The organism is Stenotrophomonas sp. PFBMAA-4 (assembly GCF_030053215.1).
Taxonomy (GTDB): domain Bacteria; phylum Pseudomonadota; class Gammaproteobacteria; order Xanthomonadales; family Xanthomonadaceae; genus Stenotrophomonas.
The window spans coordinates 1-47,997 of sequence record NZ_JASGBW010000037.1 but is presented as its reverse complement, the minus strand read 5'-3'; the positions used below and the strand labels follow the sequence as shown (position 1 = coordinate 47,997).

Annotated in this window: 49 protein-coding genes, 1 tRNA gene and 1 pseudogene; 26 read left to right on the top strand and 25 right to left on the bottom strand. The window is 67.7% G+C overall.

Going from position 1 to position 47,997, the window contains the following annotated elements; genetic code table 11:
• Together QMZ26_RS18785 and QMZ26_RS18780 are read left to right on the top strand one after the other, a co-directional pair.
• A pseudogene (locus tag QMZ26_RS18785) lies at positions 1-400 on the top strand (SPOR domain-containing protein); the annotation flags it as partial.
• A gap of 40 nt (positions 401-440) precedes the next feature.
• Positions 441-516: transfer RNA gene (locus QMZ26_RS18780), tRNA-Thr, on the top strand.
• Between the two features lie 69 nt (positions 517-585).
• Here QMZ26_RS18780 and QMZ26_RS18775 read toward each other — a convergent pair.
• Positions 586-1,287 carry an NYN domain-containing protein gene (locus tag QMZ26_RS18775; RefSeq protein WP_108758381.1) on the bottom strand — a complete coding sequence of 234 codons (702 nt, stop codon included), beginning with the start codon at positions 1,285-1,287 and terminating at the stop codon, positions 586-588.
• Between the two features lie 227 nt (positions 1,288-1,514).
• On the opposite strand from QMZ26_RS18775, the gene QMZ26_RS18770 reads away from it, so the two are divergent.
• Together QMZ26_RS18770 and QMZ26_RS18765 are read left to right on the top strand one after the other, a co-directional pair.
• Entirely contained in the window at positions 1,515-2,774 is a 1,260-nt protein-coding gene (locus QMZ26_RS18770) for a PAAR domain-containing protein (RefSeq protein ID WP_283222330.1), read from the top strand.
• A complete protein-coding gene (locus QMZ26_RS18765) occupies positions 2,771-3,259 on the top strand; it encodes a hypothetical protein (RefSeq protein WP_283222329.1) in 489 nt (162 codons plus the stop codon). The genes QMZ26_RS18770 and QMZ26_RS18765 overlap by 4 nt, the downstream gene beginning before the upstream one ends.
• Here QMZ26_RS18765 and QMZ26_RS18760 read toward each other — a convergent pair.
• Complete coding sequence (locus tag QMZ26_RS18760) at positions 3,245-3,649, bottom strand: hypothetical protein (RefSeq protein ID WP_283222328.1); 405 nt, start codon at positions 3,647-3,649, stop codon at positions 3,245-3,247. The genes QMZ26_RS18765 and QMZ26_RS18760 overlap by 15 nt on opposite strands.
• A gap of 502 nt (positions 3,650-4,151) precedes the next feature.
• Positions 4,152-5,087, bottom strand: a complete 936-nt coding sequence (locus QMZ26_RS18755) for a hypothetical protein (protein ID WP_283222327.1) — start codon at positions 5,085-5,087, stop codon at positions 4,152-4,154.
• A 165-nt stretch (positions 5,088-5,252) separates the two neighbouring features.
• Here QMZ26_RS18755 and QMZ26_RS18750 point away from each other — a divergent pair, with 165 nt between their 5' ends.
• From QMZ26_RS18750 to QMZ26_RS18735, 4 genes are all read left to right on the top strand, one after another.
• Positions 5,253-6,017 (top strand): DUF3011 domain-containing protein, encoded by a 765-nt coding sequence (locus QMZ26_RS18750; protein ID WP_283222326.1) that lies wholly within the window; start codon positions 5,253-5,255, stop codon positions 6,015-6,017.
• Between the two features lie 85 nt (positions 6,018-6,102).
• Entirely contained in the window at positions 6,103-7,023 is a 921-nt protein-coding gene (gene rocF, locus QMZ26_RS18745) for an arginase (RefSeq protein ID WP_079224915.1), read from the top strand.
• Positions 7,024-7,174: 151 nt separating this feature from the next.
• Positions 7,175-7,312, top strand: a complete 138-nt coding sequence (locus tag QMZ26_RS18740; RefSeq protein ID WP_079224917.1) for an entericidin A/B family lipoprotein — start codon at positions 7,175-7,177, stop codon at positions 7,310-7,312.
• A gap of 194 nt (positions 7,313-7,506) precedes the next feature.
• Positions 7,507-7,728 carry a CsbD family protein gene (locus QMZ26_RS18735; RefSeq protein WP_079224919.1) on the top strand — a complete coding sequence of 74 codons (222 nt, stop codon included), beginning with the start codon at positions 7,507-7,509 and terminating at the stop codon, positions 7,726-7,728.
• A gap of 81 nt (positions 7,729-7,809) precedes the next feature.
• Here QMZ26_RS18735 and QMZ26_RS18730 read toward each other — a convergent pair whose 3' ends face one another.
• Entirely contained in the window at positions 7,810-8,619 is an 810-nt protein-coding gene (locus QMZ26_RS18730; protein ID WP_283222325.1) for a hypothetical protein, read from the bottom strand.
• A gap of 109 nt (positions 8,620-8,728) precedes the next feature.
• On the opposite strand from QMZ26_RS18730, the gene QMZ26_RS18725 reads away from it, so the two are divergent.
• From QMZ26_RS18725 to QMZ26_RS18710, 4 genes are all read left to right on the top strand, one after another.
• Complete coding sequence (locus QMZ26_RS18725; protein ID WP_283222324.1) at positions 8,729-10,021, top strand: tryptophan--tRNA ligase; 1,293 nt, start codon at positions 8,729-8,731, stop codon at positions 10,019-10,021.
• 124 nt (positions 10,022-10,145) lie between these two features.
• Positions 10,146-10,442 carry a hypothetical protein gene (locus tag QMZ26_RS18720; RefSeq protein WP_200751719.1) on the top strand — a complete coding sequence of 99 codons (297 nt, stop codon included), beginning with the start codon at positions 10,146-10,148 and terminating at the stop codon, positions 10,440-10,442.
• 205 nt (positions 10,443-10,647) lie between these two features.
• Positions 10,648-11,580, top strand: a complete 933-nt coding sequence (locus tag QMZ26_RS18715; RefSeq protein ID WP_200733080.1) for an MBL fold metallo-hydrolase — start codon at positions 10,648-10,650, stop codon at positions 11,578-11,580.
• 81 nt (positions 11,581-11,661) lie between these two features.
• Positions 11,662-13,314 carry a M28 family metallopeptidase gene (locus tag QMZ26_RS18710; protein ID WP_283222332.1) on the top strand — a complete coding sequence of 551 codons (1,653 nt, stop codon included), beginning with the start codon at positions 11,662-11,664 and terminating at the stop codon, positions 13,312-13,314.
• Between the two features lie 168 nt (positions 13,315-13,482).
• On the opposite strand, the gene QMZ26_RS18705 is transcribed toward QMZ26_RS18710, so the two are convergent.
• Positions 13,483-13,818: a hypothetical protein gene (locus QMZ26_RS18705; RefSeq protein ID WP_283222331.1), complete on the bottom strand. Its 336-nt coding sequence runs from the start codon at positions 13,816-13,818 to the stop codon at positions 13,483-13,485.
• A 31-nt stretch (positions 13,819-13,849) separates the two neighbouring features.
• Complete coding sequence (locus QMZ26_RS18700) at positions 13,850-15,184, bottom strand: MFS transporter (RefSeq protein ID WP_200733079.1); 1,335 nt, start codon at positions 15,182-15,184, stop codon at positions 13,850-13,852.
• A 312-nt stretch (positions 15,185-15,496) separates the two neighbouring features.
• Here QMZ26_RS18700 and yedA point away from each other — a divergent pair, with 312 nt between their 5' ends.
• Together yedA and rarD are read left to right on the top strand one after the other, a co-directional pair.
• Entirely contained in the window at positions 15,497-16,402 is a 906-nt protein-coding gene (gene yedA / locus QMZ26_RS18695) for a drug/metabolite exporter YedA (protein WP_200733078.1), read from the top strand.
• Positions 16,399-17,298 carry an EamA family transporter RarD gene (gene rarD, locus QMZ26_RS18690; protein WP_283222323.1) on the top strand — a complete coding sequence of 300 codons (900 nt, stop codon included), beginning with the start codon at positions 16,399-16,401 and terminating at the stop codon, positions 17,296-17,298. The genes yedA and rarD overlap by 4 nt, the downstream gene beginning before the upstream one ends.
• Before the next feature lie 116 nt (positions 17,299-17,414).
• On the opposite strand, the gene QMZ26_RS18685 is transcribed toward rarD, so the two are convergent.
• The 5 genes from QMZ26_RS18685 to QMZ26_RS18665 all read right to left on the bottom strand — a co-directional run bounded on the left by QMZ26_RS18685 (position 17,415) and on the right by QMZ26_RS18665 (position 25,720).
• Positions 17,415-20,240 (bottom strand): TonB-dependent receptor, encoded by a 2,826-nt coding sequence (locus QMZ26_RS18685; RefSeq protein WP_108758399.1) that lies wholly within the window; start codon positions 20,238-20,240, stop codon positions 17,415-17,417.
• Positions 20,241-21,175: 935 nt separating this feature from the next.
• Positions 21,176-22,492 carry an ABC transporter permease gene (locus QMZ26_RS18680; protein WP_283222322.1) on the bottom strand — a complete coding sequence of 439 codons (1,317 nt, stop codon included), beginning with the start codon at positions 22,490-22,492 and terminating at the stop codon, positions 21,176-21,178.
• A gap of 12 nt (positions 22,493-22,504) precedes the next feature.
• On the bottom strand, positions 22,505-23,662 hold the full coding sequence (locus QMZ26_RS18675) for an ABC transporter permease (protein WP_079224932.1): 1,158 nt from the start codon (positions 23,660-23,662) through the stop codon (positions 22,505-22,507).
• 14 nt (positions 23,663-23,676) lie between these two features.
• The gene (locus QMZ26_RS18670; protein ID WP_200732813.1) at positions 23,677-24,366 is read right to left on the bottom strand and encodes an ABC transporter ATP-binding protein; all 690 of its coding nucleotides are present in this window, start codon (positions 24,364-24,366) and stop codon (positions 23,677-23,679) included.
• A 103-nt stretch (positions 24,367-24,469) separates the two neighbouring features.
• The gene (locus QMZ26_RS18665; RefSeq protein WP_283222321.1) at positions 24,470-25,720 is read right to left on the bottom strand and encodes an efflux RND transporter periplasmic adaptor subunit; all 1,251 of its coding nucleotides are present in this window, start codon (positions 25,718-25,720) and stop codon (positions 24,470-24,472) included.
• A gap of 204 nt (positions 25,721-25,924) precedes the next feature.
• Between QMZ26_RS18665 and QMZ26_RS18660 the strand changes: the two genes are divergently transcribed.
• Genes QMZ26_RS18660 through QMZ26_RS18645 form a run of 4 tightly spaced genes read left to right on the top strand, consistent with a single transcriptional unit; the run spans position 25,925 to position 29,426 of the window.
• Positions 25,925-26,833: an ABC transporter ATP-binding protein gene (locus QMZ26_RS18660; RefSeq protein ID WP_283222320.1), complete on the top strand. Its 909-nt coding sequence runs from the start codon at positions 25,925-25,927 to the stop codon at positions 26,831-26,833.
• Positions 26,830-27,606, top strand: a complete 777-nt coding sequence (locus QMZ26_RS18655) for an ABC transporter permease (protein WP_283222319.1) — start codon at positions 26,830-26,832, stop codon at positions 27,604-27,606. The genes QMZ26_RS18660 and QMZ26_RS18655 overlap by 4 nt, the downstream gene beginning before the upstream one ends.
• 6 nt (positions 27,607-27,612) lie before the next feature.
• Positions 27,613-28,827: a sensor histidine kinase gene (locus QMZ26_RS18650; RefSeq protein ID WP_108758404.1), complete on the top strand. Its 1,215-nt coding sequence runs from the start codon at positions 27,613-27,615 to the stop codon at positions 28,825-28,827.
• On the top strand, positions 28,824-29,426 hold the full coding sequence (locus QMZ26_RS18645) for a response regulator transcription factor (RefSeq protein WP_079224937.1): 603 nt from the start codon (positions 28,824-28,826) through the stop codon (positions 29,424-29,426). Before QMZ26_RS18650 ends, QMZ26_RS18645 begins: the two co-directional genes overlap by 4 nt.
• Before the next feature lie 495 nt (positions 29,427-29,921).
• Here the strand turns inward: QMZ26_RS18645 and QMZ26_RS18640 are convergent, their stop codons facing one another.
• The 9 genes from QMZ26_RS18640 to QMZ26_RS18600 all read right to left on the bottom strand — a co-directional run bounded on the left by QMZ26_RS18640 (position 29,922) and on the right by QMZ26_RS18600 (position 37,963).
• Positions 29,922-30,458 carry a cytochrome b gene (locus QMZ26_RS18640; protein ID WP_283222318.1) on the bottom strand — a complete coding sequence of 179 codons (537 nt, stop codon included), beginning with the start codon at positions 30,456-30,458 and terminating at the stop codon, positions 29,922-29,924.
• The gene (locus QMZ26_RS18635) at positions 30,455-31,561 is read right to left on the bottom strand and encodes a catalase family peroxidase (RefSeq protein WP_108758407.1); all 1,107 of its coding nucleotides are present in this window, start codon (positions 31,559-31,561) and stop codon (positions 30,455-30,457) included. The genes QMZ26_RS18640 and QMZ26_RS18635 overlap by 4 nt, the downstream gene beginning before the upstream one ends.
• Before the next feature lie 283 nt (positions 31,562-31,844).
• Positions 31,845-33,212 (bottom strand): M17 family metallopeptidase, encoded by a 1,368-nt coding sequence (locus QMZ26_RS18630; protein ID WP_283222317.1) that lies wholly within the window; start codon positions 33,210-33,212, stop codon positions 31,845-31,847.
• Between the two features lie 3 nt (positions 33,213-33,215).
• Positions 33,216-33,938 (bottom strand): HAD-IA family hydrolase, encoded by a 723-nt coding sequence (locus QMZ26_RS18625; protein WP_283222316.1) that lies wholly within the window; start codon positions 33,936-33,938, stop codon positions 33,216-33,218.
• A gap of 31 nt (positions 33,939-33,969) precedes the next feature.
• Entirely contained in the window at positions 33,970-35,076 is a 1,107-nt protein-coding gene (locus QMZ26_RS18620) for an AI-2E family transporter (RefSeq protein ID WP_283222315.1), read from the bottom strand.
• 67 nt (positions 35,077-35,143) lie between these two features.
• The gene (locus QMZ26_RS18615; protein WP_283222314.1) at positions 35,144-35,590 is read right to left on the bottom strand and encodes a protein sip-5; all 447 of its coding nucleotides are present in this window, start codon (positions 35,588-35,590) and stop codon (positions 35,144-35,146) included.
• Complete coding sequence (locus QMZ26_RS18610; RefSeq protein ID WP_200732804.1) at positions 35,587-36,057, bottom strand: phage holin family protein; 471 nt, start codon at positions 36,055-36,057, stop codon at positions 35,587-35,589. Before QMZ26_RS18610 ends, QMZ26_RS18615 begins: the two co-directional genes overlap by 4 nt.
• An 8-nt stretch (positions 36,058-36,065) precedes the next feature.
• Entirely contained in the window at positions 36,066-36,428 is a 363-nt protein-coding gene (locus QMZ26_RS18605) for a hypothetical protein (protein ID WP_079224951.1), read from the bottom strand.
• Positions 36,429-36,529: 101 nt separating this feature from the next.
• Positions 36,530-37,963 (bottom strand): Do family serine endopeptidase, encoded by a 1,434-nt coding sequence (locus QMZ26_RS18600; RefSeq protein ID WP_200732803.1) that lies wholly within the window; start codon positions 37,961-37,963, stop codon positions 36,530-36,532.
• Positions 37,964-38,410: 447 nt separating this feature from the next.
• Here QMZ26_RS18600 and QMZ26_RS18595 point away from each other — a divergent pair, with 447 nt between their 5' ends.
• Together QMZ26_RS18595 and QMZ26_RS18590 are read left to right on the top strand one after the other, a co-directional pair.
• On the top strand, positions 38,411-39,295 hold the full coding sequence (locus QMZ26_RS18595; RefSeq protein WP_283222313.1) for a histone: 885 nt from the start codon (positions 38,411-38,413) through the stop codon (positions 39,293-39,295).
• A gap of 106 nt (positions 39,296-39,401) precedes the next feature.
• A complete protein-coding gene (locus tag QMZ26_RS18590) occupies positions 39,402-40,085 on the top strand; it encodes a hypothetical protein (protein ID WP_283222312.1) in 684 nt (227 codons plus the stop codon).
• Between the two features lie 24 nt (positions 40,086-40,109).
• Here QMZ26_RS18590 and QMZ26_RS18585 read toward each other — a convergent pair whose 3' ends face one another.
• On the bottom strand, positions 40,110-40,469 hold the full coding sequence (locus QMZ26_RS18585; protein WP_079224958.1) for a DUF1428 domain-containing protein: 360 nt from the start codon (positions 40,467-40,469) through the stop codon (positions 40,110-40,112).
• A 286-nt stretch (positions 40,470-40,755) separates the two neighbouring features.
• On the opposite strand from QMZ26_RS18585, the gene QMZ26_RS18580 reads away from it, so the two are divergent.
• The gene (locus QMZ26_RS18580) at positions 40,756-41,328 is read left to right on the top strand and encodes an Ax21 family protein (RefSeq protein WP_079224960.1); all 573 of its coding nucleotides are present in this window, start codon (positions 40,756-40,758) and stop codon (positions 41,326-41,328) included.
• A 188-nt stretch (positions 41,329-41,516) separates the two neighbouring features.
• Positions 41,517-42,194, top strand: coding sequence for a response regulator transcription factor (locus tag QMZ26_RS18575; RefSeq protein ID WP_283222311.1), 678 nt, complete (start codon positions 41,517-41,519; stop codon positions 42,192-42,194).
• A 9-nt stretch (positions 42,195-42,203) separates the two neighbouring features.
• Here QMZ26_RS18575 and QMZ26_RS18570 read toward each other — a convergent pair whose 3' ends face one another.
• A complete protein-coding gene (locus tag QMZ26_RS18570) occupies positions 42,204-42,593 on the bottom strand; it encodes a DUF6165 family protein (protein WP_079224964.1) in 390 nt (129 codons plus the stop codon).
• A gap of 171 nt (positions 42,594-42,764) precedes the next feature.
• Between QMZ26_RS18570 and QMZ26_RS18565 the strand changes: the two genes are divergently transcribed.
• Positions 42,765-43,463 (top strand): TorF family putative porin, encoded by a 699-nt coding sequence (locus QMZ26_RS18565; protein ID WP_283222310.1) that lies wholly within the window; start codon positions 42,765-42,767, stop codon positions 43,461-43,463.
• Here the strand turns inward: QMZ26_RS18565 and QMZ26_RS18560 are convergent.
• On the bottom strand, positions 43,460-44,608 hold the full coding sequence (locus QMZ26_RS18560) for an MFS transporter (RefSeq protein WP_234458392.1): 1,149 nt from the start codon (positions 44,606-44,608) through the stop codon (positions 43,460-43,462). The genes QMZ26_RS18565 and QMZ26_RS18560 overlap by 4 nt on opposite strands.
• A 158-nt stretch (positions 44,609-44,766) precedes the next feature.
• Between QMZ26_RS18560 and QMZ26_RS18555 the strand changes: the two genes are divergently transcribed.
• On the top strand, positions 44,767-45,654 hold the full coding sequence (locus tag QMZ26_RS18555) for a LysR family transcriptional regulator (RefSeq protein ID WP_283222309.1): 888 nt from the start codon (positions 44,767-44,769) through the stop codon (positions 45,652-45,654).
• On the opposite strand, the gene QMZ26_RS18550 is transcribed toward QMZ26_RS18555, so the two are convergent.
• On the bottom strand, positions 45,623-46,090 hold the full coding sequence (locus tag QMZ26_RS18550) for a DUF1456 family protein (RefSeq protein WP_283222308.1): 468 nt from the start codon (positions 46,088-46,090) through the stop codon (positions 45,623-45,625). The genes QMZ26_RS18555 and QMZ26_RS18550 overlap by 32 nt on opposite strands.
• 84 nt (positions 46,091-46,174) lie before the next feature.
• On the opposite strand from QMZ26_RS18550, the gene QMZ26_RS18545 reads away from it, so the two are divergent.
• Both QMZ26_RS18545 and QMZ26_RS18540 read left to right on the top strand, forming a co-directional pair.
• Positions 46,175-46,663: a hypothetical protein gene (locus QMZ26_RS18545; RefSeq protein WP_283222307.1), complete on the top strand. Its 489-nt coding sequence runs from the start codon at positions 46,175-46,177 to the stop codon at positions 46,661-46,663.
• A 91-nt stretch (positions 46,664-46,754) separates the two neighbouring features.
• Positions 46,755-47,507: an SDR family NAD(P)-dependent oxidoreductase gene (locus tag QMZ26_RS18540; RefSeq protein ID WP_283222306.1), complete on the top strand. Its 753-nt coding sequence runs from the start codon at positions 46,755-46,757 to the stop codon at positions 47,505-47,507.
• 136 nt (positions 47,508-47,643) lie between these two features.
• Here QMZ26_RS18540 and QMZ26_RS18535 read toward each other — a convergent pair.
• Positions 47,644-47,997: SPOR domain-containing protein (locus QMZ26_RS18535; RefSeq protein ID WP_283222305.1), on the bottom strand; the 354-nt coding region annotated here is incomplete at its 5' end.

The following is a 47,997-nucleotide window of genomic DNA, read 5'->3' as shown; positions in this document are numbered from 1 at the left end:
CCGCGCCGGCAGCCTGCTGGCCCCGGCGCGCCTGCGCGAACAGCCCGCCGCCAGCGGCAGCACCCGCTACCGCGTGCTGCTGCCAGCCGCCGCCAGCCGCGAGGAGGCGCAGGCCACGGTCAAGCGCATCGTCGCCGCCGGTCTCAGCGATTACTACATCATCAGCCAGGGCGAAGAGAGCAACGCCATCGCCCTGGGCCAGTACCGCAACCGCGAGGGCGCCGAGCGCCGCATTGCCGCCGTGAAGGCCGCCGGCTTCCAGCCGCGTCTGGTGGCCAGCGGCGACGCCGGCCAGTGGTGGCTGGAAGGGCAGCTGGCCGCCGGCAGCGAACCGGCGCAGGCGCAGCAGCGCAGTGGTGCCGCACAGCAGCGGTCGCTGGAATGCACGCGACTGCGCTAGAATCGCCCCACCGCGGCACTGCCGCCGGTGAAGCACCCATGCCGCTTTAGCTCAGTTGGTAGAGCAACTGTCTTGTAAACAGTAGGTCATCCGTTCGATTCGGATAAGCGGCACCAGATCATGGCCGGCCATGGCGCAGAACGTGGCCCTTGGCCCCTGTGAGCATGCCGTGCGCGCTCGTATGGCTACCAGTGTTCAGGCTTTCGGATGGGCTTCCTTCCCGTTTGTACGCGCAGTGGCAGCAGGGCGCGTTTCAGTTCGTCGTCCAAGAGGTGCGTTCTTGTCCAGTCCGCCCTCCCATCGAGAGACGAACTCACTGACCTCCCTGCGGGGCCACCGCCATCCGGAGGGTGTCTTGGCGTCACTACGCCCAGTCGTATGTGAGGAAAGTCCTCTCGAATCGCCCTGAGCACCGGCTCAACGTCGCTGTCATTTGAACAAATAACCATCTGCGCATATCTCCCGGATGCTGCATCCCGATACATCGCCAAGGCGATGTTCACATCCGTCTGCTTCTCCTCAATTTTCCACACCCGTATGCGTTGCTTGCGGTCATAAGGGCCGTCTGGGTTGAAGACTGGAAGCAGTGTTCCCTTTCTCTCCATGCTGTGCCTGCCCAATGTCTTGAGGAATCGATCAGGGTGGAGATGTTCATGCGCGCGCAGGTAGCACGCTTGTGCCGCAACTGAAGCGCCGCCATGAGTAGCAAAGCGCCCCAATGCCATTGCTGTGAAATAGTGCACGTGCGCTAGTTCATTCGTCGGGTTCTGATCGTGGAGCAGGATCTCGAATAGCCTCACGACATCAATCCATTTGAAGCACGTGTTTCTGATGCGGCCGTAGTAGAGGTTGTAGCCGTCCACGTAGACCGCTGTCGTGATCGCCATATTTGCTTCCTGCAAATGTGAAAAAACCGCCTTTCGGCGGTTTTTTCGTCCTGAGCCGTTGAGTCAACCGAATGACGCGGCAAAGGAGGAGTGGTGCGGCCATTTTATATCGGTGCGCGCGTGCCAGTGCAAGGCAGATGCCGACATTCAAAACCCCGCCCACGGCAGCCCAGCCCCTCGCCGCCCCCAGCCGCCTATTCAGTTGAGGCCGCCAGATTCGTCGCATCATGGGCCACGGTCTGCAACGGATGACGGACATGGCACGAAACTGGATTGTGATGGGGGACGTTACCTCCAGCGGCGGTCGGGTGATCACCGCCTCGGGTGACACCGATGTTGCCGGCAAGGGCGTCGCGCGTATCGGGGACAAGGCAACCTGCCCAAGTCTGCATAAAGGCGTCTTCGCGATTGTCGAAGGCGATGCCACGCTGATGGTCGATGGCCAGCCGGTTGCCTTGCATGGCAGCGCGCTTGCCTGCGGCTGCCGGGTGCTGTCCAGCCAGCAGTCCGTGGTGCATGTCACCGGCGGTGGCGGTGGCGGTGGCGGCGCGGCCGCGGGCGGTGCAGGCGGAAGCTCGGGTGCCGCAGGCAAGGTGGCCGCCATCGTGGGCGCCGTGGCGCCGCTCGCCAGCAAGGTGCTGCCTGCGTACGACCAGGCGGTCCGCTTCGTCGGCTCGCAGGGGACACCGTTGGCGAATGTGCCGTACACGCTGCACCTGGCCGATGGCCAGTCCATCAACGGCACCACCAATGAACAGGGCGAAACGGCACGCGTGTCATCCGGCCAGAGCCAGCCCATCGCGCGTGCCGAGCTGCATCCGCCCGAGCAGCCGACCGGCTGCTGCGCACGTACGTCGCCGGCCAGCGCCGACGCCAAGGAGGTCTTCGAGCTTGATGGGGTGATGACCACCTCCGACGAAATGGGCACCTCGGTTGTGCCGGTGAGTGCGCCGGGCCATGAGCGCAGTCTGACCCCGGGCGAGATCGAGATGGCACGGCTGGTGTTCGGCGATGCAGTCGACTACAGCAGCGTAAAGGTCCACAACCACGGCTATTGGCTGTTTTTCGGCTTCCAGGACAAGAACACCGCTGTCACCCCGAACGGCGAAATGTACTTCCCCAAGGGCATCTACCTCGATGACTTCTCCGCCGACAGCATCGGTAACCAGCAGTTCTTCATCCACGAGATGACGCATGTCTGGCAGTACCAGCTCGGCTACAACGTCAAGCTCGTGCGCGGGCCGAGGCCGGGCATGAGCTATGACTACGTACTGGACGAAACGCGCCTGTTCCACGACTACAACATGGAGGCGCAGGGTGACATGCTGGCCGACTACTTCCTCGTCACCTTCCGTGGCTCACAGTCGCGCATGAACAACACCCGATATCGCGCGGTGGCCGGCATCGGCACACAGCTGGAACACACGCTTTCCCAGTTCCTTGCCGACCGCAGCAGCAAGGACAACCTGCCGAGGACAACCCGATGATGCAACTGCGAGTGCCGGTCGCGCTGCTGGGCCTGCTGCTGCCGATGATGGCCAGCTGTTCGTCGCCCGCCGGGCGCTACCAGCAGGCGACCATCCAGGACCGTGGCGGTGTGCCCTGTTTCGGCGTGCCCGATACCCGCGAAACGCGCGCCAACGCGCCGCTCATCACCGGTGTTTCGGTGATGGAAGTCGGCACGGGCGGCGCGCCGATCTGGGAACGTGACTTCCTGCAGTCTGGGTCTGCCGAACCGCCGCTGCCGCCGGGGCAGTGTCTGCCCTACGGGGAAGGCGGACCGCCCGCGCCCGCGCTGCAGAGCGGCAAGCGCTACCAGGTGGAACTCTGGGGGCGCACACCGGGCACGCCGGGCAACAAGGACGAGGCGGAGTCCCGCTGGTTCAATGGCCGCTTCTGCATGGTGGACGTGGCTGGAAAGGTGGTGACCAGGGCCGGTGAGTCGGAGTGCGCCGCCTCACCCCGGCCGTGACTGCAACGCCACATATTCGGCCAGCCCCCGGCAGGCCAGCATGAGTCCTTCGCGCGCGCCGTCGCCGATATCGTCCTTTTCCTCGCCATCCACGCGCACGCGCTCGTTGGCGTGATACAGCTCCAGCAGCGCGACCAACCCGGCGGCGCTGCGGTCCCGGCGTGCATTGTCGACGGCCTGGCCGGGCGTGCGGGTCGGCAACGGCCAGGGCTGTCCATCCGCGGCATCGCCGGCGGCAATGTTCAGCAGGCAGTTGCGCAGGGTGATGGTGCAGGGCACTTCATTTGCGGCAGCGAAGGCGTCCTCCAGTGGCTGGGCCAGATCGGGCGGCAGCTGCGTGGCGGCGTCGCCCAGGGTGGCGGTCAGGTACGGGTGGCGGGATTTGGACATGCGGGCATCCTCGGCAGTAATGGAGATGCCACCGGCTGAGGGTGGCGGACGATGCGTGGCTTCCAAAACCGGGAATGATGAGCCGGCGGGCACAAGGCCCCCACGCACCGCCCGCCATACAGCCGCAGACGGATTGCCAGCCGACGCCGCCACATACAGGCGACGTCGGCTGACAAGCGCAAACTTGCTTCATCACAACACGGGTTTGGAAGTCCCGGCCACCCGATGCGGGTGGCAATTCATCTTGGGCACGCAAAGTCGTGACGCGCCAATCAATTGTTCGGATGAATCCGCTGTTTCCGAAAGGAAAAATGAATTATCGCGATTGGCCTGTTTTTCCGGATCAAATGGCAAAAGCGACAACGTGCGCGAGCGTGTTCGAGGTGTGCTGACGCAATCAACTACATCGCAACGCTTGAAGCCACGCCCCACGTGCACTGCAAAGCTGGCTTAACAGCAGCACCAGGCCATGCACACCCTCAGTGCTGTGCCAAGCACAGCGCTACCGCTGCCCGGTATCGCCCGGCACCAGATGCGCCCACGGGAACACGTTCTTCTCGAAATGGCTGACGTAGCCGCCCATGCCCGCCTGGATGACCATGAACTGCAACCCCGGCCGCAGGGCCTGAAGCGTCTGCAACTGCGCCACGCTGAGCGCACTGTTGCGCAGGCGGAAGGTATGCACCGCCGCGAACGCGTCACTGGCGAACAGCCGTTCGTAGGCGGCAAACGGTGTCACCGCATTGGCCTGCCGCGCATCGGCCCAGGTGAACTGCAGTTCGGTGGATTCGCTGAAATCCAGCAGGCCCAGTGCCGGCAGGTTGCGCGATGCGGCCAGGTGCTCGATGAAGTGCTGGGTGTCGTAGCCGCCGCCAATCTGCAGCACGTTCAGGTGGCGCAGTGGCACGTCGAAGAAGCGGGCATCCGGCGCGTTGGGCACCACCAGTTCGGTCAGGTGCGGGGCACGGCTGGCGAAGCGGGCGATCTCGCCCGCCTCTTCCATGATCGAGCCTGCGCGCTGGATCAGCGAGGTGTTGTGGTGCTCCGGCGATGTGGGGCTGATGACCAGCGAGCGCAGGCGCGGGAACTGCACGTTGCTGTCCAACAGGGTGGTGAACGCCCATTCGCGGCTGCCGTTGGCACCTTCATCCCCGCCGGTGAAGCGCAGCGACATGACCGCAGCGGCCACGCCTGGATCAGACAGACAGGCCAGCGTCCATTCGAACGGTTCGTCCCACGGGTTGCCGAAAAATTCCACGTGCAGGCCGCCGTACAACGGTGCCACGGTCAGCCGCGTCTGCAGCGCCAGCCACAACGGCCCGGCCGGGTCGTCGATGTCCAGCGCGTACTCGATGGCGGTGTCCAGGCTGAAGGCGTGGATGCGCTGCTGCAGCGCCAGCAGGATCTGCTGGGCGGGGGCGAAGCTGGAGGTGGCCATGCGGGTGGTCCGGTCGTCCTTGGGGTGCCCGGATGATAGCGCCGGCCCGTGACGCACCGGCCCCGCGATGGCCGATCGAGGTCTTGATATTCCTCACGGACCGGCGCGCCCCTCCCGACGCATACTGTCGCCATCCGCCCATCCGGGCCGCCTTGGGAATCCATCATGCGTCGCCACGCTGTTTCCCTTACCGCTGCACTGTTGTGCGCCGCCTTCGCGGCCCCGGCCATGGCCGCCGTGCCGTTCTTCAACGCAAGCTGCCCCGGTGGCCTGGATGTGCACGCCGACGAGGGCGGCCCGGTCTACGTGCAGGGGCGGGAGGCGGCGCTGAAGCGCTTCAACGACCGCTATTTCGAAGCGCGTGATGCGCAGAGCGGCGTGACCCTGTCGATCACCCGCGGTGACGACGGCACGCCGCAGATCAGCTACACCGGCCGTGGCGGCGCCAACGGCATCTGCCAGGTCAGCGGCAGCGGTGCACCGGCCGCGACAGAGCGGCACGACCGCCACCACCACGATGACGATGAGGGTGCGGCGCTGCCGAGTGAGGTCACCTGCGAATCCACTGACCAGCGCCAGGTGTCGTGCGGGATGGACACGCGCGGCAACGTGGAAGTTGCCCGCCAGATCAGCCGCACGCGCTGCGAGCAGGGCCAGAACTGGGGCCTGTCGCGGCACTCGGTGTGGGTGAATGGCGGCTGCCGCGCGGTGTTCCGCAACACCTCGCGCGCCGCGTACAGCGCACCCAGCGGTGGCAACGCGCTGGGGGCCTGCAACACGCGCAAGGGCGCACAGGGCACGCTGGTGACGCAGGTGCCGGTGGGCAGCGATTACCAGGAACTGATCATCGATTACCCCGATGGCCGCTTCCTGTGCATGCTGCGCAACAGCGGCGAGGTGCAGAGCGTGACGCCGGTGCGGCACCGCTGATTGCCGTTGCCCTGCTGCACCGCCGCGAGTGGTGTCACATGCCTCTGGCTAGACTGTGCTTCTTTTTCGCCTGCAGGAGGCACCCATGGCCCATCCCATTTCCGTAACCCTCATCGGCGTGCCCACCGACGTGGGCGCGGGCCATCGCGGTGCACGGCTTGGCCCGGAAGCCCTGCGCGTGGCTGGCCTGCCGGAGGCGCTGGAGGCGCGCGGCGTGGACGTGCGCGACTTGGGCAACCTGGACGGCCCGCGCAACCCGTGGACCACGCCGGTGCAGGGCTACCGCCACCTGGACGAGGTGGTGGCCTGGAACCGCGCGCTGATGGACGCCAGCTACGCTGAACTGCAGGCCGGGCGCATGCCGATCATGCTGGGCGGCGACCATTGCCTGGGCATCGGTTCGATTACTGCCGTGGCCCGCTGGTGCCGCGAACAGGGCAAGACCCTGCGCGTGCTGTGGCTGGATGCACATTCGGATTTCAACACCAGCGATGTCACCCCGTCGGGCAACATCCACGGCATGCCGGTGGCCTGCCTGTGCGGGCTCGGCCCGGACGCGCTGACCCAGCTGGGCGGCAGCAGCCCGGCCATCACCCCGGCGCAGATGCACCAGATCGGCATCCGCTCGGTGGACCCGGACGAGAAGCGCCTGATCAAGACCCACAAGGTCGATGTGTACGACATGCGCTACATCGACGAGAACGGCATGAAGCGCACCGTGGAAGCGGCACTGGCCGGCATCGACGAGAACACCCACCTGCACGTCAGCTTCGATGTGGATTTCCTCGACCCGAGCATTGCCCCGGGCGTGGGCACCACGGTGCCGGGCGGGGTGAACTACCGGGAGGCGCAGCTGGTGATGGAGATGATTGCCGACAGCGGCCGCATGGGTTCGTTGGACATCGTTGAACTGAACCCGCTGCTGGACAAGCAGAACGCGACCGCCGAGCTGGCCGTGGACCTGGTGGAAAGCCTGTTCGGCAAGTCCACGCTGATGCGCGACTGAGCGTCAGCGGCCTGCACCTGAACGGCCTGGAAGCCTGTTCACACTCGCTGCACGCGGCAGACGCCAGATTGCACTTCACGCAAGGCCACTCCACTGCGGGAATGGCCAAGCGCGATGAAAACCATGTAGTGGCGAACCCCAGGAGAAGACCATGAAGCGTGTAGTTGCCCTGATGCTGTTGTCGATGTTCTCGGTGGCCATGCTGGCTGGCTGCAACACCGTTGCCGGCGCCGGCAAGGATGTGCAGAAGGCAGGCCAGTCGGTTGAGGATGCCGCCAAGGGCAACTGAGCCCGGGGTGGTGCCCAATGAAAGAGGCCGGGACATTGTCCCGGCCTTTTTTGTGCGCGCTTTCCAGGGTGCAGGCGGAGTGAACCATTCAAGCAGGTGAGCACGCTTTTCATTGCGGGTTGACCGCTGGCCAACAGCCGATGCGCGAAGCTGGAACCACGGTAAGAACGCCGTTGCAACCAAGGGTTCCAGCAATGAACAAAGACATCATTTCCGGCAAGTGGTCGCAGCTCAAGGGCAAGGCACAGGCCAAGTGGGGCGATCTGACCAACGACGATTTCGATGTGGCCGAAGGCAACGCCGAGTATCTGGCCGGCCGTCTGCAGGAACGCTATGGCTGGGCCAAGGACCGCGCGGAGAAGGAAGTGCACGAGTTCTCCGACAGCGTCCGCAAGGATTATCCGGACTTCAAGTAAAGGTCCGTCGCGCTTCCCCCACAGCGCGCCCCCACAGCCCGGCGCCCGTACCGTGATGGTGCGGGCGTCGTGCTGTCTGCCTCAGCGCGAGGGCGGGTCGGGCACGTAACGGTTGGGGAAGGCCTGCGGCTCGCGCGGCAGGCGCGAGGGCGCATCCAGCACGATGCCGCGTGCGCGCAGGTTGCGTGCGCTGTCGTAGCGCAGTTCGCTCACGTAGGACGGATCGCGGCTGGCGCGGTCGAAGGTGGTGTCGCGCACCTGCGAGGTCTCGCGGTCGCCGTGGCCGGTGCCCAGTGCCGGTGCCTGCGACTTGGCCGCGTAGCCTTCGGCACGGCTGGCACGGGCGCTGCTGTCGGCGGCTGCGGAGGCTTCAGCCATGGGTGCGGGCGACGCCGGCCGGCGCAGGATGGGGCGCGGCTCCGGCCGCCACTGGGTGCGCTCGTTGAACACCGCGATACCGATCACGCCCACGTTGTCCGGCCGCCCGGTGCGGCTGGCATAGCTGTTGCCAGGGCTGCTGAACACGAACTGGGCCACCTCGTCCTGGCTCTTGCGCCAGCCGGTGATGTCCGCGCGCTGGCCGGGGTTGAGCACGTAGCCGGTCTGGGAGGGGTTGGCCTCCTCGCCGGAAATGGCATTGATGCCATCCACCGACAACACCACCAGCACCCGGCGCGGGCTGTCGTTGTACAGGCGCACCGCATAGCGATGGCCACGATCGCCGGCCACCCAGCGCTGGCCGTCGGCCGGATAGCTGCGCAGTTCGGTGCCGCGGTCGCGGTCGACCAGGGTCATGCGGACCGGGCCGTCCTGGGCGACCGGCGGCGGCAGCGGGGCCGGGCGGAAGCCGGCCAGGGGCAGGATCAGCAGCAGGGGCAGCAGGCGTTTCATCGGGCGTCTCCAGCGGGGTTGGGTGAACAAACGCGCCGCAGGCCCTGACGGGGTTGGTCACGGGCGCGGTAAACTGGCCCCGTTCATCGAAGGTTACCCCCACGCAGTCATGACGACCCGAGTCCTTACCGGTATCACCCCCTCCGGCACGCCCCACCTGGGCAACTACGTTGGCGCCATCCGTCCGGCCATTGCCGCCAGCCGCGCCCCGGACATCGAGAGCTTCTTCTTCCTGGCCGACCTGCACAGCCTGATCAAATCGCAGGACCCGCAGCGCACCCAGCGCGCGACCCTGGAGATCGCCGCCAGCTGGCTGGCCTGTGGCCTGGACCCGGAACACGTGTGGTTCTACCGTCAGAGCGACATCCGCGAGACCACCGAGCTGATGTGGTTCCTCACCGCCATCGCCAGCAAGGGCACCCTCAACCGCGCGCATGCCTACAAGGCGGCGGTGGACAAGAACCGCGAAGAGGGCGTGGATGAAGATGCAGGCGTCAGCGCCGGCCTGTTCATGTACCCGGTGCTGATGGCCGCCGACATCCTCATCTTCAAGGCCAACCAGGTGCCGGTGGGCCGCGACCAGATCCAGCACATCGAGATGGCGCGCGATTTCGCCCAGCGCTTCAACCACGTTTACGGCAAGGAATACTTCCCGCTGCCGGACGTAGTGATCGACGAGCAGGTGGCGACGCTGGCCGGCCTGGACGGCCGCAAGATGAGCAAGAGCTACCACAACACCATTCCGCTGTTCGTGCCGCGCGAGGAGCTGAAGAAGCTGGTGTTCTCGATCCTCACCGATTCGCGCGCACCGGGCGAGCCGAAGGACACCGAGGGCTCGGCGCTGTTCCAGATGTACCAGGCCTTCGCCACCCCGGAACAGACCGCTGAATTTGCCAAGGCCTTTGCCGCCGGCATCAGCTGGGGCGATGCCAAGCAGCAGCTGTTCGAGCGCATCGATGGCGAGCTGTCGCCGCTGCGCGAGCGCTACAACGCGCTGATGGCCGAGCCGGAAAAGATCGAAGCGCTGCTCAAGCGCCGTGGCCAGCAGCTGCGCGAGCAGCTGGCGGCACCGCTGCTGGAAGAGCTGCGCCATGCGGTGGGCCTGCGTGACCTGTCCAGCGCCGGCGACATCGCCAGCGAGGACGCCGGCGTGGCCCGCGTGGCCCCGCCGCTGTTCAAGCAGTACCGCGAAAAGGACGGCCGCTTCTACTTCAAGCTGACCGCCGGTGACGGCACGCTGCTGATCCAGAGCGAAGGCTTCGATTCGCCGCGCGATGCCGGCCAACTGATCGCCGTGATCAAGCAGGCCGAGCAGGGCGACCAGCTGCAGAGCGAGCTGTTCAAGCTGGAAGCCGAAGTGGATGCCGTGCTGCACGCGCTGGCAGCGCTGCGCGCCGAATGACGGGTAGTGCCGGCCGCTGGCCGGCAACCGCACGGGACATGCCGGCCAGCGGCCGGCGCTACCACGCCTCACCACCCATGGCATGATGGCCGCGCGCCCCCGGCGCGATGACATGGAGTCTGCGATGGCCTGGTTGTCGCTGCTGCTGTTCCTGCCCTGGTTCCTGCTGCTGGGCAGCCTGTACTGGCTGTTCCCGCGCCAGCCGCGCACCGCGCGGCGGCGCCTGTTCGATACCACCACCCTGGCGCTGGCCTTCGCCCTGAGCATCGGCTCGATGCTGTGGGGCTATCACATCGGCCGCGTGCAGCCCGGTGCCGGACCCATCTGGCCGCAGGTGCTGGCCGTGCTGTATGCCTACGGCGCGTTCCTGGCGGTGCTGGTGCTGGCGTTGCTGCTGCGGCCACGCTGGCTGCAAAGGTAGAGTCGACCGTTGGTCGACTGCTCTCCTGTCGGGCATCGCCAAATTCCGCGCTGCGCGCGAAGTCGACTGACAGTCGACTCTACCCGCCGCCGACCCGTCCACAACCGGCCGGCGGCCGGCACTACCCGACCAAAGCCGCATCGAACCGGGCCCGCGCTGGCGCCTACCATGGGGGTCTGTTCCTGATCCTGCCAGGTGCGTGCCGATGACCGCCGATCCCAGCATCCACACCATCGATACCGGCTTCCAGCGTCCCGATTTCGACGCCGCCTACCTCATTGTCGAAAACGGCCGTGCGGCCTTCGTCGACTGCGGCACCGGCCTGTCCGTGCCGGCCATGCTGCAGGCGCTGGCTGATGCGGGGCTGGGCGTGGAGGCAGTGGACTGGCTGCTGCTGACCCACGTGCATCTGGACCATGCCGGTGGTGCGGGCCTGCTGATGCAGCAGCTGCCCAATGCAAAGGCCGTGCTGCACCCGCGCGGTGCGCCGCACATGATCGACCCGACCCGGCTGATTGCCGGTGCCACCGCCGTCTATGGTGCCGAGGAAATCGCCCGCAGCTACGGCCGCATCGAAGCGATTGCCGAGGCCCGCGTGGTGGTGGCCGAAGATGGCCACCGCATCGACCTGGCGGGCCGCGAGCTGTTGCTGCTGCACACCCCCGGCCACGCGCAGCACCACTACTGCGTGTGGGATGCACGCAGCCGCAGCTGGTTCACCGGCGATACGTTCGGCATTTCCTACCGCGAGCTGGACAGCGCGCAGGGCGCCTTCATCTTCCCCACCTCCTCGCCGGTGCAGTTCGACCCGGAGGCGATGAAGGCCTCGATCCAGCGCATGCTGGGCTACGGCCCGCAGGCGATGTACCTGACCCACTACGGCCGCGTGCAGCAGGTCGAAAAGCTGGCCGGCGACCTGTTCGAGCAGATCGATGCGATGGCGGCGATCGGCCGCCAGTGCGATGGCCGCGCCGACCGCCACCGTTGCCTGCTGGCCGCGCTGCAGGCGCTGTACCTGGAACGCGCGCAGCAGCACGGCTGCGCACTGGACCAGGCGGCGGTGGCCGAGGTGCTGGCGATGGACATCGAGCTCAACGCGCAGGGCCTGGCGTGCTGGCTGGACCGCGCACGCCGCTGACCGGCACGGCTGCGCCGTGGTGTCACGACCACGTTACACTCTGGTGACTCCCCTTCCTGCCGTGGTATTGCCGTGAATCCGATGCGCGTGTTGCTGCTGTCGTCCTGCCTCTTCGTCGGGGGCCTGGCCCATGCGGCCAACGACCTGCCCGGCGGCGGCATCGATCCGCAGGCACTGTCGCGCCACGTGCGGGTGCTGGCCTCGGACGAGTTCGAGGGCCGCGCACCGGCCAGCGCAGGCGAAGAACGCACCGTGCAGTACCTGATCGAGCAGTTCCGCAGCTACGGCCTGCAGCCCGGTGGCACCGATGGCAGCTGGGTGCAGCCGGTGCCGCTGGTGCGTGCGCAGCTGGATGGCCCGGCCAAGGCCAGCCTGCAGCTGAAGAAGGGCAAGCGCACGCTGGCCAACGGCGTGGACGTGACGCTGCAGAGCCTGCAGCCGCGCAAGCGCGTGCAGATCAACAACGCGCCGCTGGTGTTCGTCGGCTACGGCATCGATGCACCCGAGCGCCAGTGGAACGATTACAAGGACGTGGACCTGCACGGCAAGATCGCCGTGGTGCTGATCAACGACGCTGATTTCGAAGCCGATGCACCGGGCGCGTTCGACGGCAAGGCAGTGACCTACTACGGCCGCTGGACCTACAAGTTCGAGGAAGCCGCACGCCGCGGTGCCGAGGGCGTGCTGATCGTGCACGAGACCGCACCGGCCGCCTACGGCTGGGCCACGGTGAAGAGCTCGGGCACCTCGCCGCTGTTCGACATCGAACGCGGCCAGGCCGAAGCGATGGCCCAGCACACGCCGCTGCGTGGCTGGATGCAGCGCGAACTGGCCGAGGCGATCTTCGCCGACGCGGGCCTGGATTTCGACGCCGAGAAGCGCAAGGCCATGCAGGCCGATTTCCGCCCGGTGGTGCTGGACAACGCGAAGCTGAGCGTGGATTTCGCACTGAAGCGCGAGCAGGTGGTGACCCGCAACGTGGTGGCCAAGCTGCCCGGTGGCGAGCATGGCGATGAGGCCGTGATCTTCTCGGCGCACTGGGATGCCTTCGGTATCGGCCAGCCCGATGCCAAGGGTGACCGCATCCGCCACGGTGCCATCGACAACGCCACCGGCGTGGCCACCGTGCTGGAACTGGGCCGTGTGTTCGCGGCCGGCCCGCAGCCGCAGCGCAGCCTGTACTTCGTGGCCCTGACCGCGGAGGAGAAGGGCCTGCTGGGTGCGAGCTACTACGCCGCGCACCCGCTGGCGCCGCTGGAAAAGACCGCCGCCGTGCTCAACATCGAAATGTTCAGCCCGGACGGTGCGACGCGTGACATCGCCTCGTGGGGCAAGGGCCGGGTGTCGCTGGAAGGCGACCTGGAACGCGTGGCCAAGGCCCGTGGCCGCAGCTACAGCCCCGACCCGAACCTGGAAGCGGGCTTCTTCTACCGCGCCGACCACTTCGCCTTCGCCCGCCTGGGCGTGCCGGCCATCACCATCGGCCCGGGCCTGGACAAGCTGGACGGCGGCGTCGAGGCCGGCCGCGCGCTGCGCGAGAAGTACTTCGCCGACTGCTACCACCAGGCCTGCGATGCCTGGACCCCGAGCTGGGACCCGGCCGGCCACGCCGCCGACACCCTGCTGGTCTACGACCTGGGCGTCGAACTGGCCAACAGCCGCCGCTGGCCGCAGTGGGAGAAGGCGTCGGAATTCCACGGTGCCCGTGAGAAGAGCGACGCCGCCCGCCGTTGAGGGTAGTGCCGGCCGCTGGCCGGCAATCCGGTGCGACGACGGAGGTAGAGTCGACCGTTGGTCGACTACGCGCGCAGCGCGGGATTCTTGGCAGCCTGATCGAAGAGCAGTCGACTAACAGTCGACTCTACCGGTCGCCGGTCGCCCGTTGCCGGCCAGCGGCCGGCACTACCGGCGGCGGCGCAGCAGCCTCCACGCGCCCCAGCCGCTGGCAGCAAGCGCGGCCAGATAGCACGCCACCATCGTGCGCATGCCCATCGGGTGCAGTTGCCCGCCGCGCGGGTGGGTACTCATCGCCAGGGAGCTGTGGCCGTTGCCCAGGTCCACCGCCAGCTGCAGCGCCAGTGCGGCACAGAACACCAGCAATGCCACCCCGAAGCCGATACGCGGCCACGCGGCCTGCGCACTGGGGCGGCGCAGCAGCCAGGCCACTGCCGTGGCTGCAGCCAGCACCACCGCCATCCACATCAGCGGCGACGCCGGAGACGCAGCAGCCACCGGCATTGCACCGGTGGCCGCCATCAACACAGCGCCCTTACTTGCGGGTGCCGTCGAGCCAGTTCGGGCCCTTGTTGGTGAGGAAGAAGACATAGACCACCAACGATACCGCGATCGTGGCGGTGACGTAGATGGCGAACCAGTCGACGTGGCCGGTCTTCAGCGCGCCCTGGTACAGCAGCGGCGCGGTACCACCGAACAGCGAGTTGGCCAGCGCATAGCCCAGGCCCACGCCCAGTGCACGGATGTGGGTGGGGAACAGTTCGGCCTTCACCACCGCGTTGATGGAGGTGTAGCCGGTGAGGATGACAAAGCCCAGCGCCAGGGTGAGGAAGGCGAGGGTGGCATCGTGCTGGTGCGGCAGCTGGGTGATCAGGTACCAGCTGTACAGCACGCCGCCCACGCCGAAGAACACCAGCAGGCTCTTGCGGCCGATGATGTCCGACAGCCAGCCACCGACCGGCTGCAGCACCATCAGGAACGTCAGCACGCCCAGGTTGACCAGGGTGGCGGTCATCGGATCATCCGCGGCGAAGGCGCTCTGGATCATCTTCGGGCCGTTCACCGAGTAGGTGTAGAAGGCAATGGTGCCGCCGGCGGTGATCAGGAAGCACAGCAGCAGCGGGCGCCACTGGTGCACGAACAGCTCGTACATCGAGCCGGACTTCTTCGCCTTGCCTTCGCGCGCGGCCTCGATCGACGATTCTTCCATCGTCTCGTCCATGCCACGGCGCAGCCAGAACACCACGACCGCGGCGATGCCGCCGATGCCGAAGGCGATGCGCCAGCCGAACTCGGAGATTTCCGGCTTGCCCCAGAAATTCAGCATCAGGAACAGCGTGAGCTGCGCCAGCACGTGGCCACCGACCAGGGTGACGTAGTGGAACGAGGACAGGAAGCCACGGCGGCCGGGAATGGCAGCCTCGGACATGTAGGTGGCGCTGGCGCCGTACTCGCCGCCGGTGGCGAAGCCCTGCAGCAGGCGCGCGAACAGCAGGATGATCGCCGCCCAGATGCCGATGCTGGCCGCCGTGGGCGTGATGGCGATGAGGAAGGAGCAGACGGCCATCAGGGTGACCGACACGGTGAGCGCCAGGCGACGGCCGTGGCGGTCGGCGAAGCGGCCAAAGAACCAGGCGCCGATCGGGCGCATCAGGAAGGTGGCGGCGAAGATCGCCCACACGTACATCGTGGAGTTCTTGTCTTCGGGCGAGAAGAACTGCGATTCGAAGTACACGGCGAACACCGAGTACACGTAGACGTCATACCACTCCACCAGGTTGCCGGCGGAGCCTTTGAGGGTATTGGAGATCGAGCGGCGCAGCGCGGCGCCGTCGGTGCTGGGGACAGCAGGTTGGGACGTGGTGCTCATCTGGGTGAGGATCCTCGATGCGGTGCTTCCATGCGGGAAAGATCGGTGCCAGGGGCGCGCGTGGGCGCTGCCAGCCAGCCTCCTAGGTACTGCATCCCACGTCAACGCCGGGTGCCGGAGGGGCGGGCAGGGCATGGGGACCGCACAGGGTGACAGCGGCGCGCAGGGGGGACCATAGCTAGATCGTCGTACGCGGTGTCGCATGTTGCGCGTTCAGCCGCGCCGCACAAGGCCCGCGCGCCTGCCGGAAGCAGGGTTATTTCCACCGGCCGAACCTTCTAGAATCCGTTTTCCCCTGCCTGCTGGTGTGTCATGTCGGCTTCCCCTGTTCCTTCTGCGGCTGCCCCCCGGGGTGGCCTTGTCGCGCTGGCGCTGCTGCTGGTCTACGTGGTCTGGGGCTCGACCTACCTGGGCATCGCCAAGGCCCTGCACGGTGGCGCGCTGCCGCTCACGATGGTGTCCGGCAGCCGCTTCATCATTGCCGGCGGCCTGATGTACCTGGCCCTGCGCCTGTTCTGGAAGATGCCGCGGCCGACCCTGCGGCAGTGGCGCAACCTGGTCATCATGGGCGTGACCATGCTGGTGCTGGGCAACGGCATGGTGGTGCTGGCAGAGCGCGAGGTCTCCTCGGGCCTGGCGGCCACGGCGGTGGCCTCGGTACCGCTGTGGATGGCGCTGTTCTCGGCGCTGCGCGGCCAGCACGCCAGCCGTGGTGAATGGCTGGGAATCGCGGTGGGCTTCATCGGCGTGGTCTGGCTCAACGCCGGCAGCAGCCTGACCGCCTCGCCGACCGGGCTGGTGCTGCTGCTGATCGCACCGGTCGGCTGGGCCTTCGGCTCGGTGTGGGCGCGCGGGCTGGACCTGCCCGGCCCGTTCATGACCGCCGCCGGGCAGATGATCTGCGGCGGCGTGCTGCTGGTGCTGATCGGCCTGGCGGTGGGCGAGCGCCCGACCACGCTGCCCGATACCAGCGGCCTGCTGGCGATGGCTTACCTGTGTGTCTTTGGTTCCATCGTGGCCTTCACCGCTTACGTCTGGCTGCTGCACAACGTGCGCCCGGCGCTGGCCGGCAGCTATGCGTACGTGAACCCGGTGATTGCGGTGCTGCTGGGTGCGGCACTGAACGGTGAGCATTTCGGCTGGCGCGACTTCCTGGCCATGGCGGTGATCCTGCTGGGCGTGGTGGTGCTGACCATGGCGCGGACCTGGAAGAAATGAGCATGGACGAACAAGAACAACGCCGCGGGTTGCTGGTTACCGCTTCGACCTTCGTGTTGTGGGGGCTGGTGCCGGTGTACTGGCATCTGCTCAACGAGGTGCCGTCGTTCCAGATCATCGCCCACCGCATCATCTGGTCAACGGTGCTGGTGGTGGCGTGGCTGCTGCTGAGTGCGCGCCTGGGCTGGTGGCGGAAGATCGCCGCGCAGCCACGCGCGCTGCCGATCCTGGCGGTATCCAGCCTGACCATCGCTTTCAACTGGGGCCTGTACATCTGGGCGGTCAACGCCGGGCACGTGATTGAAACCAGCCTGGGCTACTTCATCAATCCGCTGGTGAACGTGCTGCTGGGCGTGCTGGTGCTGAAGGAACGCCTGCGCCGCCTGCAGTGGGTGGCGGTGGCGATGGCCGCCGTGGGCGTGGCCTGGCTGACCATCGATGCCGGCACGCCGCCGTGGATCGCGCTGGGGCTGGCCTGCTCGTTCGGCCTGTACGGCCTGCTGCGCAAGCTGGTGTCGGTGGATCCGGTGGCCGGGCTGGGCGTGGAAAGCCTGTACCTGTTCCTGCCGGCGCTGGCGTTTGCGGTGTGGGCCGAGAACGGCCATGGCGGCGCGTTCTTCCATGGTTGGGGCTGGCGCAACGACCTGCTGCTGGTCTTCGGTGGCGTGGTCACCGCCGTGCCGCTGATCGGCTTCGCCTACGGGGTGAAGCGCATTCCGCTGTCGCTGGTCGGCATCCTGCAGTACATCGCGCCGAGCCTGCAGCTGCTGCTGGGCGTGTTCTTCTTCCACGAGGCATTCGACACCGGCAAGGCGATTGGCTTTGCGGTGATCTGGGCCGGGCTGGTGCTGTTTGTCGGCGAGAACGTGCGCGCGATGCGGGCGGCGAAGCGGTAATCGCGAAGGGATCCAACCCCGGTTCCGGCAAAAAAGAACGGCGCCCCGAGGGGCGCCGTTCTGCTTCCATCTCCGGCCAGGAGAGAGTTGGCCGGAACGGGAACGCGGGTGCAGGCTTAGAAGCGCTGCTGGTACTTCATGTACATGAAACGACCGATGTCGAAGCCGCCGTAGTAGACGAAGCTGCTGTTCGGCTGGCTGTACATGACCGGACCCTGGTGGTCGAACACGTTGTTCAGGCCCAGCGAAACGGTGCCATCCCACGGCAGGCTGTAACGCACCTGCAGGTCGTGGAAGGTGTTCGAGCCCACCTTGTTGGTCGGCGAGGCATCGGTGTAGGCCGAGCTGAAGCCCGGGATGTTGCACTCGTCCATGTAGGAGCACTTCTCCTTCATGCTGGAGTAGTAGCGCGCGGTCCAACCGATGCCCAGGTTGCCGTACTGCCAGTCCAGGTTGAAGGTCGAGCGCACGCGGAAGTTGCCACCCCAGCTGGTCAGCTGCTCCACCGGCGTGGTGGCGGCGTTGTCGTTACGCTGCTCCAGGTAGTCGGTGTAGGTGGTGTTCCAGGTGACGGCGAACTTGCCGAACGCGGTTTCCGGCAGGCGGTAGCGTGCGCTGATGTCATAGCCGGCGGTTTCGCGGTAGCCGGCGTTGACCAGCGAGCGGTCCAGCCCGTTGACCTGGCCGTTGCTGCCGCGGGTGAAGCGGCCGCAGGCGGCATCCGAACCCTGCACGTAGCACTGTTCCAGGATGCTGGTGGCCGACTCGCCGACGATGGCGTTGTCAATGCGGATCTTCCACCAGTCCAGGCTGACGTCCAGGCCCTGCACGAAGTCCGGGCTGTAGACCAGGCCCACGGTCCAGGTCTTGGCGGTTTCCGGCTTCAGGTCCGGGTTGGAACCCGAGCTGAAATCGGTGGTGGCCTGTTGGCCCGGCTTGCTGGCGACGGTGCCGTCGCTGTTGAGCTGGCGGAAGTTGGCCGGCACGTTCAGGGCCTTGCAGCGTGCAGCAACCGCAGCGCTGGTGGCGGCGGTGCCGAACGAGGTGTCGCACGGATCGGTGAACGAGTCACGGCTGCTGACGGTGCCGCCGTACAGATCGTCCACGGTGGGCGCACGGAAGCCGGTGCCGTAGGTGGCGCGCACCAGCAGGCTGTCGATCGGCTTCCACTTCACGCCGAACTTGCTGTTGGTGGTGGAGCCGAAGTTGTTGTAATCCGAGTAGCGACCGGCCACGTCCAGCGACAGCTCACGGGCGAAGGCCATGTCGGCCAGCAGCGGCACCTGCAGTTCCAGGTAGACCTCGTTGAGCGAGTAGTCGCCCTGGGTCGGCTTGCCGCTGGTGCCGGCGATCTGGCCGTTCTGCACCATCAGGTCCGGGGTGTAGCGTGCTTCTTCGGTGCGGTGCTCGAAGCCCATCGCGGTCAGCACGTCGCCAGCCGGCAGGGTGAACAGCGAGCCGGAGATGTTGGCACTGGCCACCTTGGTGGTGGTCTGGCTCTTGTCCACGAAGCGGGCGAACAGGTAGTCCTGCACGTCCTGGTTGCTCAGCGAGCCCGGGCCGGTGTAGCCCATCGGCGCAGCCGGGTTCCACGGCACGCAGCCGGCGATGATCGCATCGGTGGTACCGCAGTAGGCCACGCCATCCTTGATGAAGGACGGGCCGACGGCCTGGTTCACGTTCGGCTGGAACATGCTGCCCGTGCCGATGCGCTCGCCTTCATTGCGGTTGTAGGTGTAGTTGACGTTCCAGTCCCAGTAGCGCGAGCCGGTCTCGAAGCTGCCTTCCAGGCCCAGGCTGCCGCGCTTGGTTTCCAGGTTGTTCTCGGTGCCGCGCAGCAGTTCTTCGGTGCGGTGCGAGAACAGCACGTCCTGGCCCCACAGGTTGAACGCGCTGTCCTTGGACAGGGCGGCACGGGCGCCGCTGCGGGCCTGTGCGGCGGTGACCGAGTACGGGTAGCCGGCCAGGTGCTTGCTCGATTCGCGCTTGCTGTACAGCGCGTCGGCGACGATGCGCAGGTTGTCGTTGACCGAGAAGCCGCCGTTGGCGAACACCGAAGTGCGCTCCAGGCCGGTCAGCAGGCTCATGTTGGTCTTGGTGTTGGCACCATCGGCCGGGTTCAGCGTGTGGAAGTTGGCTGCATCGGTCGGGTCGCCGCCCGGGCCGACCGTCACCGGCTTGCCGCCGACGGTGACGCTGCCCCACGGCGTGGTGCCGTTGAGGCCGTCGTTCGGGTGGCGCGGGCCGTTGACGTAGCGGCTGAACTCGCGCGCGCCGCCCATCACTTCGTCTTCCTTGGTGCGCTCGGCACCGACGCTGAACCAGCCGCGGTCGAAGGTCTTGCCGAAGGTGGCGCTGTAGGAGCGCTTCTGGCCGTCGCCTTCACCGTACTGGCCGACGTAGACGCTGGCTTCGCCACCGTCGAAGTTCTTGCGGGTGATGATGTTGACCACACCGGCGATGGCGTCCGAGCCGTACAGCGCCGAGGCACCGTCGGTCAGCACTTCCACGCGCTCGACGATGGCCGAGGGGATCGAGGCCAGGTCGGAGTAACCGCCGGCGCTGACGCCCATGCGGCGGCCGTCGATCAGCACCAGGCTGCGTTCCGGGCCCAGGTCGCGCAGGCTGACATACATGCCACCAAAGTCGCGCGAGGAGGTCAGCGAGGACGCGCGGCTCATGCTCGGCGAGCCGGCAGCGGTCACGTCCTGCAGGATGTCGGCGACGTTGACGTAGCCCTTCTTCTCGATGTCGGCGCGGTTGAGCGCGACCACCGGCTGGGCGGTCTCGACACTGGCCTGGCGGATGCGCGAGCCGGTGATTTCGATGCGGTCGAGGTTGGTGGTGTTGTCGCCCGCATCCTGTGCGAAGGCGGGGGTGGTGCAGCTGGCAGCCAGCGCGATGACGATCGCGTTGCGCAGCGGGGTGGTCTTCAGGGACATCCGTGAAATCTCGTGTTTCAGAAAAAAACATGCGCCCGTTCTGTGGGCGCGTGGGGTACTGCAAACCAACGTGGGGGGCGGGATTCTAGAGTGTTTTCATTCGTAACTGTTTGTCCCTGCGTGTTTCATCGCGTTGAAGATGAATCGCAACCAACAATCCACAGGACGGCTGTGCGCAGTGTCACGCGCGCGCTGTTTTCGATGCGCAGAGGCACCGATAACGGCCGCAATCGCATGATCTGTAATGCGCGGAGTGTGCGGACGTTCATCCACGCATGGCGTGGATCTACTGGAAGGCGGACACCCGCGCGATCGACAGGCGCGCCGGTAGATCCACGCCATGCGTGGACAAGGCACCAGTAGATCCACGCCATGCGTGGATGAAGCACCAGTAGATCCACGCCATGCGTGGATGAAGCACCGGTAGATCCACGCCATGCGTGGACAAGGCACCAGTAGATCCACGCCATGCGTGGATGAAGCACCGGTAGATCCACGCCATGCGTGGATGAAGCACCGGTAGATCCACGCCATGCGTGGATGAAGCACCGGTAGATCCACGCCATGCGTGGATGAAGCACCGGTAGATCCACGCCATGCGTGGATGAAGCACCGGTAGATCCACGCCATGCGTGGATGACGCACCGGTAGATCCACGCGATGCGTGGACAGGGCACCAGTAGATCCACGCCATGCGTGGATAGGGCACCAGTAGATCCACGCCATGCGTGGACAGGGCACCAGTAGATCCACGCCATGCGTGGACAAGGCACCAGTAGATCCACGCCATGCGTGGACAAGGCACCAGTAGATCCACGCCATGCGTGGATGAAGCACCGGTAGATCCACGCCATGCGTGGATGACGCCCAACAAAAAAGGGCGAAGCCTTCGCTTCGCCCTTCCACATCCATCACCGCACACACGTGTGCGCTGATCAGGTTTCGCGCAACGCCGTGGTGATCGGCAGGCGCGCCGCGCGCAGTGCCGGGAACAGGCCACCGACCAGGCCGATGCCCAGCGCCCACTTCAGCCCATTCCACAGCAGCTCCGGCGACACATGGAACTTGAACACCACCGCGCTGAAATTGCTGCCGATGGTGGACACGCTGTACCCGTTGAACAACAACCAGGCCACGGCGCAGCCGAGCAAGCCACCCAGCAGCGCCAGCAGCATGGTTTCCAGCATCACCGCAGTCACCACCGGCAGGCCGCGGAAGCCGATCGCGCGCATGGTGGCGATCTCGCGTGCACGCGTGGCCACGGCGGCATACATGGTGTTGAGCGCGCCGAATACCGCGCCCACCGCCATGATCGTGCCGATCACCTTGCCGAGGATGTCGATCAGCGTGGTCAGGCCGCCGCCCTGCTTGCTGTAGTAGGCGCGCGTGGTTTCCACGTCCAGCTTCAGGCGCGGGTCGGCAGCTACCGCCGCCTTGAACTGCTCGAAGCCCGCCTTGCCATCCGTGCGCACGCTGATCGACTGCCATGCACTGCGCTGGTAGGTGGTGGCCAGCGTATCGGCGTCGGTCCACAGTTCCGAATCATGCGCATCGCCGGTGGCGAACACACCCACCACGGTCCAGGCCTGGTTGCCCAGGGTCAGCGTCTTGCCCACCTCCAGGTTGCGGAACTGGCCCTGCGCGCCCTGGCCGACCACGATCTCGCGCAGGCCGGTGGCGAACTTGCGGCCCTGCACGATCCTGACCTTGTCATGCACCGCCCACGCCTGTGGGCCGACGCCGCGGAACTGCGCATTGACGTCGGTGCCATCGGCCCGCGACACCAGGTTCACTACCTGCGAGAGTTCCGGCGACAGCAAGGGCCGGCCTTCGCCATCGCGGGTGATGCCGGGCAGGGTGGACAGCGTGGGTACCTGTTCGCGGGTGATGACCGAGTTGGTCTCGGCCTGCGAGCCACCCCGCAGCACGATGGCGGTGGTGTCATCGCCGGTGTTGTTGAGCGTGGCCTGGAAGCCTTCGCCCATCGCCAGCATCGCCACCAGCACGCCGACCACGCCGGCGATGCCGACCACGATCACCGAGGAGGCACCCCAGCGCTGCGGCAGGCTGGCGATGCCGATGCGGGTGGCCGCCAGGGCCAGACGGCCGCTGCGGGTCAGCAGCAGCCACAGCGCCACCAGCACGGCCACGGCCAGCACGCCAAACCATGGCAGGCCGATCCACAGCACCAGGCCCACCGCCAGCAGCAGCACGGTCAGCGCGTTGCCCAGCCACTTCTTGAGCTTGTTCATTGGAAGTCCTCCTCAGCGGCCGGCCAGCGCATCGACGATCTTCAGGCGCTTGGCCCGCAGCGCAGGCAGCAGGCCGACCACGATGCCGATCACCACGATCAGGCCCACGCCCACCAGCCAGGTGGGTGTGGGTACGTGCGGCGGCAGCATGCCCATGCTCTTCGGCGCGATGGCCGGCAGCACCAGCGCGGCCAGGCCCATGCCGATCAGGCCACCGAGGCCGATCAGCAGCACCGACTCGACCATCACCAGCGTCAGCACGGTGCCATCCTTGAAGCCCAGCGTCTTCAGCGTGGCCAGTTCGGGAATGCGCTCGCGCACGGCCTGGGCCATGGTGTTGCCGGTCAACAGCAGCAGGGTGAAGAACACCGCGCCCATGATCGAGGTGACGATCATGCCGATATCCGCGAACTGCTTGACGAAGGCCTGCTGGAACGCCGATTCGGTCTGGGTCTTGGTTTCGTGGTCGGAGTTGGCCGAGATCGCATCGATGGCCTGGGCCACCCGCGAGGCATGGTCGGGGTTGTCCAGGGTGATCGTGTACCAGCTCACCTGGTTCTTGATGTAGTCGTTGGATTCGTCGAAGTACTTCCAGTTCATCATCAACTGGCGTTCTTCGTTGCCCGCCTGCGCGCGGTCCTTGGAACGGAAGATGCCCTTCAGTTCCAGCGGCCAGTCATTGCTGCCGCCGCGCGGGAAAATGGTGGCCTGCAGCGGGATGGTGTCGCCGATCTTCCAGCCGAACTGGTTGGCCAGGCTCTCGCCGACGATGGCACCGGTGCGGGTCTGCTTCCAGTCTTCCAGCTGCGCCGGGTCGATCTGCAGTTCGCGGTAGACATCGAAGTAGTTGGGCGACACCGAGAAGTTCGGGAAGAAGTTCTTCGGGTCCTGGTAGATGCCGCCGAACCACATGCCATAGGCCACGTCGCGCACGCCGTCGACCTGGCGGATCTGCGTTTCCAGGCGGATCGGCAGCGACTGGGTGATCGACAGGCGCGATGCGGTGACCAGGCGGTTGGCACCTTCCACGCTGCCGCCGGAGTTGAATGCCACGCGTACCGAATCGAGCATGCCGAACAGCAGGAACGCGGCGACCACCGAGAGCAGGGTCAGCAGGGTCCGGGTGCGGCTGCGGAACAGCTGCGCCCAGACAAGGGAAAAATATTTCATCGCCGGGGCCTCCGTCAGTGGGCCAGCGGGGCGTCGGCCAGCTCGCCCTTGTCCAGGTGCACCGTGTGGGTGGCGTACTCGGCGGCCTTCGGGTCATGGGTGACCATGATGATGGTCTTGCCGTGTTCGCGGTTGAGCTGCTGCAGCAGGCCCAGGATCTCCTCGGCCGACTGCCGGTCGAGGTCGCCGGTGGGTTCGTCGCAGATCAGGAAGGTCGGGTCGGAGACGATGGCGCGGGCGATCGCCACGCGCTGCTGCTGGCCGCCGGACAGTTCGTTGGGGCGGTGGTTGCGGCGGTCGGCCAGGCCGACCAGGGTCAGCGCGATCTCGGCATTGCGCCTGCGCTGGGCGGCGCTGAGGTGGGTCAGCAGCAGCGGCAGTTCCACGTTCTTCTGCGCGGTCAGCATCGGCATCAGGTTGTAGAACTGGAAGACGAAGCCGACGTGGTGGCTGCGCCAGGTGGACAGCTGGCCGCCGCTCATCTGGTCGATGCGCTCGCCTTCGATGCTGATCTCGCCGCCGCTGGGGTTGTCCAAGCCGCCGATGAGGTTGAGCAGGGTGGTCTTGCCCGACCCGGACGGGCCCATCAGCGCGACGAAGTCGCCGCTGGCGATGTCCAGGTCGATGCCGTGCAGCACCTTCACTTTTTCCGGGCCGCGTTGGTAGGTCTTGGTGATGTTGCGCAGTGAAACCAGGGTCGACATGGGTGGTTCTCCACGGAAGGCGGGAAACGGGGCACTGCGCCTGCGGTAGCCGCAGGCGTGCGTCGAACGGTGCTGCCGGCGGCGCCACGCGGGCGCCTGGCCGTTACTGCGCTTGTTTCTGTTGCACCTTGGCGCCATCGCGCAGGGTCTGCGGTGGGTTGACCACCACCGGTTCACCCGCGCTCACGCCCTTCAGGATCTGGCGGTCCTTGCCCATCGCCTGGCCGGCCTGCACGGCGCGCTGCTGCACGCGGTCGGCATCGCCCAGCACGAAGGCCACGCTGGCACCTTCGCGCTCGACCACCGCCGTGGCCGGCACGCGCACGCCCTGCGGCCTGCTGGCGGCGGCCTGCGGCTGCGCCTGCTCCAGGAAGCTGACCCGCACGCCCATCTCCGGCACGATGCGCGGGTCCTTCACTTTCAGCGCGACGCGCACCTTCACCGTCGCCTTGCCACGGTCGGCGGTGGGAATGATGGCGATCACCTCGCCGGGGATCTTCCATTCCGGGTAGGCATTGAGCGTGGCTTCCACCGGCATCTTCGGCTGCACGCGGCCGATGAAGGCTTCGCCCACTTCCACTTCGATTTCCAGCGAATCCATGTCGACGATGGTGCCGATGCCGGTACGGGTGAAGCCGCCGCCGGCCGACAGCGGCGAGACGATCTCGCCCGGCTGCGCGGCCTTGGCGGTGACCACGCCGGAGAACGGCGCGCGCACGATGTTGTTGTCCACGCCGAGGTCGGCAATGGCGAGCTGGTCGCTGGCCACCTTGACGTTGCGCTGGGCGGTATCCAGCTGTGCACGCACGCTGTCACGCTGGGCCACGGCCTGGTCGTACTGCGAACGCGAGACCAGCTGCTGGCCCACCAGTGCCTGCAGGCGGCTGGCTTCGGCGGCGGCCTGGCGCTGCTGCGCCTGCAGGCCGGCCACCTGCGCACGCGCGGCCTGCACCTGCGACGCGGACAGGCTGCGCTGTGCATCGGCATCGATCGGGTCCAGCGTGGCCATGATCTGGCCGGCCTCCACCCGCATGCCTTCCTCGATCATCACCTCGCGCACCTTGCCGGTGATCTTGGCCGACACCGTGGCCATGCGCCGGGCCACCACGTAGCCACTGGCGTCGAGCACCGAACTGCTGGCACTGCCCTGCTGGATCGCCACCGCCGGTGCGGTCTCGACCTCAGGCGCCGGCTCGCGGCCGAACAGCAGGAAGGCGCCGCCGGCCAGCAGCAGCACGATGACGACCAGGGCGATCCACAGCCAGCGGCGGCCGCCCGGGCCATCCCCGGAGGACGGCGGCGGGTTCTTGCGGTCGATGCGGAGTTCCTTCAACAGCTCGGCAGAAGCGTTCATTGCGTTCCATCACAGGCGATCGGGCGGGTATGGCCGGAAGGGCGACAGCGGCGGTTCCGGTGGGCAAGCGTGCAGCACAGCATGCAGGTGGGACGGGGCGGGATGGCAGTGACAGCTGTCACCCGATGGAGCTGACGGCGGCCACTGCGAAACGTGACCGGCGCGGCACAGGATGGCAACGTCCCCGCTACCGGTACCGCACCGATGGATCCGACCGCAGCTCCCACTACGGCCCAGCTGGCCCGCCTGCACCAGGTGCAGGTGCATTACGCCGGCCATGCCGCACTGCAGGGTATCGACCTGCAGGTGCGTGCCGGCCAGGTCCTGGCCCTGCTGGGCCGCAACGGTGCTGGCAAGAGTACCGCGATCAGCGTGCTGCTGGGCCTGCGCCGCGCCGATGCTGGGCAGGTTGAACTGCTCGGTGGCGATCCGCAGCAGCGCGCCAGCCGCCTGGGGCTGGGCGTGATGCTGCAGAGCACCAGCCTGCCGCCGATGCTGCAGGTGGATGAACTGGTGGCACAGGCCAGCGCCTGCTATGCCGCGCCGATGCCGTTGGCGGAGGTGCTGCAGCGCACCGGACTGCAGGATCTGGCCCGCCGTCGCTATGGGCAGCTGTCCGGTGGCCAGCAGCGCACGGTGCAGTTCGCCATCGCGCTGTGCGGCCGCCCGCGCGTGCTGTTCCTGGATGAGCCCACCACCGGCCTGGACATCCAGGCGCGGCAGGTGATGTGGCAGGCGATCCGGCAGCTGGTGGCCGAAGGCTGCGGCGTGCTGCTGACCACCCATTACCTGGAGGAAGCCGAAGCACTGGCACAGCAGGTGGTGGTGCTGGAACAGGGCCGCGTGCTGGCCGATGCGCCGCTGGCCGAACTGCGCCTGGCCGACCGGCCGCGCCGCATCCGCTGCCGCAGCAGCCTGGCGGTGGAGGACGTGCAGCGCTGGCCGGGCGTGCAGCAGGTGCAGCGCGATGGCGCGCACCTGCACCTGTTGGCCAGCCCGGCCGAACCGGTGGTGGCCCGCCTGCTGGCCGCCGATGCGCAGCTGCAGGAACTGGAAGTACAGGGCGCGGCGCTGGCCGACGCCTTCCTCGACATGACCCGGGAGGCTGCATGAACACCGTGACCCGTTCCCTCGCTGCGCCGCGCCTGTCCGTGCGTGCCGTCCTGCGCCCCTACATCGCCGAGCTGCAGGCCGAACTGCGCCGGGCTTGGCGCACGCCGGCCTTCGCCGTGCCCTCGCTGCTGTTCCCGGTGCTGTTCTACCTGTTGTTCGGCGTGCTGCTGGGGCGTGGCCATGCGCCGCTGTACCTGCTGGCCACCTACTGTGTGTTCGGCGCGATGGCACCGGCCCTGTTCGGCTTCGGCGTGCAGTTGGCGCTGGACCGCGAGGGTGGCCTGCTGACCCTGAAGCGCGCGCTGCCGATGCCGGCCGCAGCGCCCCTGCTGGCGCGGCTGGCGATGGCGGTGCTGTTTGCGCTGCTGGTGGCCGGGCTGCTGGTCACCGTGGCCTGCACCCTGGGCGGCGTGCATCTGCAGGCGCAGCAGATCCTGCAGCTGCTGGCGGTGGCGGCACTGGCAGCGCTGCCGCTGGGCGCCATCGGCCTGCTGATCGGCAGCCATGCCAGTGCCAGCGCGGCACCGGCGATGGTCAACCTGGTGTACCTGCCGCTGGCCCTGCTGTCGGGGCTGTGGCTGCCGCTGTCGGCGCTGCCGAAGCTGTTTTCCACGATGGCACCGCTGTGGCCGACCTGGCACCTGGCCCAGCTGGCACTGCCCGTGGTGGGGCAGCCGGCGGTGGGCAGCATCGCCGGGCATCTGCTGGTGCTGCTGGGCGTGACTGTGGCGGCGCTGCTGCTGGCGCGCCGTCGCCTGCGCCGGGTCGGCTGAACTGGCATGATCGGCAGCGAACGTTCCCGCCTGGATCCGCCCGTGCCATCGAACCGGCTTGCGTCGCTGCTGCGCCCCGCGCCGGATTCGGCCGTGGCCGACCTGCTGCGGCGGGGCAAATCGCCGTGGAGCGGTGCGATCCACCTGCTCTGGTCGGTGTGGATCTTCCTTACCCCCGCGCTGGGCAACGGCTTCACCCTGCGCTGGCTGTTCCTCACCCTGGCCAGCTATCCGCTGTTCCTGCTGCTGTATGCGCGGGTGATGCTGGCGCCGCGCCACCACGGCCCGCGCTATGCGCTGGCGATGGTCGCGCTGTCGCTGGTGCTGCTGCCCTGGTATCCGTCCGGCCTGAGCTACTTCGTGTTCGGCTGCGTGATGATGCGCATGAGCGGGCGCAGTGGCTGGTGGATGTACCTGCTGCAGCTGACCGCACTGAACATCGTGTTCTGTGCCGCCGCGCTGTACTTCGGCTACCCGTGGCAGGCGCTGGTGTGGATGCCGGCGGTGTCCTTCATCGTCGGCCTGGTGGTGAACGTGGAGGCGTTGAGCCAGCAGCGCGACGTGGCCCTGCAGCTGTCGCAGGAGGAAGTGCGGCGGCTGGCGACCACGGCCGAGCGCGAGCGCATCGGCCGCGACCTGCACGATCTGCTGGGCCACACGCTGTCGCTGATCACGTTGAAGCTGGAACTGGCGCGCAAGCTGTACGACCGCGATGACGCGCGTGCGCGGCAGGAGATCGGCGAGGCCGAGGCCATTGCCCGCGAAGCGCTGGCGCAGGTGCGCAGCGCGGTTACCGGCATCCGCGCCAGCGATCTGGCCGGCGAGCTGGCCTCGGCGCGGCTGCTGCTGGAATGCCAGCAGGTGCACCTGCACTACACGGTGCCGCCGCCGATGCCGGTGGAGGTGGAGCGCGGCCTGGCGCTGGTGCTGCGCGAGGCGGCCACCAACATCGTGCGCCATGCGCAGGCGACCCAGGCACGGGTGGAGTTCATGCAGGAAGGACGGCAGCTGGTGATGCAGATACGCGATGACGGACGCGGTGGCCTGCAGGCCGAGGGCAACGGCATGTGCGGCATGCGCGAGCGCGTGGCCGCGCTGGGCGGCCAGTTGCAGGTGCAGTCGGGCAAGGGCGAGGGCACGCTGTTGACCCTGCGCGTGCCGCTGGCGGCGGCCACCACGCCGGTCCCGCCGGCGTCGCTGGCACAGGGCGGTGCGGCATGATCCGCATCCTGCTGGCCGAGGACCAGGCGATGGTGCGCGGCGCGCTGTCGGCGCTGCTGGGCCTGGAACCGGACATCGAGGTGCTCGGCAGCGCTGCCGATGGCGAGGCGGCCTGGCGCATGCTGCAGCAGCTGCAGCCGGACATCCTGGTGACCGACATCGAGATGCCCGGCCTGACCGGCCTGGAGCTGGCCCAGCGCATTGCCCGCCACGAACTGCCGATCAAGGTGGTCATCGTCACCACCTTCGCCCGCGCCGGTTTCCTGCGCCGCGCGCTGGAAGCGGGGGTGCTGGGCTACCTGTTGAAGGACGCCCCGGCGGAGAACCTGGCCGACGCGCTGCGCAAGGTGCAGCAGGGCATCCGTGCGATCGACCCGCAGCTGGCGATGGACGCGTGGTCGCAGGCCGACCCGCTGACCGACCGCGAGCGGCGCGTGCTGCGCCTGGCCGGTGAGGGCCGCACGGCCAGCGAGATCGCCGAGCAGCTGGGGCTGTCGCACGGCACGGTGCGCAATTACCTGTCCGAATGCATCGGCAAGCTGGGCGTGGCCAACCGCATCGAGGCGTACCGGCTGGCCCGGCAGAAGGGCTGGCTGTAGAGCCGAGCCCACGCTCGGCTGCGGTTCGTCGCTGCGCGCCGCCGCCCGAGCAGGGGCTCGGGCGCTACCGGATGCCGGCTTTGCTCAATCCTTTCCACGCGCCATCGCCTGGAACACGCCCAGCACATACGCTTGTAGAGCCGAGCCCACGCTCGGCTGCGGTTCGTCGCTGCGCGCCGCCGCCCGAGCAGGGGCTCGGGCGCTACCGGATGCCGGCTTTGCTCAATCCTTTCCACGCGCCATCGCCTGGAACACGCCCAACACGTACTGTTGTAGAGCCGAGCCCACGCTCGGTTGCTGTTCGTCGCTGCGCGCCGCCGCCCGAGCATGGGCTCGGGCGCTACCGATTCGCGTCGCTCAATCCTTCCCGCGCGCCATCGCCTGGAACACGCCCAACACGTACTGTTGTAGAGCCGAGCCCACGCTCGGCTGCTGTTCGTCGCTGCGCGCCGCCGCCCGAGCATGGGCTCGGGCGCTACCGGATGCCGGCTTTGCTCAATCCTTTCCGCGCGCCATCGCCTGGAACACGCCATCGCGGCGCACCCACAGGTGGAACAGCGCCGCGCCCACGTGCATCAGCACCGTGGCGAACAACACATACGCCAGCAGGCTGTGCGCGTTGCGCAGGGCCGCATACAGCGCCGGGGTGTGCGGCACGATCGGCGGCAGGTGCACGCCGCCCCACAGGGTGATCGGGTAGCCGCCGGCCGACAGCATCGCCCAGCCGATCAGCGGCATCGCCAGCATCAGCCCGTACAGTATCCAGTGCGAAGCCTTGGCCGCCAGCGCTTGCCACACCGGCAGGTCGGCCGGCAGCGGCGGCGGGCGGTGGCGCAGGCGGTTGTACAGGCGCAGCAGCACCAGCACGAGGATGGCGATGCCCAGCGGGCGGTGCAGGTCGATCAGCATCGGCCGCAGGTGCAGCGAGGCGACCATGGTGACGCCGACGAACAGCATGGCCAGGATCATCACCGCCATGGTCCAGTGCAGGATGCGCGCGAGCAGGTTGAAGTGGCCGTTGCCGGTGTTCATCGTGCGGCCTCCTTCTTCGGTTGTTCGACGTTGCCGGCGGCGCGTTCGCGTTCGCGGCGGTTGAAGGACTGCGAGTACACGGCCGAGCGCGCGGCCAGGATCGGGTCGTCACTGCCGCGCACGCCGCTGGGCAGGATCAACGGGTCGAAGTTGATCTGGCCGCAGGCGCCTTCCTCCTGCGATTGCATGCGGTCCAGGCTGAGCACGCCGGCCACCACCTGGTCGCGCGTGTCCGGCCACGGCGTGGACGGATCGTCGATGGCATCGCCGGGCGCGGCGGTGCTGACCACCAGGTTCCACTGCACCGGCCCCTTGGCCAGGCGCTGCTGCAGTTCCTGGCTGAGGAAATCGACGCTGGCCTGCTTGCGCGTGTCCGCATCCATCTCCACCACCGGTGCCAGCGGCTGCCAGCGCCAGCGCACCGCGCGCTTCTGTCCCTGCGCGTTGGTGAACCAGAAACTGTTGACGCTGTTGTAGGTGGTGTCGGCCCAGCTGCTGGTCCACGGCGCAGTCTTCGCCCATTGCTGGAAGGCCTGCGCGCTGGGGTACCTGGCCAGCACGGCCGCCATCTTCTGCGGGTCGGGCTTGCCGGTGGCCGGGTCGGGGATGGAAGCGCGGGTCTGCTCGTAGAACGCCTCGGCGTCGGGCACCGCGAAGAACGGGAAGCTGTTCATCGCCATCCGCCATTCCTGGCCATCGTCGCTGACCATCTGCACGGCCATGCTGCGCACGCGGGCGGTGTTGTCGGCGCCGTACGGGTCGCCGCCACCGATCGACAGGCGGCCCATCACCGGCACGCGGGCCTGCGAGAACACCCGCGCGCTGGACAGGGTGGGTGCCTGCGCGCTGGGTTCGAACCAGCCGCTTACGCAGATGCCCTTGCTGTGCGCGCGGCGGAAGCCCGGGTGGGCCGGGCCGGTGGCTTCGATGGTGTCGGTGAAGCGCTGCGCGGTGAGGCGGTTGCCGATCCAGCCGGCCAGCCAGGCGAAGGCCAGCGCGACGCCGCCCAGGATCAAGGCGATCAGGGCGATCCAGGGCAACGGGGAATGGGCGCGCGGTGCGCCGGGCGTCTGGCCGGCGCGGGTGTAGCGGAAGAGCGACATGGTCGGGTTCCTGCCTTCACGGATCGTGTGGGTGGTCGACCCGCACATCCTCGCAGAACCCGGCCGGGGCCGAAATTCAATTTTTCGTCAGATTTGCCAGCCCCGGCCCCGGCCCCGGCCCCGGCAGCGGTAGAGTCGACCGTTGGTCGACTGCTCTCCGACCGGCCCTGGAAAATCCCGCGCTGCGCGCGATAGTCGACTGACAGTCGACTCTACCGTGGAGCGCGTGCCGCCGCCCCGCCGCCTCACCGGCCAGGCCGGTGGGGCAGGGGAGCGCGCAGGCTCAGGCGTACCGCGCCTTCAGCATCGCCCAGGCCGAACGCAGGGCCAGGGCCTCGCCACCGGCCGGACGGCCCGGGCGTTCGCCGTCGTTCCAGGCGTACACGTCCAGGTGCGCCCAGCGCTGGTCATTCTCCAGGAAGCGTTCCAGGTAAAGCGCGGCGGTCACCGAGCCGGCCATGCGCGAGCCGGCATTGGCCAGGTCGGCCACGCCGCTGCTCAGGTAACGCAGGTACGGGCGCCACAGCGGCATGCGCCACACCGGGTCGCGGGTTTCATCGCCGGCCTGCAGCCACTGCTGGGCCACCGTGTCGTCATTGCTGAACAGCGCCGGCAGGTCCGGGCCCAGGGCAATGCGCGCCGCACCGGTGAGGGTGGCGAAATCCAGCACCAGGTCGGGCTTCTGCTCGCCGGCGAAGGTCAGTGCGTCGCACAGGACCAGGCGGCCTTCGGCGTCGGTGTTGTCGATCTCGATGCTCAGGCCCTTGCGCGTGGCGATGATCTCGCCCGGACGGAAGGCATCGGGGCCGATTGCATTTTCCACCGCCGAAATCAGCAGGGTCAGGCGCACCGGCAGCTTCTGGGCCATCACCAGCCCGGCCAGGGCCAGTGCGTGGGCGGCGCCGCCCATGTCCTTCTTCATGTTGCGCATGCCGTCGGCCGGCTTGATGTCCAGGCCGCCGGTGTCGAAGCAGACGCCCTTGCCGACCAGCGCCAGCGCCGGGTCGCTGTCCTTGCCCCAGCGCAGCACGATCAGGCGCGGCGCACGGTGCGAGGCACGGCCCACCGCATGGATGGCCGGGAAGTTCTGCTTCAGCAGTTCATCGCCGGTGATCGCTTCGACCTGCGCGCCATGGGTGTCGGCCAGCGCACGCGCGGCGTCTTCCAGCTGCTGCGGGCCCATGTCTTCGGTCGGGGTGTTGACCCAGTCGCGCACGCGCAGGCTGGCGGCGATCAGGTCGGCCACTTCCGCGCCGGGGCTGGCCAGCAGCTGCGCCGGCGCACGGTTGCGCTTGCGGTAGCGGTCGAAGCGGTAGCTGCCCAGGCCCCAGCCCAGCTGCAGCAGCGCCTGTTCGGCGGCCGGCAGTTCGGTGGCCAGCTGCCACACGCTGCCTTCGGGCAGGGCGTGCGGGGCATGTGCATAGGCGTAGGCATCGGCGCGGTCGCCCACCCCGATCACCGCACCGGCCAGGCCGTTCTCGCCGGGCAGCAGGGCCACGCTGTGGGCGCCGGCGGTGAAGCCCTGTGCGTCCAGCCATGCCTGCTGGGCGGCCGGCTGGGCGGCCTTCCAGCGGGCGAACTGGTCGCGGTCCAGCACGTGCAGCGGCAGTGCGGCGGTGGCAGTGGCGGTGAAGCCGGTGATCTCGCTCATGCGTCAGTTACTCCGGTGTTCGTCGGCGGCATCAAGGTTGGCGTCCAACCAGTCGGCCAGGCCGGTAAGGGTGTCGAACTGCAGGTCCGGCTGCAGCTGCGGATGGGTCCAGGTGGCGGCGTCGCGGTTGATCCAGCAACCGCGCAGGCCAGCGGCGATCGCCCCGGCCACGTCCATCTCGACATGGTCGCCCACGTGCAGCACCTGCGCCGGGGCCACGCCCAGGCGCTGGCAGGCGGCATGGAAGATGCTGGCCTCCGGCTTGGCCGCGCCGTGTTCGCGCGCGCCCAGCTGGAAGGCGAAAAGATGCGACAGGCCGATCCGCTCCAGGTCGGCGTTGCCGTTGCTCAGTGCTGCCACCGGCACCCGCGCGGCGATGCGCGCCAGCGCCTCCAGCGCGTCGGGGTAGCATTCGACCTGGTTGCGTGCGGCATAGAACACTTCGTAGGCCGGCTCCAGCAGGTCCAGGCTGGCGCCGCTGTTCTGCAGCGCCTCCTGGATCGTCAGCCGGCGCAGTGCGCTCAGGTCGAAGTGCAGGTGCGGGTTGTCGCGGAAGGAGCGCTCGCGCAGTTCGCGCATCGCCGCCACCGGGTACATGGCAGCGGTGGCGGGGCTGTGCTCGCACATCCATTCGTGCAGGACCACGTCGATGCGGGTGCCGATCGGCGCGAACGGCCACAGCGTGTCGTCGAGGTCGAGGGTGATGGCTTGGACTGGAAATTTCACCCGGCCATTCTACGCCTGCCCGCCGGGGCTTTCATTCCAGCAGCCGCGCCCAGCCCTGCATGCCTTCCAGGCGGGCCAGCACCAGCTTGATGCAGACCAGCAGCGGCACCGACAGCAGCAGGCCGACCATGCCCCAGGCCCAGCCGAACACCATCAGGGCCAGGATCAGCACCAGCGGCGAGAGCTTCATCTGCCGGCCCAGCACGATCGGGGTCACCAGCTGCCCTTCCAGCGTATGCAGGCCCAGGTAGGCCGCGGCCGGCAGCAGGGCCTGCAGCGGGTCGCGGAACTCGACGAAGCCCATCAGCAGCATCATCGCCACGCCGATCAGCGGGCCCACGTACGGCGCGAAGTTCAGCAGCGCGGCCACCGTGCCCCACAGCAGCGCCTCCTGCAGGCCGATGCCCAGCAGCATCAGCACGCCGGCAAACACCAGGCCCACCAGCGTGTTGATGACGCTGATGGTGAGCACGTAGCGCGAGACCTCGCGTTCGATCGAGCGCAGGATGTCCGTGGTGAACCGTTGTTGCTGGCGGTTGGGGAACAGTGCGATGGCCGCGCGCTGCAGGCTCTCGCCATAGATCATGAAGAACAGGGTGAGCAGCACCACCGCCAGCACCGATGCGGCGAGCTTGGGCGCCCGGGTCAACATGCGGTAGGGGTCGTCCAGCTGGGTGCGGATGACCTGGATCCTGCGGTTGCTCTCGCCACCGGCCGCGCGCGCGAAGTTCTCCGCCGCCAGGTTGGCCTGCTGCACCGGCTTGGTCAGGTCCTGCACCTGGCGGGCGACCTTGCGCAGCTGCTGCGGTGCTTCCTGCGCCCAGTCCATCGCCGGTCCGATCAGCTGCACGCCCAGCGAGGCGGTCACGCCCAGGCCGGTGCCGAGGATCAGCAGCGCACCGATCGCGCGCGGGATCCACAGCCGGCGCAGGAAACGCAGGATCGGGTTGCCCACCAGCGCAAAGAACATGGCCAGCAGCACCGGCAGGATGATGTCCTGCGCGGCCCACAGGGTGAAGGCCACGGCGAGGGTGGCCAGCACCACCAGCGACATCGGCCCGCGTGGGCGCGACGGCGGCGGCAGGGGCGCCGCGTTGTCCGGTCGGGGTGCCGCAGGGGACAGCAGGGACTCGCTCATCGACGCACCAACCGGGAAGGGAGGCCCATTATCAGCCCGCCGCGATCAACGCGGCGGGTGTGTCGAGTCAACGCTCGGAGACGTCGGTGGCCGCTTCGGCCGGCTGTGGTTCGCGCAGTTCCGCTTCGGGCGTGGCAGCCGCGCGCGGGGCAGGGCGGGCTGCGGCCTGCGGGGCCATCTGCTCGGCCGCCTCATCGGCCTGGTCGGCGGCTTCATCAGCCGTATCGGCCGCGTGTGCGGCCATCGCGGCGGCAAACGCCGCCTGGCCACTGGCAAACAGGTTCGATACCGAGCCGATCATCTGCAGCCAGCGTGCGCCGTTCACCTTGCCCGGTACTTCCAGCTTGCCGGCCAGGAAACCGCCGGCCAGGCCGACGGTGATGATGCGCAGCGGCGACCAGCCCTGCCGCCAGACCTGGCTGAGTACGGTCCAGTTGTCTTCGGTTTCGGCCATGCGCACGGCCATCACCTGTTCGCAGCGCTTCACCCGCCGCTGCAGCGCGCCGAACTTCATGGCTTGCCCTCCGGAATCTGCACCTCGGCATCGGGGTCGTCTTCGCTGGGTTCGTCGAACAGGCCCAGCTTCGACAACTGGCGCCGCGTGGCATGCATGCCGGTGTGGTGGAAGAAGTAGGAAACCCGCCAGATCGCATAGCCGGTCACGGCCAGGCTCAGCAGCGAGGTGATCAGCAGGGCCTGCAGCCAGCTCAAGCCCCAGCTCTGCAGCAGGGCGATGAGGGTGGCGGCCATCAGCAGCCAGGCCGAGGCCCCGAAGACGATGCCCACCCCGGCCCAGGCCAGGGCGCGGCCGAATGCGCTGCGGGCCAGGGCGAAGTCGGCCGAAGCCAACCGCCGCAGCGAGCGCAGCGAATTCCTGGCCGAATCGGCGGCGGCCTTACCTGCCGCGCCGACCTGGCGGATGCTCTCGTCCAGCGGCGGGGTCGCCGCCGGATCGGGTGCTTGCGTGGTCTCTTCGCTCACGCCGCAGCTTACTTGTCGCTGCTGCTGGCCAGCTTGGCGATCAGCCAGCCAGCGGCGAAGGCCACGCCGAACGACGCCAGCGGACGCTCGCGGATCAGCTCGGCGGCGCTGTCGACCAGGTCCTTGCCCTTGTCCATCAGTGCGTCGACCTGTTCCTTGGCAGCGGCACCGCCGAATTCGGCAGCGGCCAGGCCGGACAGCGCGCTGTCGGACAGTTCGGCCTTGACGTTGGCCTTGCCGATGCGCAGTTCGTCACCGGCGGCGCCGGTTGCACCCTTGATCGCACCGCCGGCAGCGGTGGCGGCCTGCTTCAGGTGGGAACCGGCTTCACCCAGGTGTTCCTTCAGGTTCTCGGTATTGGTGGGGCTCATCGAATCACTCCTGTTGCGATGGGGGGACGAACGAAGGGTTCGGCCGATAGGGCGTACAGCAATAGCATCGGCCGGGTATAGGGGGTGTTACGGCGGGGCGATCAGCGCATCACCAGCTGGCCCTGCTGCTGGCCATTGTTGCGCAGGATGCGCAGCACCAGGTTGGCCGGGCGCTGCTGGAAGTTGGCACGCCAGCTGGCCAGGTCGGCGAATTCGCCCACCGTGGCCTCGGCGATGATGTCGCCCTGCTGCAGGCCGTTGCTGGCCGCGCGGCTGCCGCGCTTGACCTCGCTGACCAGCACGCCGCCCACGCCGGACTGGCGCAGCGACTCGGGCAGGTCGGTGAAGGTGGCGCCGGTCAGGCGCGGGTCCAGGCTTTCGCCGGTGACCGATCGTGCCTGTTCCTTCAGCGTGGCCTTGATCTGCACCGCTTTGCCTTCGCGGCGCACGTCCAGCGCCAGCACGCTGCCGACGGCGGCCAGGCCTTCGACGTTGTGCAGCGCTTCGGCGCTGTCCACGCGCTGGCCATTGGCCGACACCACCACGTCGCCCGGCTTCAGCCCGGCTGCAGCGGCAGCCGAACCGGCCAGCACGCGGGTGATCAGCGCGCCACGCGTTTCACCCAGGCCCAGGCCCTGGGCGATCTGCGCGCTCAGGTTCTGTGCTTCCACGCCCAGGGTGCCGCGCACCACCACGCCGTGCTTGACCAGCTGGTCGACCACGCTGCGCGCCAGGTTGGACGGGATGGCCAGGCCCAGGCCGATGTTGCCGGCCATGCTGCCCTGCGGGTTGAAGCTGGCCGTGTTGATGCCGACCAGCTGGCCCTGCAGGTTGACCAGCGCGCCACCGGAATTGCCCGGGTTGATCGACGCATCGGTCTGGATGAAGTTCTGGTAGCCCAGGCCGCGGATGCCGGTGCGGCCCACCGCCGAGACAATGCCCGAGGTCACCGTCTGGCTGAAACCGAACGGGTTGCCGATGGCCACCACGAAGTCGCCCACCCGCAGCTGGTCGCTGTTGCCCAGCTTGATGTCGGTGAGGTTCTGCGCCGGGATGCGGATCAGGGCGATGTCGGTGTCGCGGTCCGAACCGAGGAATTCGGCCTTCACCGTGCGCCCATCGGCCAGGGTCACCTGCACGTCGTCGGCGTTGTCGATGACGTGGTGGTTGGTCAGCACCAGGCCCTCGCTGGCATCGATGATGACGCCCGAACCGAGCGATTCGTTGATGCGTTCCTGCGGCACGTCCGGGAACAGGCGGCGGAAGAACGGGTCGTTGAAGAACGGATTGCGCACCCGCACCACCTGCTTGGTGTTGACGCTGACCACCGCCGGCATGGCCTTTTCCAGCATCGGCGCCAGCGACGGTACCGCCTGCCCGGCAACCGCGGCCGGCAACGCGGCACTGGTCGTCAGCGCGGCGGGAAGCGGCGCGGCATCGGCGCGGTTGTCCAGGTGGGCGTTGATGCCGGTGGCGACGAAGCCGCCGAAGGCAGCCGCGATTGCGAGCGTGAGCAGGGTGGGAAGCGGTCGCATGGGAGTCGGTTCGCTGGCGGTGGAGTGGGGCCGTAGGGCTATACGGTAGAACAAGCTGAATGAGTGTGTCGCGATCCGGATAAATGGCCCATGAAAAAAGCCTGGCTCGCGACGCGCATATCGACCCTGCAGGCGTGCCTCCGCCGCGTGCCGACACGTTCCGATACTTGCGCAGTTCGGCGCATCCTGGCGTTGCCATGGCGCTTGCCGCGCATCTCTTGCACGGGCCATGCAGCGCCATGGGCGGGATGCCCGTGCACACGCGGGCATCATCGCGTAGCACTTAAATAAAGGGGTTTTCTGAATGAAGGTCGGCCTGGCACTGGCTGTCGCTTACACCAGGGCCGTCGCATCCGATGCGATTGGATATGTGCGCCCCGTTCCACGATGGACAATGTCGGTATAGCATCGCCCCGTTTTGACAATCCAGGCCCCCAGGAGGGCAACATGAGCAACGGTAATGGTGTGTCGGTCGTGACCGACGCCGTCGAGAACGTTAAAGAAACCGCCGCCAACGTTGGCGAGACCATCGCCCACGCCGCCGAAGACGCCGTGAAGTCGGTCAAGAAGACCGTCAAGCGCGCCACCAAGGCTGCCGGTACCCGCGTTGCCAAGGCCAAGAAGGCTGTGGCCAAGGTCGAGAAGACCGTTGCCAAGAAGGCTGACAAGGCTGCCAAGTCGGTCGGCAAGACCGTCGCCAAGGCCAAGCAGAAGCTGGAAGCCGCCAAGAAGAACGCCAAGGCCGAAGCCGCTGCCCTGAAGAAGGAAGTGGCCAAGAAGAAGGCTGCTGCCGGCAAGGCCGTGACCAAGAAGGCCGCTGCGGCCAAGAAGACCACCAAGGCCGCCACCAAGGCTGCCGGCAAGAAGGTCGCCACCGTGAAGAAGGCCGCCACCAAGAAGGCTGCCGTCGCCAAGAAGACCGTTGCCAAGAAGACCGCGGCCGCCAAGAAGGTTGTCGGCAAGAAGGTCGCTACCGCCAAGAAGGCTGTGGCCAAGAAGGCTGTGGCCAAGAAGACCGTCGCCGCCAAGAAGGTTGTCGGCAAGAAGACCGCCGTTGCCAAGAAGGTCGCCACCAAGAAGACCGCCGCTGCCAAGAAGGTCGTCGGCAAGAAGGTTGCCGCCACCAGGAAGGTTGCCACCAAGAAGACCGCTGCTGCCAAGAAGGTTGTCGGCAAGAAGGTCGCCGTCGCCAAGAAGGCCGTCGCCAAGAAGGCTGCGCCGCTGAAGAAGGTTGCCGCCAAGAAGGCTCCGGCCAAGAAGGTCGTCGCCAAGAAGGCCGCTGCCAAGAAGGCCCCGGCCAAGGCCGGTCGCAAGGTCGCCAAGCGCAAGTAATCGCGCGGTGACAGAAGGCCCTTCCGCCCCCAGGCGGGAGGGCCTTTCGCATTCCAGGGGCAGGCTTTGCGGCAAGATGCGGGTTCTTCCCGCTGGAGCCCCGGGCATGCGCGGTATCGATTTCAGTTCCTGGCAGGGCGTACTGTCCACCCTGGCCGGCCTGGTCCTCATCACCCTGCTGGGCGTGGGCATCCGCCTGCTGGTGATGCAGACCCTGCAGCAGCGCCGCGAGCGCGAGAACCGGCAGATCAACGAACGCCTGCGCACGCTGATGGCGGCCTACAAGACCCTGGGCGGTTCCTTCACCGGCGAACTGGGCGTGGACCCCACCCATCGCCGTGACCTGCGCCAGCGCGAAGAAGCCGAAGGCATCGCTGAGCCACGCTCGGACCGCGCCCGGCGCATCCGCGATGCGGTCGAAGCCGCCCTGTCCGACATCCTGCTGCTGGGCACCGACGAACAGGTGCGCCTGGCCGCGCGTGCCGCCGAGGAACTGGCACAGGGCCGGCCGGTGCACACCCACGAACTGGTGATATCGCTGCGCGACTTCGTGCGCGAGGCACTCGATCTGGCGCCCATCCCGAGCGATCTGCGCATTCCACCGCAGGGGCCCACCCGGCCCGGTGGCAGTGGCGGTGGCAGCGGCAAGGGGCGCAACGACGGCGATGCCAAGGGCGGCCGCGGCGGTGGTGGTGGCATGGGCGGCGGCATGGGTGGCATGGGCCTGGGTGCCGGCGCCGCGCTGGGCGCCGGCCATGCGGCCGGAACTGATGACACGGACGCGCGCTGAGCACGCGCGCCCGGCCATCGGTGCTCAGGCGGTCAGTTCGTAGATCGGGATGAAGCCACCGTAGATCATCCGCGCACCATCGAAGGGCATCGGGTTCTTCGCCGGATCCAGCCGCGGGTCTTCCATCATCTTCTGCATGCCGGCATCGCGGGTGGCCTTGTCCGGCCACTCGATCCAGGAGAACACCACTGTTTCCTCCGGCGTGGCCTTCACCGCACCGAAGAAATCGGTGGTCTTGCCGTGTGGCACATCATCGCCCCAGCACTCGACCACGCGCAGCGCGCCGTACTCGATGAACACCACGTCGCCGCTGCGCGCGTGGGCGAGGAATTTTTCCTTGTTGGCGGTGGGCACCGCCAGGACGAAACCATCGATGTAACTCATCGCTTGCCTCCGAGGTGGGCCGTGCCACATGCACGGCCTTCAATGACCCGACGAACCAGCGTGGGGGAAATCGACAACGGTGCTGGCAACACGCGGCAATCACGCCAGAGCTGCGTTCGCGACCGCGCGCGTATGCCTGAAAGAGCCTGAATCAAGGCAAAAAATTCAGCAATGCGAAGGTCGCTGTTTTCAGGGAGCGTTGTGGCGAATAACGGAGAATTTACATTCCCGATGCGATGGCGCCCTGGCGCTGCTGCACAACATAAGAAAGTAAAGGTGTACCCCCATGAAGAATTCGCTGATTGCCCTGGCGCTGGCCGCTGCCCTGCCGTTCACTGCCTCGGCCGCCGAGAACCTGTCCTACAACTACGCTGAAGCCGACTACGCCAAGACCGACGTCGACGGCATCAAGGCCGACGGTTGGGGCGTCAAGGGTTCCTATGGCTTCCTGCCGAACTTCCATGCCTTCGGTGAATACAGCCGCCAGGAAATCGACCACACCAACCTGAAGGTTGACCAGTGGAAGATCGGTGCCGGCTACAACGTTGAAATCGCCCCGTCGAGCGACTTCGTTGCCCGCGTTGCCTACCAGAAGTTCGACCCGAAGCACGGCCTGGACTTCAACGGCTACAGCGCTGAAGCCGGTATCCGCACCGCCTTCGGCCCGCACGCCGAAGTCTACGGCCTGGTCGGTTACGAAGATTATTCGAAGAAGCACGGCGTCAATCCGGAAGGCCAGTGGTACGGCCGCCTGGGTGGCCAGGTCAAGCTGAACCAGAATTGGGGCCTGAACGGCGAGCTGAAGATGAACCGCCACGGCGACAAGGAATACACCGTCGGCCCGCGCTTCAGCTGGTAATCGCACCACGGCGCGCCTGCGCGCTGGATGTGCATCGACAGGCCCGGCATTGCCGGGCCTGTTGCGTTCTGGCGAACCGGAATGAAAGGTGACCGTTGAACGGCTTGCCTGTTGCATTGCAATAAATTGGATTCCGCTGCTGGCGGCGCGCACCTACGGTGTGGGTGCTGTGCAACAGGACCGCCGCAATGCTACCTGCGCTACCTCCCTTGCTTTCCGATCAGCCGCGTCGCCTGGCGCTGCTGGACCCGCATCCGGTGCTGCGGCTGGGCGTGGAAGTGTTGTTGAGCCAGCACAGCGGCGTGCTGGTCTGCGCCAGTCATGCCGACCCGGCACGGCTGCTGGCACAGCTGCAGCGAGACCCGCAGTCACTGGACCTGCTGGTGGTGGATGCGTTCGCGCTGGGCGATCGAGGCGATGGCCTGGCCCTGCTGCGCGAGCTGGACCAGTGCTACCCGCACCTGCCCGTGCTGGTGCTGTCGGCCCACTGCAATGCCAGCACGGTGGCCACGGCCATGCAGGCCGGTGCGCGCGGCTTCATCTCCAAGGCTTCCTCGCCGGACGTGCTGCTGCGCGCGTTGGACACGCTCTCGCGGGGCGGCCGCTTCGTGCCGCCGGAGCTGCACAGGCAGCTCAACCGATCGCGCACGCAGCGTGCGGCCGCGCTGGCGCTCACGCCTCTCAGCCCGCGCGAACGCGAAGTGCTGCGGCTGGTACTGCAGGGCTGCAGCACCGGCGAAGTGGCACGGCGCTTCCAGCGTTCGGCCAGCACCATCAGCACGCAGAAGAAGACGGCCTACCAGAAGCTGGGCATCCGCAGCGATGGCGAGCTGTTCCGCATCCGCCACCTGCTGGACGCCAGTTGAAGCGCAGGCTTACTCGCCCTGGTACTGCTTCTCTTCCACCAGCGCCGAGCCGGCGACGCGGTTGATCTCGTTCTTCACCACGATGCGTTCGCCATTGGTGCCGTAGACGCCGCGGGCCAGCTGGATGAACGCATCATCGAACACCTGCGCTGCTTCCTTGTCACGCAGCTGGTCCTGGATGTCCCACATGCGTTCGTTGATGGCCTTGAGCTGGGTGCGCAGCGCGCCCAGCGCCGGCTGCGCCTGCAGCTGCTGCTGCAGCAACGGCAGCAGGCCGTCCAGCTCGGTGCGTACGTTGGCCAGCTTGGCGGCATCGTCGATGCGCTCGGCCTTGATCTCGAGAATGGTGATCTTGTCGATCAGCTCGCCGATCGATACCGGGGTCAGGATGGCGTCCACGCGGTTGGTTCCTGGAAACAGGGGGCCATGATACCCCGGCTGTTGCCGGCGCCCGGTCGCTTTACGGTGAATTTGCGCGTTGGGCGTGGCTGCGCCATCGATCCGTTACGGCGCTGCCGCCGACACTGCCGTCCCGGCGGCGCGACCGCCTTCGACGAGGAACACCACGCAGTGGACAGCAAGGGGATGAGCGCGGCCGTGGCCGCACTGGTGGCCGGCCTGCTCGGCATCGGCAGCGCGCAGGCGCAGGTGCAGGCCAGCGGCAACATGGCGGTGACCAGCGATTACGTGTGGCGCGGCAGCTCGCAGACCGGCGGCGACCCGGCGGTGCAGGCCGGGGCGAAGCTCGCTCTGCCTTCAGGCCTGTATGCCAGCGTGTGGGGATCGAACGTGTCGTTCACCCCGGACAGCGGCGCGCGCAGTGAATTCGATCTGGTGGCCGGCTGGTCCGGCGCGGTGGCGCAGGACTGGACCCTGGATGCCAATCTCACCCGCTACCTCTACCCGGGCACCGGCCGTGCACTGGACTGGACCGAACTGGGCGCCACGCTCGGCTGGAAGCAGCGGGCCTGGTTGCAGCTGGCCCATTCCAGCGATGCGCTGGCCGGTGGCCATCGCGGCACCTATGCGCAGCTGGGGGCACGCCTGCCGTTGAACGAACGCTTCCGCCTGGAAGCGGCCGTCGGCCACTACTGGCTGGCCGACGCACAGGGCCCGGACTACCTGCATGGCCAGCTCAGCGCCATCGCCACCCTGGCACCGGCGTGGGAACTGCGGGCCACCGTGCATGACACCGACAATGCCGCGCGCCGGCTGTTCCCCGGCAATGCCGGCGGGCGCTGGGAGCTGGCCCTGCAGGGCAGCTTCTAGCGGGCGATGGCCGCCTGGCGCGCACGCCACGCGCCGGGCAGCCACAGCAGCAGGGCCAGCACGGCCACTGCGGCACCGGCCACGCATACACCGGCCCAGCCGAAGTGCTGGTAGACCTGCGCCGACAGCAGCGAACCCAGCGAACCGCCGATGAAATAGCCGGTCATGTAGCCGGCGTTGAGGCGGTTGCGTGCTTCCGGCTGCAGCGCATAGATCAGGTTCTGGTTGCTGACATGCAGCAGCTGCGCGGCCAGGTCCAGCACCACCACGCCCGCCAGAAGCGCCAGCAGCGAGTGCGCCGACAGGCCCAGCGGCAGCCACGACAGCAGCAGCATCAGCAGCGCGATGGCGGTGGCGCGGCCGGTCTGGCCGCGGTCGGACATGCGCCCGGCCAGCCCCGCTGCCAGCGTGCCGGCGGCACCGACCAGGCCGAACAGGCCGATGGTGGCGTCGCTGTATTCGTAGGGCGGCTGTGCCAGCAGGAAGGCCAGCGGCGTCCAGAAGATGGCGAACATGGCGAAGCTGCAGGCACCGAGCAGGGTGCGCTGGCGCAGTACCGGTTCCTGCACGAACAGGGTGCCGATCGAACGCAGCAGGGCGAAGTAGCCCAGGCCGGCGCTGTGGTGGAAGCGCGGCAGCCCGCGCTGCAGGGCCAGTGCGGTCAGCACCAGCACGGCGGCGGCGATGGCATAGACCAGGCGCCAGTCGCCCAGGCTGGACAGCAGGCCGGCCACGGTACGCGCCAGCAGGATGCCCAGCAGCAGCCCGCTCATCAGCGTGCCGACCACCCTGCCGCGATGTTCCGGTGCGGCCAGGGTGGCGGCGAACGGCACCAGCACCTGCGCCACCACCGAGAACAGGCCGGTGATGGCCGTGCCCACCAGCAGCCAGGCCAGCGACGGCGCACAGGCACTGATGACCAGCCCGGTGGCCGAGAGCAGGCTCATCACCACGATCAGCCGCCGCCGCTCGAACAGGTCGCCCAGCGGCACCAGCAGGATCAGGCCGGCGGCGTAACTCAGCTGGGCGGCCGTCACCACCATCCCGATCTGGCCGAACGGCACGCCGAAGGCATCGGCAATGGTGTGCAGCAGCGGCTGCGCGTAGTAGTTGCTGGCGACCGCCACGCCGGTGGCCACCGACATCAGCAGTACCTGCCAGCGGTGCAGGGGAGGGAGGGACGGGCTCACGGGGCATTCCAGAACGTGGGGAGCACAGTGTCCTCCTGCTGCATTGATGATGGAAATGAATCATCATCATCCTTGGCATCTGGAAACCAGATGATGATGCGGGGCGGCACGCCGTGAACCTCAAGCAGCTTGAATTCGCCGTGGCCCTGGCCGAGGAGGGCAACTTCACCCGTGCCGCCGCGCGCTGCCACGTGGTGCAGTCGGCGCTGAGCCACCAGATCGCGCATCTGGAAGCAGAACTGGGGACGCCGCTGTTCGAGCGGCTGCCGCGCCAGGTGCGGGTCACCCCGGCCGGCGAGGCGCTGCTGGTGCATGCGCGGCAGGTGCAGGCCAGCCTGCGCCACCTGCGCGCCGATGTCGCCGCGGTGACCGGCACGGTACGCGGCACGCTGGCGATCGGGCAGATTTCCTCGCTCACCGACATCGACGTGGTGGCCATCCTCGCCACCTTCCGCGAGGCCTACCCGCAGGTGGAATTCCAGCTGCGCGTGGACAAGAGCGAAACCCTGATCGCGCAGGTGCAGGCGCGCGAACTGGATGTCGCCCTGGTCGGTCTGGCACCGTCGGCCAGCCTGGATGGCGTCTGCCACCAGATGCTGCAGGAAGAGGACCTGGTGGCGGTGGTGGCGCCGACGCACCGGCTGGCCGGGCAGGCGCGGTTGCCGCTGGCCCTGCTGCAGGACGAGGCGCTGGTGGATTTCGCGCGCGGGACCGGCGCGCGCCGGCAGACCGACGATGCGTTCGCCGCGGCCGGCCTGCCGCACCCGGTGCGTTTCGAGGTCAACCAGATGGAGCTGATCGAGCGCTTCGTCCGCCATGGCCTGGCGGTGGGCATCGTGCCGGTGCTGATCGCGCAGGGGTTTGAAGGGGTGGTGCGGATACCGCTGCAGCCCACCCCGACCCGGCGCGTGCACCTGGCCTGGCAACGCCTGCCCACGCCGGCGGCGCGGGCCTTCGTCGATGCCGTGCTCAGCCGCGAACGCGCAGGCTCAGGCCCTTGAGGAAGTTGCGCAGCATCTGGTCCAGGCAACGCCGGTAGTTGGTATGGCCGGGCTGGCGGAACAGCGCGCCGAGCTCGGATTTGGACACCTTGAAGCCGACGCTGGCGAAGATCTCCATCAGGTCCACGTCGCGCAGCTGGAAGGCCACGCGCAGTTTCTTCAGCACCAGGTTGTTGTCGATGCGGGTTTCCACCGCGCGCAGCGGCTGGCTCTCGTCGCGGCCCCGCAGGTGCACGATCAGGCCATCCAGGAAGTGCGCCAGCGCGCCATCGTTCATCGGTTCGAAGCCCGCCTCGTCGTCGCGCCGCAGCCAGGCCTTCACCTGCTCGGCATCGACCACGAAGGCCGGGTCGGCCATCTGGCACAGGGTCACCACGTGGTGGTCGCCCAGGTCCAGCGCGTAGCGCACGCTGCGCAGTACATCGTTGTTGATCATGGCCCATTGTACCGGCCTGGCGCGTGTCACCGGACTGTCATCCCGTCGTAGCAAAGTGTGCGCACTTCCGCTGAGACTTCGCCGATGCGCCGGTTCCTCCTGTCCGCCCTGCTGGTCGCCAGCAGCTTCGCCGCCACCGCCCAGGACCGCTTCGTGCCGGTCGAACAGCGCCTCACCGCAGCCCAGCTGGCCGAAGTGGGGCTGAGCCCGGCACAGCTGCAGGCGCTGAACCGGGTGATGCGCGAGGCGGAAACCGCAGCGCCGGCCCCCGCAGCCCTGGCCACCCGACCGGCGGCGCCCCTGCCGGCAAACGTTCCGGCCCCGGCCGCCATGCACCTGGGCCTGGAAGAAGGCCCGGTCACGGCGCGGGTGGTGGGCGATGTCGCCGGCTGGGAACCCGGCACCGTCTTCACCCTCGACAATGGCCAGCAGTGGCAGGTGATGAAGGGCCAGATGAAGCTGCGAAAGACCCTGCAGGCACCGCAGATCGAAGTGATCCCGGGCATCGCCGGGCGCTGGTTCCTGCAGGTGGACGAAGACCTGCCCAAGGCACGCGTGTTCCGCCTGCGCTGATCCCGGGCTGGGCACCCCGGCCTGATCCGGCAACGCAGGCATCGGTCGACGGTGCCAGAATGGGGGTCTGGTTCCCCACGGAGTTGTCTGCATGACCCGCACCGTCCTGATTACCGGCGCCACCTCCGGGTTCGGCGCCGCCGCCGTCCATCGCTTCGCCCAGGCTGGGTGGAAGGTGATCGCCACCGGCCGCCGTGGCGAACGCCTGCAGCCGCTGGTCGACCGCTATGGCAAGGACGTGGTGCACGCTGCCGTGTTCGATGTGCGTGACCCGGTGGCGATGGAAGCCGCCTTGCTGGCGCTGCCGCCGGCCTTCGGCGATATCGACCTGCTGGTGAACAACGCCGGCCTGGCCCAGGGCACGGCGCCGGCGCAGAACGCCAAGCTGTCGGACTGGACCACCATGATCGACACCAACATCACCGCCCTGGTGACCCTGACCCACCGCCTGCTGCCGCTGCTGGTCGAGCGCAAGGGCGCGATCATCAACATTTCATCGGTGGCCGGCGTATACCCGTACCCGGGCGGCAACGCCTACGGCGGCACCAAGGCCTTCGTCAGCCAGTTCTCGCTGGGGCTGCGCTCGGACCTGCACGGCACCGGCGTGCGCGTGACCACGATCGAGCCGGGCATGGCCGAGACCGAATTCACCGTGGTCCGCACCCATGGCGACCAGGCCGCCTCGAACAAGCTGTATACCGGCGCCAACCCGATGACCGCCGAGGACATCGCCGAGCAGATCTTCTGGGTGGCATCCCTGCCGGCGCACCTGAACATCAATCGCCTGGAACTGATGCCGGTCAGCCAGTCGTTCGCCGGCTTCCAGGTCGCCCGCGAAGGCTGACCGCCGTCGTATCGCTTCTTGTAGAGCCGAGCCCACGCTCGGCTGCCGTTGAATGCAGCCGAGCATGGGCTCGGCTCTACCGAAGCAAAAAAAAGCCGGGCAATGCCCGGCTTTCTTCATGCGGTCCCGCAGAACGTCACTGCGCCTTGATCGCCATCGCCTGCAGCCCGGTGCCATCCAGCTTCTGCTTGGCTTCGGACAGCTCGCCGGCGCTGCCGTAGGGCCCCATGCGCACGCGGTACACGGTCTTGCCGTTGATCTGCGCCGATTCCACCCGTGCCGCCAGGCCCATCATCGCCAGCTTGGCCTTGGTCGCTTCGGCATCGCCGGACGCCCCGAAGGCGCCGGCCTGCAGGATGTAGCGCGCGTTGTCGGCGGCTGCGGCCGGTGCGGCAGCGGCCGCCTGCGCGTCCTCTGCACGTGCGGCCGGCGTGGTCGCAGCGGTGCTGGTGCTGGCCGGTGCCGCCGCCGATGCCGACGGCGTGGCCGG

What these genes read in the sequence shown, in the direction of transcription:
- QMZ26_RS18775 (WP_108758381.1), bottom strand. Translation starts at nt 1,287, where the DNA reads ATGGCGATCACGACAGCGGTCTACGTGGACGGCTACAACCTCTACTAC.
- QMZ26_RS18770 (WP_283222330.1), top strand. Translation starts at nt 1,515, where the DNA reads ATGGGCCACGGTCTGCAACGGATGACGGACATGGCACGAAACTGGATT.
- QMZ26_RS18765 (WP_283222329.1), top strand. Translation starts at nt 2,771, where the DNA reads ATGATGCAACTGCGAGTGCCGGTCGCGCTGCTGGGCCTGCTGCTGCCG.
- QMZ26_RS18760 (WP_283222328.1), bottom strand. Translation starts at nt 3,649, where the DNA reads ATGTCCAAATCCCGCCACCCGTACCTGACCGCCACCCTGGGCGACGCC.
- QMZ26_RS18755 (WP_283222327.1), bottom strand. Translation starts at nt 5,087, where the DNA reads ATGGCCACCTCCAGCTTCGCCCCCGCCCAGCAGATCCTGCTGGCGCTG.
- QMZ26_RS18750 (WP_283222326.1), top strand. Translation starts at nt 5,253, where the DNA reads ATGCGTCGCCACGCTGTTTCCCTTACCGCTGCACTGTTGTGCGCCGCC.
- rocF (WP_079224915.1), top strand. Translation starts at nt 6,103, where the DNA reads ATGGCCCATCCCATTTCCGTAACCCTCATCGGCGTGCCCACCGACGTG.
- QMZ26_RS18740 (WP_079224917.1), top strand. Translation starts at nt 7,175, where the DNA reads ATGAAGCGTGTAGTTGCCCTGATGCTGTTGTCGATGTTCTCGGTGGCC.
- QMZ26_RS18735 (WP_079224919.1), top strand. Translation starts at nt 7,507, where the DNA reads ATGAACAAAGACATCATTTCCGGCAAGTGGTCGCAGCTCAAGGGCAAG.
- QMZ26_RS18730 (WP_283222325.1), bottom strand. Translation starts at nt 8,619, where the DNA reads ATGAAACGCCTGCTGCCCCTGCTGCTGATCCTGCCCCTGGCCGGCTTC.
- QMZ26_RS18725 (WP_283222324.1), top strand. Translation starts at nt 8,729, where the DNA reads ATGACGACCCGAGTCCTTACCGGTATCACCCCCTCCGGCACGCCCCAC.
- QMZ26_RS18720 (WP_200751719.1), top strand. Translation starts at nt 10,146, where the DNA reads ATGGCCTGGTTGTCGCTGCTGCTGTTCCTGCCCTGGTTCCTGCTGCTG.
- QMZ26_RS18715 (WP_200733080.1), top strand. Translation starts at nt 10,648, where the DNA reads ATGACCGCCGATCCCAGCATCCACACCATCGATACCGGCTTCCAGCGT.
- QMZ26_RS18710 (WP_283222332.1), top strand. Translation starts at nt 11,662, where the DNA reads ATGCGCGTGTTGCTGCTGTCGTCCTGCCTCTTCGTCGGGGGCCTGGCC.
- QMZ26_RS18705 (WP_283222331.1), bottom strand. Translation starts at nt 13,818, where the DNA reads ATGCCGGTGGCTGCTGCGTCTCCGGCGTCGCCGCTGATGTGGATGGCG.
- QMZ26_RS18700 (WP_200733079.1), bottom strand. Translation starts at nt 15,184, where the DNA reads ATGAGCACCACGTCCCAACCTGCTGTCCCCAGCACCGACGGCGCCGCG.
- yedA (WP_200733078.1), top strand. Translation starts at nt 15,497, where the DNA reads ATGTCGGCTTCCCCTGTTCCTTCTGCGGCTGCCCCCCGGGGTGGCCTT.
- rarD (WP_283222323.1), top strand. Translation starts at nt 16,399, where the DNA reads ATGAGCATGGACGAACAAGAACAACGCCGCGGGTTGCTGGTTACCGCT.
- QMZ26_RS18685 (WP_108758399.1), bottom strand. Translation starts at nt 20,240, where the DNA reads ATGTCCCTGAAGACCACCCCGCTGCGCAACGCGATCGTCATCGCGCTG.
- QMZ26_RS18680 (WP_283222322.1), bottom strand. Translation starts at nt 22,492, where the DNA reads ATGAACAAGCTCAAGAAGTGGCTGGGCAACGCGCTGACCGTGCTGCTG.
- QMZ26_RS18675 (WP_079224932.1), bottom strand. Translation starts at nt 23,662, where the DNA reads ATGAAATATTTTTCCCTTGTCTGGGCGCAGCTGTTCCGCAGCCGCACC.
- QMZ26_RS18670 (WP_200732813.1), bottom strand. Translation starts at nt 24,366, where the DNA reads ATGTCGACCCTGGTTTCACTGCGCAACATCACCAAGACCTACCAACGC.
- QMZ26_RS18665 (WP_283222321.1), bottom strand. Translation starts at nt 25,720, where the DNA reads ATGAACGCTTCTGCCGAGCTGTTGAAGGAACTCCGCATCGACCGCAAG.
- QMZ26_RS18660 (WP_283222320.1), top strand. Translation starts at nt 25,925, where the DNA reads ATGGATCCGACCGCAGCTCCCACTACGGCCCAGCTGGCCCGCCTGCAC.
- QMZ26_RS18655 (WP_283222319.1), top strand. Translation starts at nt 26,830, where the DNA reads ATGAACACCGTGACCCGTTCCCTCGCTGCGCCGCGCCTGTCCGTGCGT.
- QMZ26_RS18650 (WP_108758404.1), top strand. Translation starts at nt 27,613, where the DNA reads ATGATCGGCAGCGAACGTTCCCGCCTGGATCCGCCCGTGCCATCGAAC.
- QMZ26_RS18645 (WP_079224937.1), top strand. Translation starts at nt 28,824, where the DNA reads ATGATCCGCATCCTGCTGGCCGAGGACCAGGCGATGGTGCGCGGCGCG.
- QMZ26_RS18640 (WP_283222318.1), bottom strand. Translation starts at nt 30,458, where the DNA reads ATGAACACCGGCAACGGCCACTTCAACCTGCTCGCGCGCATCCTGCAC.
- QMZ26_RS18635 (WP_108758407.1), bottom strand. Translation starts at nt 31,561, where the DNA reads ATGTCGCTCTTCCGCTACACCCGCGCCGGCCAGACGCCCGGCGCACCG.
- QMZ26_RS18630 (WP_283222317.1), bottom strand. Translation starts at nt 33,212, where the DNA reads ATGAGCGAGATCACCGGCTTCACCGCCACTGCCACCGCCGCACTGCCG.
- QMZ26_RS18620 (WP_283222315.1), bottom strand. Translation starts at nt 35,076, where the DNA reads ATGAGCGAGTCCCTGCTGTCCCCTGCGGCACCCCGACCGGACAACGCG.
- QMZ26_RS18615 (WP_283222314.1), bottom strand. Translation starts at nt 35,590, where the DNA reads ATGAAGTTCGGCGCGCTGCAGCGGCGGGTGAAGCGCTGCGAACAGGTG.
- QMZ26_RS18605 (WP_079224951.1), bottom strand. Translation starts at nt 36,428, where the DNA reads ATGAGCCCCACCAATACCGAGAACCTGAAGGAACACCTGGGTGAAGCC.
- QMZ26_RS18600 (WP_200732803.1), bottom strand. Translation starts at nt 37,963, where the DNA reads ATGCGACCGCTTCCCACCCTGCTCACGCTCGCAATCGCGGCTGCCTTC.
- QMZ26_RS18595 (WP_283222313.1), top strand. Translation starts at nt 38,411, where the DNA reads ATGAGCAACGGTAATGGTGTGTCGGTCGTGACCGACGCCGTCGAGAAC.
- QMZ26_RS18590 (WP_283222312.1), top strand. Translation starts at nt 39,402, where the DNA reads ATGCGCGGTATCGATTTCAGTTCCTGGCAGGGCGTACTGTCCACCCTG.
- QMZ26_RS18585 (WP_079224958.1), bottom strand. Translation starts at nt 40,469, where the DNA reads ATGAGTTACATCGATGGTTTCGTCCTGGCGGTGCCCACCGCCAACAAG.
- QMZ26_RS18580 (WP_079224960.1), top strand. Translation starts at nt 40,756, where the DNA reads ATGAAGAATTCGCTGATTGCCCTGGCGCTGGCCGCTGCCCTGCCGTTC.
- QMZ26_RS18575 (WP_283222311.1), top strand. Translation starts at nt 41,517, where the DNA reads ATGCTACCTGCGCTACCTCCCTTGCTTTCCGATCAGCCGCGTCGCCTG.
- QMZ26_RS18560 (WP_234458392.1), bottom strand. Translation starts at nt 44,608, where the DNA reads ATGTCGGTGGCCACCGGCGTGGCGGTCGCCAGCAACTACTACGCGCAG.
- QMZ26_RS18550 (WP_283222308.1), bottom strand. Translation starts at nt 46,090, where the DNA reads ATGATCAACAACGATGTACTGCGCAGCGTGCGCTACGCGCTGGACCTG.
- QMZ26_RS18545 (WP_283222307.1), top strand. Translation starts at nt 46,175, where the DNA reads ATGCGCCGGTTCCTCCTGTCCGCCCTGCTGGTCGCCAGCAGCTTCGCC.
- QMZ26_RS18540 (WP_283222306.1), top strand. Translation starts at nt 46,755, where the DNA reads ATGACCCGCACCGTCCTGATTACCGGCGCCACCTCCGGGTTCGGCGCC.